This window comes from Micromonospora sp. Llam0, assembly GCF_003751085.1.
In the GTDB taxonomy this organism is placed as follows: domain Bacteria; phylum Actinomycetota; class Actinomycetes; order Mycobacteriales; family Micromonosporaceae; genus Micromonospora_E.
This window is the reverse complement of the sequence record NZ_RJJY01000002.1, coordinates 57672-111679: the sequence shown is the minus strand read 5'-3', so window position 1 is coordinate 111679 and position 54008 is coordinate 57672. Positions and strand designations below refer to the sequence as shown.

Here is a 54008-nt window from a genome sequence, read left to right as displayed (position 1 = left end):
CCCGACCCGCCACACCGCGACGTTCGCCGAGGTGAACTCCATCCGCCACGGATCACCGGCGGTACGCCGGGCGACGTCCTCGGCCTCGGCGACGTGCGTCTCGGCGACGTCGTGCTGGCTGAGGCTGGCGGCGGACAGCGCGGCGTGCAGGTGCAGCATGCCGTACCAGGTGCGGCCTTCGTCCGTACCCGTGTGCAGTTGCATCCGTTCGGCGGCGTCGCAGGCCAACGTCCAGGACCGCTTCCGCAGCCCGGTGGCGAGGACCGCCTGGGCCAGCGCGTAGTCGGCGGCGGCGACGCAGGCCGGGTCGTCGGCGAGCTGCGCCGCCCGGACGGCGCGCTCGGCGAGCCGCATCGCCAGGTCTACGTGGCCCTGTGGTTTGAGCGCCAGCGACCCGGTGACCAGGGCCTGCACCGCGATCCGCAGTGCGACCGGGTCTTCGTCGGCGTTGGCGGTGGTGCGGATCTCGGCGATCAACCGGGGCAGCAGGATGCCGAGGGTCGGGTTGTCGCAGGCCATCCGGGCCCGCATCGCCCGGTCGGCCTCGGCGGCGAGCAGCGCCGCCGGGCGGGCGGCGGCCGGCTCGTCGTCGTCCATCGCCTTGCGGATCGCCGGTACGGCGGCGTAGAGCGCCAGGTCGTTGCGGGACCGGGGCAGGTACGGTTGCGCGGTGAGGTCCATCGTGGAGACCCCGAGCGCGGAGGCGAGCGCGATCAGCATGGACCGTTTGGTCACCGCGCGCTTGCCGTTCTCGATCATGGAAACGTACTCGCGGCTTACCCCGATCTCGGCGGCGAGCTGTTGCTGCGTCATGCCGGCGATGTCACGCCACCGCGCGACCCGCAGGCCGATGTAATCCTCCGGCATGGGGGACCTCCCATGCTGACGGTACGGTCGAAACGGCGTGACGTCGACCAATGTAACTGCTTGTTACGTTCGTCCCGCCTTTTGGCGTACCGGGGGCGGTAGGTCATCCGTTCGCCAACACCGCGTTGGCCTGTGCGACGAACTCCTCGGCCGCCTGCCGGGGTGTCGCCGCGCCGCCCTGTACGCTCTCCGCCGCCGTGACCAACAGCGTCCGGACCGTGGTGTGGCCGGGCGGCGGGGGTACCGGAGCCGGACCGAACAGCTCGGACATCTGCTGCTCGAACGCGACCGACGCCTGCATCTTCTTGTCGGCGAGCGTCGCCTGCACCGTCTCGCGGACCTCCAGGTTGGAGCTGAGGCCGCGCTCGGTGCCGAGGATCCGGCCAGCCTGCGGGTCGTTGACCAGGAAGTCGATCAGGTCCACCACCTCCTGCTGGTGCCGGGTGCCCCGGAACCCCGCCCAGTACATCGACGCCCGCGCCCACTGGCCCTGCGGGTCGCCGGGATAGGAGACCACACCGAGGTCGGCGGTGGTGTGCTTCTGCAGCTCAGCCAGCTGATTGGACCACATGAACGACGTCGCCGCGTCGCCGGTGGCGACCAGTTGCTGGGTGACGTCGCCGCTGTTCGCCGCCCTGATCAGCTCGACGCTCGGCGTGGCGTTCGCGTCGCGGGCCTGTTGCCACAGCTCGAACCAGGCTTCGAGGTCGTCGACACCGAAGCCCAGCTGCCGGCCCTGGTACAGCTCCAGGTCGGCGGTGCGCAGCCACAGCCAGAGCGCCTTGTAGTCGGCCGACGGGTCCATCGTGCCGGCCACCTCGCCGTCGGTGAGCGCGGTGATCTGGCTGGCCCAGTCGATCAGCTCCGGGTAGGTCATCCCGATCGTCGGTTCGTCGACACCGAGCTCGGCCAGCAGAGTCTTGTCGTACACCATCGCCGGGGTGTTCGCGGCGGCGGCGACCGCCACCGTCCGTCCACCGACCTGTCCGTACTGGACCAGGCTGTTGGGGAAGCCGGAAAGGTCGAGCTCGCCGCTGTCGACGTAGGGGGTGAGGTCGAGCACGACGTTACGTTCGGCGTACTCGGTCAGGTAGTTGTCGTCGATCTGGAACAGGTCCGGCGTGTTGCCGGCGGCGGCCTGGGTGGCCAGCTTGTCGTAGTAGCCGCTGTAGCCCTGCCAGGTGACCCTGAAGGTGATCCCCGGGTTGCGGGCGGCGTAGACGTCGAGCGCCTGCTGGGTCAGCTCGGCCCGGCGCTCCGCGCCCCACCAGAAGATGGAGAGTTCGACCGGCCCGTCCTCGGTCGGCTCGCCGGTGTCGTCGGTGGCGCAGGCGCCGAGTCCGATGGCGACCGCCAGTAGGACAGTGAGTGTTCGGGCAACAGCTCCGCGTGTCGATACGGCGGATGGTGACACGGGTTTCTCCTGATCAGGGCTGGGCTGGCCGGTCTGCGGCCCGATCATTTACACAAGCGACCCGGTCGGGTGTCAACGGGCCGTCCGGCCGGAGAACGTTTTCTGGGCTGGTCGGTCCGGCCGGCGTCCGACGTCGTGATGTACTTGCCGGCGTGGAGCTGCTGCAATCGGGCAAGGTCAGGGACGTGTACGCCGACGGCGACGACCTGATCCTGGTCGCCTCCGACCGGATCAGCGTCTACGACGTGGTGCTGCCGACACCGATCCCGGACAAGGGCAAACTGCTCACCGCGCTGTCGCTGTGGTGGTTCGAGCAGCTCGCCGACCTGGTGCCGCACCATGTCGTCTCCGCCACCGACGTGCCGGCCGAGTTCGCCGGCCGGGCCATCCGCTGCCGCCGCCTCGACATGGTGCCGGTCGAGTGCATCGCCCGCGGCTACCTCACCGGCCTCGGGCTCAAGGAGTACCAGAAGTCGGGCTCGGTCTCCGGCGTCGCGCTGCCCGCCGGCCTGGTCGAGGCGTCCAAGCTGCCCGAGCCGATCTTCACCCCGACCACCAAGGCCTCCATCGGCGAGCACGACGAGTTCATCACGTACGCCGATGTGGTCACCCAGCTCGGCGCGGAAACCGCCGAGCGGCTGCGGCAGATCACCCTGGACGTCTACCGGCGCGGCGCGGCGCTGGCCGCCGAACGCGGCCTGATCGTCGCCGACACCAAGATCGAGCTGGGTTGGGCGCCGGACGGCACCCTGGTCCTCGCCGACGAGGTGCTGACCAGCGACTCGTCGCGGTTCTGGCCGGCGGATGCGTACCGGCCGGGTCGGGCGCAGTTCTCCTTCGACAAGCAGTACGTGCGGGACTGGGCCGCCGGCACCGGCTGGGACAAGCGGCCGCCGGCCCCGGAGGTGCCGGCCGAGATCGTCGAGGTGACCCGGGCCCGCTACGTCGAGGTCTACGAACGGATCACCGGCCGCACCTGGTGAGCCGGGCGCCTCGCCGCTACCGCCGAGCACGCAACTCGGCGACGCTGACCCCGAGCCCGGATCTTTCGAGGCGGTCCAGTACGTCGTCAATGCTGCCAGGCGGGTTGCGCCACGAGTCGGCGATCTGCTGCACCGCGGCGTGCACCGTGCTGCGGTGCAGACTGATCTGATCGCGCACGAACTCGTCAGGTGACTTGGGGTCGATATCCCAGCCGGTGAGCTCGTCGGCGGGGAAGTGTCGGAGGTTGGCGGTGACGATGATCTGCGCCCGAGCGCGGATCGCGGCGGCAAGCACGTGGCGGTCGTCAGGGTCGGGAAGTTTGAGCGAGTCGATGAGTGGTTCGTAGCCGGTGATCTTCCAATCCCGGACCGCAGTGCCCATCAAGGTTCGCGTCCGGGTAAGTCTGGCTTCATGCAGGTCTGGTCGCTGTCGGTGCAGGGCTGCGAAAACTTCGTCGAGGATCTGCTCGGTCCATTTGGCGTCGACGAGACCTGACTGGGCGATGCGCAGCAGCAGATCCCGCAGCGTACTTGGGTACAGCACGCTCGAGTCATAGATGACGACGAAGGTCATGGTTCAGGCGAGATCCATCTCCTGGGCGAGCTGAGTCAGCTCGTCGGCGGCGGCACGGCGACGGGCGTCGTCCCGATGTTTGTATGCCAGGAGCGATCCGGCGAGGACCCGCCGGTGGGTGCCCACCTTGCGGAACTGGATCTCACCCGACTCGAGTAGGCCGATCAGATATGGGCGGGAGACGTTGAGCAGTTCGGCTGCCTGCTGAGTTGTCAGCTCCGCGTGCGCGGGGACGACCGAGACGCTGTGGCCGTTCGCCATGTGCGCGAGGACGCGCGCCAGCAACTCGATGGCCCCGCGGGGCACCACGAGCGTGTCTCCAGCGCCGTCCTCGACGAGCTGAACGGTTGCGGCAGCGTCCTCGTGGGTGCGCAGGTAGGCCTGCACCCGGGTCAGCGCCTCGGCGGCCACCTCGACCGACTGCGGATCAGGCGTGACCGGGCTGACTGCGAGAGTCATGATCACCTCCGGCAACAGTCGAAATATGTGCAGCAAGTGTAGCAACCGAAACGAGCGGGTGCCCGGTACTCGTCGCGGCTCTGGCCGGCGGATGCGTTCCGGCCGGGTCGGGCGCAGTTCTCCTTCGACAAGCAGTACGTGCGGGACTGGGCCGCCGGCACCGGCTGGGACAAGCGGCCGCCGGCCCCGGAGGTGCCGGCCGAGATCGTCGAGGTGACCCGGGCCCGCTACGTCGAGGTCTACGAACGGATCACCGGCCGCACCTGGTGAGCAGCCTGGCCCCTGGCCGTACACGAGGGTCGTCCGGTGTGCGGCTCAGCAACCGATTTCGTGCTCGCCGGCCTCGACGAGCCCGCTCTCGTAGGCGAAGACCACCACCTGGGCGCGGTCCCGCAGGCCCAGCTTGGTGAGGATGCTGGACACGTGTGACTTCACCGTGGTGGCGCCGATGAAGAGACCCGCCGAAATCTCCGCGTTGCTGGACCCGCGGGCGACCGCCGTCACCACCTCGCGTTCCCGGTCGGTGAGGCGGGCCAGCCGCTGCGACAGGGTGGTATCGACGGCGAGGCGCCTGGCGAACTGGCCGATGAGGCGCCTGGTGATGGACGGGGCGAGCAGGGCGCCACCCCGCGCCACCGTGCGGACCGCGACGGGAAGTTCCTCCGGCCGGATGTCCTTGAGCACGAAACCACTGGCACCGGCGCGAAGCGCCCGGTAGACGTACTCGTCCGGGTCGAACGTGGTCAGGATCAACACCCGCACTGGCCAGTCGGCTTCCTGGAGAATCCTGGAGGTCGCCTCCAACCCGTCCATCTCCGGCATCCGGATGTCCATCAGGATCACATCCGGACGATGCGTACGGGCCACCTCGATCGCCTCGAGCCCGGTCCCGGCCTCCGCCACCACCTCGATGTCGGGGTGGTGGCCGAGCACCATCGAGAACCCGCCGCGCACCAGCGCCTGATCGTCGACGACCGCCACCCGGATGCTCATGCTGGCTCCTCGCGCAGGGGCAACCAGGCGGTGACCTGAAAGCCGCCGCTCGGGCGCTGCCCCGCATCGAGGCTTCCGCCCAGCAGCAGCGCCCGCTCGCGCATCCCGACGATCCCGTGACCCGACCCGGAAAGGGCTGCGACACCTGAGCCGTCGTCGAGGACCTCGATGGCGACCCCCGCGCCGTCGGTGCTGAGTCGTACCTCCGCCCGACAGGCCGGGCCGGCATGTCTGAGCACGTTGGTCAGAGCCTCCTGGATGATGCGGTACGCGGACAAGCTCACCCGGGTGGGGAGATCCGGCAGCGCTCCGTGCGTCGTGAGCGAGACATCCAGGCCCGCCTCCCGAAGCTGATCGAGGAGTCGAGGAACGTCGAGAAGGCCCGGTTGAGGACCGAGGTCGCCGGCACCAGCGACGGGACGCAACACGGTGAGCAGGTGGCGAAGCTCATCGAGCGCTTCGCGGCCGGTGTGCTCCACCGCTTCCATGGCCCGCCGGGCACCCCCCGGATCATCGGCCACGACCATCTTCGCGGCGCCCGCCTGCACCGTCATCATGCTCACCCGGTGGGCGACCACGTCATGCAACTCCCGGGCGATCCGGGTGCGTTCCTCCGCTACCGCCCGGCGTGCTTCGGCTGCCCGTTCCCGCTCGACCTGGGCCGCGCGTTCGCCACGGAAACGGATGCGCCTTCCCGCGTACCACAACAGGAAGATGACGACCAGCCCGCCGACACTGTCGGCGGCCGCAAGACCGTCGACTCGGTCGCCGACAGCGGCCAGTCCGATGGTGCTCGCGGCACTGAGGTAGCTCCAGCGGTGGTCCGAGACGTATCGGCCCACGCTGTACAGCGCGATGACAGCGACGCCGACGATGTTCCAGGAACCGATCGCCAGGGAGCCGGCTGCCCCGAGCATGGCCACGCCCCACGCGGCCAGGGGCATCCGCCGGCGCCAATAGAGGGCCCCGGCAGCCACGGCCGAGATGAGGAAGGCGTCGGCCGGGATCTCACTGACGGGGCGGATCGCCATGCCCTGGCCGGTCTCAGCGGACACGAACACCACGAGCAGGAACACGGCGGCGGCGAGGGCTGCGTCCGCCGCACGTGGCCATCGGGCGAACGGACCAAGCAGCCACGGGGCGAACGGACCCTGCGGGCGCCACCTCGGCCTGCCCGCCTGCGACGTGTGCTGCGTGGCCGCTGCGTGGGTCGTCACGGCCTCAGGCTACGCGGCCCCGCCCCTCGGATCGCCCGTCCCGAGGCGGAGCCCGGCATCCCACCCGAGGCGGATCGTTCGAGTCCGTCACTCCAGGTCGATCGGCCTCGCGGAGGAGCTGCCAACCGTCGCAGCGACTGGCGACGGTGCCGGTGGTAGCGGCCTACGGTCACTCGTGACGTAAGGAGACCCATGAACCATCGGACCACCGCCCGTGTCGTCGGCAGCCTGTTCATCGTGGCGACCCTCGCCGGGTTGGCCGCTGCTGTAGTGGAGCAGCCGATCCTCGCCCCTCCCGACGACTATCTCCCTTGGATGTCGCGCAACGCAGATCGGGTGATCACGGGAGCGTTCCTGGAGCTGATCATGGCAACCGCCGTGGTCGCGATTCCCGTAGCGGCATACCCGGTGCTGAGATGCTTCTCCGAACGCTTGGCCCTGGGCTATGTCATCGCCCGGGCAGTCGAAGGGATGATTCTGCTCGCCGCCACCACTGGTCTGCTGACCATGCTGACAGTGGGTCAGCAGTTCGCGGCGGCGAACCCTGCCGATGCTCCCCACATCCAGACACTCGGCGACGTGGTCATGGCCGCCCGCGACTGGGCGGGTCACACCGTTCTGAGTACGGTGGCCTTCCCGATGGCCGCCCTGATCCTCAACACTGCGCTGTACCGGGCCAGGCTCGTCCCCCGCTGGCTGGCAGGCTGGGGCTTGCTCGGCGCGATCCTCTACTGGTCGGCGGGGATTGGGGTGCTCGTCGAGGTCGTGGAGCCTTTCAGGCCCTCCCAGATCGTGCTGGTCCTACCGCTGGCGGTGCAGGAGATGGCGCTCGCGGCCTGGCTGATCGCCAAGGGCTTCGACCTCGACCGGCGCCACCCCCAGACCGACCCCGTCAGCCCGCGATGAAGGACGGTCCAATGGCAGGCAAGCAGCCACGAGAGCCCTCGCTTCCCCCACGCTGGTTCGTCCGCTCCTTCTGGTCCATGCACCGCCGCCTTTACGGCATCACGAGAGGTCGGCTCGGACTCTGGCGTCCGGGAGTCAGGCGCTGGGGAGCGCTGCGCCTCACCACCGTCGGACGCCGCACCGGCCAGGAGCGCAGCGTGATCATCGCCTACTTCGAGGACGGCCCCAACCTCGTCACCCTGGCCATGAACGGCTGGGCTGCCGGCGAGCCGGCCTGGTGGCTCAACCTGCAGGCGCAGCCCGACGCCAGAGTCGAGCTGGCCGGCGGATCGCGCCCGGTACGGGCGCGGGTAGCGGCCGGAGACGAGCGAGCGCGGCTGTGGGCCAGATGGCGCGAGCAGGGCGCCGAGCTGGACGGGTACGCCACGCTCCGGCCAACCGAAACCGCAGTGGTAATCCTCGAGCCGCAGCCGCAGCCGCAGCCGCCGGGGTCGTGATTGAGGCCCTGCCGCTGGGCGGCCAGCGACGCGCCAACCACCTGAACGGCGTTCGGCGTGAACGCCCTCAGCCACGGGAGTCCCTCGGCTTCAGCCGTGGGGAGGAAGTCAACGCCAGTGTGGAGCGCAGCGCGGACCAGCCGAGGACAGCGCCAGTCCGCCACGTCGACCAGGAACGCCGACAGGTACATCCCGAGCCGCCCGCCGCCTCCGGCGACAGCGGTCCAGACGCTAGCGCCGCCTTGCGCTATCGGCGTCAAGGCTTGCCGTATGGCAAGACTGAGCTGGGGGTCGCTCAACTCGGTGGCAGGTCGTTCGACGACTGGGTGTGTGCCCGCTCGCCGTCCTGGTCGAAGATGGTGAGGATCTCGACCGGCCCGTTCACCGCGCCGATGGAGTGCGGGATCATCGTGGAGAACTCGGCCGCGTTCCCTGGCCCGACCGGAATCTGCCGCTCACCCAGGTGCAGCAGCGCGGTGCCGCTGAGCACGAAGAACCACTCCCGCCCGGGGTGCACACTCAGATGCCCCGGACCGGTACGGCGCTCCGGAGTGATCCGCATCTTCGCCACCATGCTGCCGCCACGCTGCGCCGGGTCGCGCGACAGCACCCAGGTGGCCAGACCCGGCTCCTGGTGCTGCATCGGTCGGATGATCACATCCGCGTCGTCGACCGGCTCGACGAGTTGATCGATCGTGGTGTCCAGTGCCCGGGCCAGGGCGACGAGCTGGTCGAGGTCGATCCGCCGGTGTCCGGTCTCGATGCGGCTCAGCGTGGACGGGCTGAGGTGGCACCGGGCGGCGAGCGAGTCGAGGCTCCAGCCGCGTGCCTGCCGCAGGCCACGGATGCGTTGCCGGACCACGTCGGAAAGGTCGACCTCTGACACGCCCACCATGCTAGGTGTGTCCGACGGCGGTCCCTGCCGATGCGCAGCCTGTTCTTGCGGAAACCGCATGAACTCTTCCAGTTCCCGGAAGGCTCACTACCGTCGAGACATGACCAACGAGACCCACCCAGGCCACCCCGCGTTCAGTGCCGACTGGTGGGAGCAGCACTACCAGGAGCGGCCGGCGGGGCCCGGCGCGCCGGGACCGCAGCTGGTCGCCGAGGTGGCGGACCTGCCCCCGGGTACGGCGCTCGACGCGGGCTGCGGCACCGGCGCCGACGCGATCTGGCTCGCCAGCCGAGGTTGGCAGGTGACCGCCGTCGACGCCTCGTCGACCGCGGTCGACCGCGCCAAGGAGCTCGCCGCTCAGCAGGATCCGGGCGTCGCGCAGCGGATCACCTGGCTCACCGCCGACCTGACCAGCTGGCAACCGTCGCACCGCTACGACCTGGTGACCAGCCAGTACGTCCACCCCGACCTGCCGTTCGACAAGTTCGTGGCACGGCTGGCCGCCGCCGTCGCCCCCGGCGGGACACTGCTGGTCGTCGGACACGACCACGCCGACACCCATTCGGCCGCCCATGCCCCGAAGGCCGCGTCGATCGGCTTGGACGCCGTCGTCAAATCCCTGCCGGATGCGCAGTGGGAGGTGGCCGTGGCGGAGTCCCGGACCCGCGAGGTGCACCACGACTCGAAGCAGTTGACGATCCACGACTTCGTCGTCCGGGCCCACCGCACGCCGTCGCCCTGAGAAACCCTGCTGCCTCGATGCCGTCTGCCGGGCTGGCCGTTATCGGCCAGCCCGGCAGACGTGTGGCTGTGTGCAGGTGACTGTCTGCGCGCGGTGTGCCTGCCGGGCGGCGGGTCAGCTCGTACCGTCGGCGTAGGGCAGCTCCACGTGCGCGCTCCAGTAGCAGAGGTCGGCCCGGTGCTCGACCAGCGTGACCGGCTTGCCGCAGTGTTCGGCGATCAGCGTCGCCGCCTGATCGAGGTCGGTTACGTCCGCCTCCCAGTGGTGGTCCAGGTAGAGCTTGAGCCCCGGGTTCTCCCGGCCGAGATCGAGGATCTCCGCCTCTTCCGGTGGCACCAGGATCACCGTGTAGCGGGCTGCGGTGTGCTCCGCCTCGCTGAGCTGCTCGGGCAGGTCCGGGCCAGGCCGGAAGTGGTCGATCACCGACGGGATCGGCCCCGGACTGTCCGCCGGGTCGTACGCCCGCACCTTCACCAACATCAGGCTCACCTCACTCGGGCTGTGTCTCTCAGGAAAGCAACGTTGCATACAACATGGCTACGGCGGTAGCCTCGTGTCAAGAGGTTGGGGACAGGAGGATTTCGATGACCAAGCCAACGCCGCCCACCATCGCCATCCGTGGCCTCGCCGGCGAACTGCGCACGCTGCGACAGGGCCGGAAGCTGAGCGTCCGTGGGGTGGCGGCGAGTCTCGGCTGGCCGGCGTCGAAGTTGTCCAGGATGGAGACCGGCCGGCAGGGCAGCAAACTGGAGGACGTCGCATCCCTGCTGGTCATCTACGGTGTCACCGGTGAGGAACGGCAGCGGCTGCTCGCCATGTCGGAGCGCTCCGAGCCCGGCTGGTGGGAGGTGCTTGGCGGTCTCCCGGTGGAGTCCCGCACGTTGATCCAGTTGGAGGCCGAGGCGTCGGCGATCTTCGACTTCGAGCCGCTGCTCGTGCCAGGTCTGCTGCAGACCCCCGACTACACCAGGGCGGTACTGCGAGGCTGCTGCATCCCGGAGGCCGATGCCCAGACCAGAGTCACCGCCCGGCTCGGCCGCCAAGCCATCCTGGCGAGGTCCGAACCACCGGCGCTGCACGCGATTCTGGACGAGTCGGCGCTTCGTCGGCCGCTCGGCGGTGCGTGGGTGATGGGTCGACAACTCCGATACCTCGTCGACGCCGCCGACCGCCCGAAGGTCACCCTGCAAGTCGTGCCGTCATCGGTCGGCGGCTACACAGGTCTGGACGGCGCGTTCGCCATCCTCGACTTCCCACGCAGCCAGACGGTCGTGCATCTTGAGCACAAGATCTCCGGGTTGTTCCTGGAGGAGCCCGAGCAGGTGAGCTTCTTTCGCGATGAAATGGATAGGCTGCTCACAGTGGCACTGAGCCCTGCCGAGTCGATCGACCTGGTGGCCCGGCTCGCGGCAGAACACGAGCGTGAGTGAGGCGACGATGGACGCAGCCGACCTGCCGGTGGGTTTGGCGTGGCGCAAGTCGAGCCGTAGCGGCTCCAACTCCAACTGCGTCGAGGTGGCTGGGCTCGCCGGGGTGGCTGGGCTCGCTGACGAGGGTGTTTCGGGTGTCTCCGGTGTCGCGGTGCGGGACTCGAAGGATCCGTACGGCCCGGTGTTGTCCTTTTCGGGCGACTCCTGGACCGGCTTTGTCGCGGGGCTGCGGCGTCGAGGTGACGCTGACGCACGCTAAAACGCGAAAATGAGGTGCGTCAGCGTCACCTCGACGGGCGCGATGTGATCAAGTGGTGCGCTCGGCGATCGCGTGCTGTACCTTTTGCGCGACGAGATTGCGGCAGAACACGAGCGTGAGTGAGGCGACGATGGACGCAGCCGACCTGCCGGTGGGTTTGGCGTGGCGCAAGTCGAGCCGTAGCGGCTCCGACTCCAACTGCGTCGAGGTGGCTGGGCTCGCTGACGAGGGTGTTTCGGGTGTCTCCGGTGTCGCGGTGCGGGACTCGAAGGATCCGTACGGCCCGGTGTTGTCCTTTTCGGGCGACTCCTGGACCGGCTTTGTCGCGGGGCTGCGGCGTCGAGGTGACGCTGACGCACGCTAAAACGCGAAAATGAGGTGCGTCAGCGTCACCTCGACGGGCGCGATGTGATCAAGTGGTGCGCTCGGCGATCGCGTGCCGTACCTTTTGTGCGACTTGTTCTTTTCGCCGGAGTACGTCGTCGGCGGTGAAGCGCAGCGCCAGCCAGCCGGCTTCCCGGAGCGCGTTGAAGCGATACACGTCCTTGCGGAACGTCGCTCGCTCCCGGTGGTGGTCACCCTCGTACTCGATGGCAATCCGCCACTGCGGGTACGCCAGGTCGACCCGCGCGACGAACCGCCCCTTGCCCGCAGAAGGAGCTTTCACCCTGTACTGCGGGGTGGGTTTCGGCAGGCCGGCGTCGTGCAGCAGCAGACGGAGACGGCTCTCCATCGGCGATTCGCTCAACGGCTCGGCAATGGCAAGTAGCCCCCGGACCTGCCGCAGACCGCGCACCCCTCGACGGGTGTCGATGTACGCCGCGAGCTGCCTACGCGTCACAACGCGGCGGCGCAGGACGGCGTCGAGGGCGCCGAGCGCGTCGGCGCGCGGCAAAGAGCGACCCAGGTCGAACGCGGTACGGACTCCAGTGGTCAAGGGAAGTCCGCTCAAGGACGTGATGTCGTCAGGGGCGAACGTCCGGTATGCGGACTTCAAGATGGGGTGTGAGTACCGCCTGGCCGTCTTGGGTAGGGCGACGTGCACCGGCACCACCACCTGCCCGGGTCCGCGTCGCGGCAGAAGATCGACCCCCCATAGAAATGCTGCGCTGAGCTCGTGGATCGCCGCGCCGGGCGGCAGCCGTGCGGCGGCGGCTCTGCACCACATCCGGTGGTCGTCGGGGTGGTACGAGCTCTTGTGTACGTAGACGTCGGGGAGGATACGGCGCCAGGACGGGCCGTTGAGCATCCGCCGGGTGATCACGCCGGCGGCGATGGCGCTGCTGCCGGAGAACGGCTCGAAGCTCAGCTCGCGTGGCACCGTGGCGGGGCGGGACATCGGAGGAGCTTGCCCTGTCGTCGCCGTCGTTTTCTGCCCGGTACGCCAGTCAAGTCGCGCATCCGACTAAAGAAGAACACTCCCCGACTCAAGGAGTACCGCCGGCTCCAGGAGCACCGTCGCTCCAGGAGTACTGGCGGCAGTGTGGTCTTCGTGGTTCAGCCGCGTGGGGCGTACATGATGACGGCGACGCCGACCAGGCAGATCGCCGCGCCGGTGAGGTCCCAGCGGTCCGGCCGGAACTTGTCTACGACGACGCCCCAGGCGAGCGAGCCGGCGACGAAGATTCCGCCGTAGGCGGCGAGGATCCGGCCGAAGTTCGGATCCGGCTGCAACGACGCCGCGAACCCGTACAGCCCGAGCGCGATCACCCCGGCGGCGATCCACAGCAGGCCGCGGTGCTCCCGCCAGCCCTGCCAGATCAGCCAGGCTCCGCCGATCTCGGCGACTGCGGCCAAGACGAACAGGACGAGGGAGCGCGCGACGGTCACGACGCCGACCCTACCCAGACCCTACCGAGGCCCGCCGGCACCCGAGGCACTGTCCCGCCGCGTCGAGGTGACGCTGACGTACCTCATTTCGCGATTTTGAGGTGCGTCAGCGTCACCTCGGTGTTGATCAAGCGTCGTAAATGGTTGGTGCGGAGCCGGCAGACACGTGCAGGATCGCGCCATGACGAGCAGTGACCTGTGGGACGAGCAGACGGCGCAGGGGTACGACAACACCTCGGCCGAGATGTTCGCCCCGCACGTGCTCAACCCGACAGTGGATTTTCTCGCCCAGCTGGCCGGCACCGGCGCTGCGCTGGAGTTCGCGATCGGCACCGGCCGGGTGGCGATCCCACTTTCCGCGAAGGGCGTCTCGGTTAGCGGGATCGAATTCTCGCAGCCGATGGTCGATCAACTACGCCGCAAGGTCCCGGTGGCGGAAGACCTGCCGGTTGTCATCGGCGACATGGCGAAGACGACGGTTCCGGGGCGGTTTTCGCTGGTGTACGTCGTTTACAACAGCATCGGCAATCTGCGTACGCAGGATGAGCAGGTGGAGTGCTTCCGCAACGCCGCCCGGCACCTGTCGCCGGGCGGGCGTTTCGTCGTCGAGCTGTGGGTGCCGGGCATCCGGCGATACCCGCCGGGGCAGTCGGCGGTGCCGTTCGAGGTGACGGACCGGCATGTCGGCTTCGACACCTACGACATGGTGACCCAGCAGGGCACCTCCCACCACTACCGGCGGCGCGACGACGGCAGCGCCAGCTACGGCTCCAGCCAGGGCCCCGGCGTTGTTTCGGTATGGGGTGTTCTGTCCGTGTTGAGGATCGGACAGGGGTGGGAGTTGTGGCACGAGCGCGACTCTGGTGATCTTTCGGGTGCTGAAGCCTGAAGATCGTCTCTGGAGTCGCGCTCGTGTCGTCATCTTCCCTGATCGACCCCGTTGTTGACCATCTCGCTGATCTGGCGTTGTGGGAGGCCGAACTCGCCGCCGGACCGGGTGCGGTTGATCCGTTGTCGGTGGCGTCGTCGCTGGTGGAACGGTTGCGGCAGGTGCCGGACCCGCGCCGGCTACGGGGGTTACGGCATCCGCTGCTGGTGATCCTGGTGCTGACCGCGTGCGCCACGTTGGTGGCGGGCAACGATTGCGTGACCGCGATCCGGCAGTGGGCGGCACGGACCCCGCAGGATGTCCTGCATCGTCTCGGCGCCCGCCGTAACCCGTTGACCGGCCGGCACCTGGTACCCAGCGAACGGACCTTCCGGCGGGTCCTGGCCGCCGTCGATGGTGACGCTCTGGATGCGGCGACTTGCGGCTACGCCGCTGACGTCGTGCGGGGTGACGCCCCGGTGCCGCAGGTCGCTACCGCCGAGGATGAGCCGGTCGAGCGGGAACAGCGCCGGGCCGTGATCCGGGCGATCACTCACCCGGGGCCGGCGGGGCTGCTGCCTGCAGCGGCGATCGACGGGAAACGTCTGCACGGAGCCCGTACCGCGGACGGCAAGAAGGCGTTTCTGGTCGCCGCGGTCACCCATGACCGGGCGGTGATCCTGGGCCAGCGGCAGGTCCCGGACAAACGTGGCGAGAACGCGGTGATCGGTGACCTGCTCGCCCCGTTGGACATGGCCGGCATGCTGCTGACGCTGGACGCACTCCACACGACCAAGAAGACCGCCCGCCTGATCACCGGGCCGTTGGGCGCCCACTACATGCTGATCCTGAAGGGCAACCAACCGCTCGCACTGCAGGCCGCGCACGCGTTGTTGTCCGGTACCGACGTCGAGTTCGCCGACCGCATGCACGTGGCAGACGATCAGGGCCACGGCCGTACAGAGCACCGGACACTGCGCGTGGCCGACTGCGACGACACCCTGTTCCCGGGCGCCCGGCAGGTGTTCCGGCTACGCCGTGACACCGGTGGCCTCGACGGCGTGCGCACCAGCAAGGAGATCATCCACGGCATCGTCAGCGTCACCGCCGCCCAAGCCGGCCCCGAGCACCTCAACCACTATGCCAGGGGGCATTGGGTCGTGGAAAATTGTCTACATTGGACCCGTGATGTGACCTTCCACGAGGACGACTCCCAGCTCCGCACCGCGAACGCACCCCGCAACATGGCCGCCATGCGCAACCTGGCCCTGAACACCTTCCGCCTCGCAGGCCGCGCCAACATGGCCTACGCCCGCCGCGACATGCAAGACCGCGCCAGCACCTTCGCCGCGTACGGCATCTAGCAAACCATGATCAAACCGGACATAGAACAACAACGCCGGGGCCCTGCGGCTCCAGCAACTTCCGCTACATCTGGCCGGCCGAGTGCGACCTGATGGCCCGGCTCGCCGGCCTGACACTGGAACAGCGGGTAGCGGACTGGGACGGGTCGCTGTTCACCTCCGACAGCGGAAAACACATCTCCGTCTGGCGTAAGCCCTTCGATCAGAATCCGGATGCGGACGGCGACGCCGTACCGCTAACGTCTGTGGGCAACAGCGACGACGGAGCCGAGTAGCGGTTGCGCCCACCGGAGTGACAGAGAGCCGCCCACAGCTGAGAAGGCGGACTCCGGCCCGGCCGTGAAGACCCTCCTGAGCTGCGGGAAAGAACGGCCCGTCCGGGCTCAGTAGACTCCCGCCGACTCGCCCACGTCACGGGTAAACGAAGGCCGCGCCACCAACTAGCGGCGGTGGCGCGGTGAAGGTGTGGTGGCACCGCGAGGATCCCGCTCGCCCACACCTCTCTGGGGACGCGTTGCGCACGCCAGAGGAGGTCACCACCATGCAACGCATCCTTTCCGCCGCCCTTTCCGACTTCGTTGGCCAGCCCGTACGGCTTGCTGGCTGGATTCATCGGCGGCGGCTGCTGAAGTCCGTCGCCTTCCTGATTGTGCGCGATGCCGCCGGGCTCGCCCAGGTCGTCGTTACCGACCCGGCGGTACGGGCCCAGCTTGAACAATTGCCGGAGGAGACCACCGTCTCCGTCACCGGCATCGCGACCGCCCAGCCGGCCGCCCCCGGCGGCGTCGAGATCACCGGGCCGACGATCGCACCGCTGACCGACCCGGCGGCGCCCGTACCGTTTGATCTTCATCGGCCGGACCTGCGGGCGAACCTGCCGACGATCCTGGACCATGCGCCGGTCGCGCTGCGGCACCCGAAGCTGGCCGCCACGCACCGGATCGCGGCCGCCGCCGTCGCCGGCTTCCGTAACACGCTTACCGGACAAGGTTTTGTCGAGATCCACACCCCGAAGATCGTCGGTACGGCGACCGAGAGCGGCGCGAACGTCTTCGCCCTCGACTACTTCGGCCGCCGGGCCTATCTTGCCCAGTCACCGCAGCTCTACAAGCAGATCATGGTGGGCGTCTTCGAACGGGTCTTCGAGGTCGGGCCGGTGTTCCGGGCCGAGCCGAGCGACACCGCCCGGCACCTGGCGGCGTACACGTCGCTCGACGCCGAACTCGGCTTCGTCGACGACCACCGGGACGTGATCGCCGCCTGCCACGCCACCGTCGGCGGGATGCTTGCCACGGTCACCGACCGCGCCGGGCCGGCGCTGGAGCTGCTCGGCGTACGGCTGCCGGCGCTGCCGGCCGAGCCGGTGATCGTGCACTTCGCCGACGCCCTGGCGATGATCAGCGCGGCGACCGGCCGGGACGTGACCGGCGAGCCGGATCTGGCCCCGGAGCACGAACGCTGGCTGGGGGAGTGGGCGCTGCGCGAGCACGGCAGCGACTTCGTCTTCGTCGAGGGCTACCCGACCCGGCACCGGGCCTTCTACACCCACCCTGACCCGGCCCGGCCCGGCTACTCACGCGCCATCGACCTGATCTTCCGGGGCGTGGAGCTGGTCAGCGGCGGGCAACGGCTGCACCGGTACGGCGACTACGTGCAGGCGCTCGCCGAGCGGGGCGAGACCGACCTGACCCCGTACACCGGCTATCTCGACGCGATGCGGTACGGGATGCCGCCGCACGGCGGGTTCGCGTTCGGGCTGGAACGGTTCGTGGCCCGGCTGCTCGACGTGCCGAACATCCGGCAGGTCACCATCTTCCCGCGCGACCTGCACCGCCTCGCCCCCTGACCGACCGCACCGGAAACCGGTAGGCGGCGGCGCGGGGCAGGCGTACCATCGCGGGCATGGTTTTGAGGTCGGTCACGACGACGCCGGGACGTCCCGGCGTACGTTCGCGCTGACCTGATCCTCAGCTGACGAAACGGCCCCGGGCGAGACGCCCGGGGCCGTTTCCGGCTCTCCGCAGGGTGTTTCGGCCCGGCCATGACCCCAGGAGACACCGATGCCCGTCGACCACCGCAAGCTCGGCCGTGAACTCGACCTGTTCGACTCCAATCCGCTGATCGGTGCCGGCCTGCCGTTCTGGCTGCCGGCCGGCGCGGCGGCCCGCCACGAAGTCGAGTCGTACGTGCGCGAGTTGGAGCGCCGCGCCGGATACCAGCACGTCTACTCACCGGTTCTGGGCAAACGGCAGATGTACGAGTTGTCCGGCCACTGGACCAACTTCGCCGACGACATGTTCCCGCCGATGGCCCTGGGCGGGGACGTAAACGACAACGAAGCCGAGGACGGGGATGGAGACGAGGACGGGGATGGGGACGCGCTGGTGCTGCGGCCGAGCCTCTGCCCGCACCACGCGTTGATCTTCAAGGCGCGGCAGCGCTCCTACCGGGAGCTTCCGCTGCGGATCGCCGAACTCGGTGCCATGTACCGGGCGGAACGCTCCGGCGTGCTCGGCGGGCTGACCAGGGTGCGGTCGATCTGGCTGAACGACTCGCACATCTTTTGCGCCCTGCCGCAGATCGGTGCCGAGATCGCCGACGTGCTGCGGCTGATGCGGCAGGCGCACCACGCACTCGGCGTACGGGTGTCGTCGTACCAGCTGTCGGTGCGCGGCGACGGCGGCAAGTACGCCGGTGACGACGACGCGTGGGAGCAGGCTGAGCGGCTGCTGTGTCAGGCCCTGGAGGCGGCAGGTGTCCGGTACGGGGTCGCCGCCGGTGAGGCCGCCTTCTACGGTCCGAAGATCGACGTGCAGATCGTCGACCCGGCCGGACGCGAGTCGACCCTGTCCACCATCCAGGTCGATTTCCTCCAGCCGGCCCGCTTCGACCTGTCCTACGTCGACGAGCGTGGCGGGCGGGTCCGACCGGTGATGGTGCACCGCAGCCTGATCGGCTCGATGGAGCGGCTGTTCGCGCACCTGATCGAGGTGCACGCCGGTGCATTCCCGGCGTGGTACGCCCCGGTGCAGTTACGGGTCCTGCCGGTGGCCGCCGACCAGCAGCCGGCCGCCGACGCGCTGGCCAGCGACGCCACCGCCGCCGGACTGCGCGTCGAGGTGGACGACGACGGCACCATCGGGGCCCGGATTCGGGCGGCGGCCCAGCGCAGGATCCCGTACGTGGCGGTGATCGGTGCCCGGGAGGCGCCGTACGGCCGGGTCGCGCTGCGGCTGCGCGACGGCCGGCAGCTGCCGGCGATGCCCGGTGCCGAGGCGATCGCGCTGATCGGGTCGGCGGTCGCCCGCCGCTCGGCCGACCTGCTCCCGCCCGACGAGGAAGGACAGCCGAGCCAATGAGGCGCTGGCCGTCAGTCGTCGACCCAGTCGAGGGTGCGGGTGACGGCCTTGCGCCACTGGGCGTACTCGCGGTCGCGGTGCGCCGGGTCCATCGCCGGCCGCCAGTGCGCGTCGGCCCGCCACTGGGCGCGCAACGTTTCCAGGTCCGGCCAGAAGCCGACCGCCAGTCCGGCCGCGTACGCCGCCCCGAGGCAGGTGGTCTCGCTGACCGCCGGGCGGACCACCGGCACGTCGAGTACGTCGGCGAGGAACTGCATCAGCAGCCCGTTGGCGGTCATCCCGCCGTCGACCCGCAGCCGGCGCAGCGCCACGTCCGAGTCGGCGTTCATCGCGTCGACCACCTCCCGGGTCTGCCACGCCGAGGCTTCCAGCACCGCCCGGGCCAGATGGCCCTTGGTGATGTAGCCGGTCAACCCGGCGACCACGCCCCGGGCGTCGGCCCGCCAGTGCGGGGCGAACAGCCCGGAGAACGCCGGCACGATGTAGCAGCCGCCGTTGTCGTCGACGGTGCGCGCCAACTCCTCGATCTGCGCCGCGCTGGAGATCAGGCCCAGGTTGTCGCGCAGCCACTGCACCAGCGACCCGGTCACCGCGATCGCGCCTTCCAACGCGTAATGGGCCGGCTCGTCGCCGATCTGGTACGCCACCGTGGTCAGCAGCCCGTGCCGGGAAGTGACCGCGCTGGTGCCGGTGTTCAGCAGCAGGAAACTGCCGGTGCCGTAGGTGCACTTGGCCTCGCCGGGCTGGAAGCAGGTCTGCCCGAACAGGGCCGCCTGCTGGTCACCGAGCGCGCTGGCGACCGGTACGCCGGCGAGCACTCCACCGGCGACGTCGGCGTCCGCCGTACCGTAGATCGTGGCCGACGGAACGATCTCCGGCAGCATCGCGGCCGGAATGCCCGCCGCGGACAGGATTTCATCGTCCCAGCGCAGCGTGTGTACGTCCATCAGCAGGGTGCGGCTGGCGTTGGTGACGTCGGTGACGTGCCGGCCGGTCAGTTTCCAGATCAGCCAGGATTCCATCGTGCCGAAGAGCACCTCGCCGCGCTGCGCCCGCTCGGCGAGGCCGTCGACGTGCTCCAGCAGCCACATCGCCTTCGGCCCGGCGAAGTACGTGGCCAGCGGCAACCCGGTGCGCGCCCGCAGCCGTTGCTCGCCGACGGCCGCGCCGAGTCGGCGCAGCTGCGGCCCGGTGCGGGTGTCCTGCCAGACGATCGCGTGGTGCACCGGCCGACCGGTGGCCCGGTCCCACACCACGGTGGTCTCCCGCTGGTTGGTGATGCCGATCGCGGCCAATCCACTTGCGCCGGCGTCGGCGAGGGCCTGGCGGACCACCTGTTCGACGTTGGCCCAGATCTCCTCGGCGTCGTGCTCGACCCAGCCGGGGCGCGGGAAGATCTGCCGGTGTTCGCGCTGCGCCATGGCGACGATCGCGCCGTCGGCATCGAAGACGATGCACCGCGACGAGGTGGTGCCCTGGTCGATGGCGGCGACGTACCGTCCGGCGGTGGCCAAGCTGGTCTGCTCCGTCATCGGGCCAGTATGGCCGTAGCCAGGGCCGGCATGGCCGCAGACATCGGCCCCCGTCGGGTCGGCCGGCGCTGGTAGCGTGCCGCCATGGCCTGGTTCGATCTTCCCCTCGATCAGCTGCGGCGCTACCAGCCTGAGCTGTCACCCCCGGCGGATCTGCGCGAGTTCTGGGACGAGACGCTGTCCGACGCCCGGTCGATGGCGGTGCCGCCGGTGGCGACCCCGGTGAAAACCGCGCTGCGCATGATCAACACGTACGACGTCAGCTTCACCGGCTTCGCCGGCCAGGAGATCAAGGGCTGGTTCAACGTGCCGTCGGCCGCCGCCGGCCCGCTGCCGGTCGTCGTCGAGTTCATCGGGTACGGCGGCGGCCGCGGCCGCCCGCACGAGTGGCTGCTGTGGGCCTCCGCCGGCTTCGCCCACCTGGTGATGGACACCCGGGGCCAGGGCGGGTCGTGGCGCGGCGGGGACACCCCGGACGCCGGGCCGGACGGGTCCGGGCCGACCACTCCGGGCTACCTGACCCGGGGTGTGCTGGACCCGGCCGGCTACTACTACCGCCGGCTGATCACCGACGCGGCCCGGGCGGTGGAGATCGCCCCCGAGTTGCCCGGTGTCGACCGGTCCCGGATCGCCGTGGTCGGCACCAGCCAGGGCGGCGGGTTGGCGTTGGCCGCCGCCGCGCTCGCCGGTGACCGGGTCGGTGCGGTGGTGTCCCGGGTGCCTTTTCTGTGTCACATCCGCCGCGCCGTCACGATCACCGACGCGGATCCGTACAACGAGCTGGTCCGGTTCTGCCGGATCCAGCCGGAGCGGGCGGCGGCGGCGTTCGCCACCGTCGACTACGTCGACGCCGCCCACCTGGTGCCGTGGGCGACCGCCCCGGCGCTGTTCAGCGCGGCGCTGATGGACCAGACGTGCCCGCCGTCGACGGTCTTCGCCGCCTACCACGCGTACGCCGGACCGAAGGAGATCGAGGTGTACGAGTGGGACGGGCACGAGGGTGGCCGGGCGCACTTCGACCAGCTGTCGATCGAGTTCGTCCGCAAGCAGCTCGGCTGGTAGCCGGCTGGGCGGCGGACCGGTGTCGGGTCAGCAGGGTGACTTGCTGGTACGCGAGTAGGGGGAGGTCGCGCCCACCTGCGTCATGTCGCCGCCGCAGGTCCAGACCCGATAGCCGACCTGGGTGGTGTGGTTCGGGTCGGAGTAGTAGTAGGTGGCGCAGTGGTAGTCCACGCCGCAGGCCGCGGCGTGGGCCGCCGATGCGGGGACTGCGACGAAGGCGCCGATGGCGAGCATGGCCGCGAAGAGTGTTCGACGGATCACGAGGGGCCTCCTGGTCGTTGCACGGGTACTGACGTGTGGTCCGGATCAGCCACCTGGGGAGGGGCCGCCCCCGGAGTCATTGCGATGACCCGCAGTCTTGCACTCGACTCTCTACGTAACAATAGATCTTGACCTAAATCCGCGTATCTGGATACGTGGTGTTCCGATCGCGGTGGTCGAGGCCCGCGTCTGCTTCAGGGCTGTTGATCGGTTGGGCGGTGGCTGACCTACCATCAGCTGGTGCGTGACATTGCGGTCTTCAGCGGCAGCGCCCACCCCGAGCTGGCTGCGGAGATCTGCACCCACCTCGATGTGCCGCTGCACCCGGTGCGGGTCTCCCGGTTCGCCAACGACTGCCTGGAGGTGCAGCTGCAGGCGAACTGCCGCGAGCGGGACGTGTTCCTGATCCAGCCGGTGGTGCCGCCGGTGCAGGAGCACCTGGTGGAGCTGCTGCTGATGCTCGACGCCGCCCGGGGCGCCTCGGCCGGGCGGATCACCGTGGTGCTGCCGCACTACGCGTACGCCCGGTCGGACAAGAAGGACGCCCCACGGATCTCGATCGGTGCCCGGCTCGTCGCGGACCTGCTGGTCTCCGCCGGTGCCGACCGGGTGCTCGCGATGACGCTGCACTCCCCGCAGGTACACGGCTTCTTCAGCGTCCCCGTCGACCATCTGCACGCGCTGCGCGAGCTCGCCGCGTACTTCCACGACCACGACCTGACCGACACCGTGGTCGTCTCACCGGATCTGGGCAACGCCAAGGAGGCCGCCGCCTTCGCCCGGATTCTCGGCCTGCCGGTCGCGGCCGGGGCCAAGCAGCGGTTCAGCGACGACCGGGTGCAGATCAGCGCGGTGATCGGCGACGTCGTCGACCGCGACGTGATCGTCCTCGACGACGAGATCGCCAAAGGCAGTACGGTGATCGAGCTGATCGACCACCTGCGGGAGTTGAAGGTCCGGTCGATCCGCATCGCCTGCACCCACGGGCTGTTCTCCAGCGGGGCGCTGAACCGGCTCAGCGAGCAGGACGGCGTACTGGAGATCGTCTGCACGAACACGGTGCCGATTCCGGCGGCCAAGCGGGTGCCGAAGCTGCAGGTGCTCTCCGTCGCGCCGGCCCTGGCCGAGGCGATGCGCCGGATTCACAACGGCGAGTCGGTCAGCGCCCTGTTCGGCTGACCGGATCGTCCATCCCGGCCCCGGACGCAGCGGCCTCGGACATCCCGGCCCCGGATGCCGTGGGGTCGGTCAACCTCAGGCTGATCCGTACCGTGGTGCCCTCCGGGCCGGTGGCGACCGCCATGGTGTCGGTCATCCGCTCGGTGAGCCACAGCCCCCAGCCACCCGCCGTGTTCGGCGCTGGGCGGTCCCGGTTGCGCAGCCGGTCGGACCCGATGCCCTGCCCGTTGTCGGCGACCTCGCAGTACATCGACTGTGTGTCACGCCACATCCGCAGCCAGCCCTGGCCGCCGCCGTGCCGGACCGCGTTGGTGATCAGCTCGTTGACGGCCAGCACGAAGTCGTCGAGCCGTTGGCCACTCATCCCAGCCGAACTGGCGCACGATGCGACGTGGTGTCGCAGGTCAGTGACCTGCGACCGGTCGAAGGTCTCGCTGAGCAGATCCATCGGGTCGATAGGCACGACCGTACGCGATGACGGGGGATCTGCGTCGGTCATGGCCCATCCGGCTGCTGATCGTCAGTGCTTTCGCGGCATTCTCACCCTACGTTGACCTGTGGGGAAATGCACATCGGTCCGGGCGTGTTCGGCCCGCCCGTGACCGCTCGCTCCGTGCCGGGGGTGGCCGGCGCTCGCCGGCCGTCCGGTCGTGTGCCATCGTCAGCGGGTGCGGCAGAACCCTGCCCCGGTGGGCACCCTGATCGTCCCGTTGTGGCGGGCCCTCGCGGTGTTCCGGTTCACCGCCCTCGGCTACGTGCTGGTGCTGTACGCCCGCAACGCAGCCGACTACGCCCATCCGCTCGTCGCCGTCCCGGTCCTGCTCGGCATGATCGCCTGGACGGTCGCCGCCACCTGGGCGTACGCCCGGCCCCGACTGCGTCGCTGGCCGCTGCTCGCCGCCGACCTGTTCGTCGCGTTGGTCCCGCTGCTGGTCAGCCCATGGATCATCGGGCGGCCCGCGTTGGCCGACGGGGTGCCGACCATCGCGGTCGCCTGGCTCGCCGGTCCGGTGCTGGCCTGGGCGGTCGCCGGCGGCCGGCGGCTCGGGGTGACCGCTGCCCTGGTGCTGACCGCCGCCGACCTTGCGGTACGGGACCGGCTCAACGAGTCGTCGGTCACTCCCGGTGTGCTGATGCTGCTGGCCGGCATCGCCGTCGGTCACGTGGCCCGGCTGATCGGTGCGGCGGAGGACCGGTTGCAGCGGGCGGTCGAGCTGGAGGCGGCGACCCGGGAGCTGGCCGCCGCGACCCGGGAGCGGGAGCGGCTGGCCCGCGACATCCACGACTCGGTGCTGCAGGTGCTGGCAATGGTCGCCCGGCGCGGGGCCGACCTCGACGGCGAGGCCGGTGAGCTGGCCCGGCTCGCCGGGGAGCAGGAGGCCGCGTTGCGGGCGCTGGTCACCAGCCGGGTCACCGTACCGCCGGACAAGCCTGCCCCGCCGGCGGCGTTCGACGCCGGGCCGGTCGACCTGCGTTCCGTGGTCAACGGGTACGCGTCGTCGCGGGTCTCGGTCGCCACCCCGGCCGACCCGGTGCTGCTGCCCGGTCGGCTCGCCGCCGAGCTGGGCGCGGCGCTCGGTGCCGCGGTGGACAACGCGGTGCGCCACGGCGGTCCGCAGGCGCGGGTGTGGGTGCTGGTCGAAGAGGAGCCGGACGCGGTTACCGTGTCGATCCGGGACGACGGGTGCGGCATCCGACCCGGTCGGCTGGCGGAGGCCGCCGCGCAGGGTCGGCTCGGGGTGAGCCAGTCGATCGAGGGGCGCGTCGCCGAGATCGGCGGCACGGTACGGATCGTCTCGGAGCCCGGCGCGGGCACCGAGATCGAGCTGCGGGTGCCGAGCCCGGAGACGACGGCGGAGGAGTACGGGTGACGGCAGGTGCGGCGGCGGACGCGGTGGAGCCGATCCGGGTGATGGTGGTCGACGACCATCCGATGTGGCGGGAAGGGGTGGCCCGGGACCTGGCCGAGGCCGGCCACGAGGTGGTCGCCACCACCGGGGAGGGACGCCAGGCCGTGCGGATCTGCGCGGCGGCCCGACCCCAGGTGGTGGTGCTGGACCTGCAACTGCCCGACATCTCCGGGGTGGAGGTGATCCGGGGCATGCTGGCCGAGCAGCCCGGCGTACGGGTGCTGATGCTGTCGGCCAGCGGAGAACAGCAGAGCGTGCTCGACGCGGTCAAGGCCGGCGCGACCGGCTACCTGCTGAAGTCGGCCGGCCCGGGGGAGTTCCTCGACGCGGTCCGCCGGACCGCGACCGGGGAGGCCGTGTTCACGCCGGGACTGGCCGGACTGGTGCTCGGCGAGTACCGCCGGCTGGCCGCCACCGCGCGACCCGCCGGGGACGAGCCCCGGCTCACCGACCGGGAGACCGAGGTGCTGCGGCTGGTCGCCAAGGGGCTGTCGTACAAGCAGATCGCCGGCCGGCTGGGGCTGTCCCACCGGACGGTGCAGAACCACGTGCAGAACACCCTGGGCAAGCTGCAGCTGCACAACCGGGTGGAGCTCACCCGGTACGCGATCGAACAGGGCCTGGACAACTGACTGACCGGCCGACCGACCGGCCGTCGACCGGCTGACTGGCTGACCGTCGACGGGGTCTGTCAGCGGTCGATCGGGTGGTCCTCGGGGGCCTCGGCCTCGTGCACCGCCAGCTCCTCGGCACTGGCCCCGCCGCCGGCGGCTCCCGCGTCGGCCGCCACCGAATCCGGTTCGTCGTCGGTGTGCACCCCCTCGTCGGCTTCGACCAGCCGCCCTACCAGGCCGTTGTCCGCACCACCGAGCCGACCGTGATCGTAGAGCGAGACCGGTGAGTCCGGATCCGAGTACGGGCCGGGGTCGAGCACGTCGGCGTCGCGTTGCGCCTGGGCCGCGGCCTGTTCGCTGTTGGCCTCGTCGCCCAGCGTCTGGTCGACCGGCCCGCTGAGTTGATCGTCCACCGGCCTGCCCAGCGCCTCCCGGGCGAGTTTGTAGTCCAACGACTCCCCGTCGAGCTGCTCCTGGGCGGTGTTGCCGAAGTGGTCCACCGCCACCGGCACGTCGCCCGGGATGCTCTCCGGGTCCGGGCCGTCGGCCTCGCGGCCGCTGGCCACGTCGTCGTACGCGGTCGAGTCGTCGTCCGCGGTCTGCGGGATTCCTTCGGACTCCGGGTCAGAAACCGGCCGGGGGAAGTCGTCTGTACGCATGCCGTCCCATTACCCGGGTCGGTGGCGGTCACACACCTGGCCGGGGCGGGTCGGGGTGGCGGCGCACCGGCGGCGGCGCGTCGTCACCGTCCGCGCCGGTCGGCACGGCCGGGTCGCCGACCGGCGCCGGTCGGCGTCGCCGTGGTCCGACCGGCCGGCACCTGGTACGGGTGCGAGGCGGTGGTCGCCGATGATCCGCTCACCACGTCGGCGGCGAACTCCTCGTCCGCCGGGCGTCCCGGGTGGTACCCGAGGTCGGCCCCGGGCCGTTGGCCGGCCGGTGCCACCGCTGGCCGTACCCGTACCGGCCCGGCGGTCGCCGGGTGCGTCGCCGGCTGGCCCATCGCGGCTCCGGTCGCCGGCTGGTCCACGGCCGGCCCCGTCGTGACGTCTGTTCCGCCGGACCTGGTCCGTCTGCCGATCAGGTAGCCGACCGCCACCCCGGCGAGCAGCAGGGCGAGCCGGGCCCGGCCGGTCGAACTGTCATGCCGTCCCACTGTCAGTCTCCGTCCTGTGGATGGTCCGCCGGATCGATGGCCGCCCAGACGAGTTTGCCGCCCCGCAGCGGAGTGCAGCCCCACCGCCACGCAACCGAGTCGACCAGCAGCATGCCCCGGCCGCGCAGTGCGGTCGGCGCCACCGGGACCGGTCCGGCCGGGGTGGGCAGACCGATCCGCACCGACATCGGCGTACGGAGTGCACCACCACGTTGTTCACCAGTTCGGTGAGCGCCACGGCGGCCGGATCGACCAGTCGCGGCAGCCCCCACCGGCGGCAGGCGTCGGGCAGTACGGTCAGCCCCGCCGCGGACCAGGCGCGGCCGGTGCCAGGCGGCGCGGCGCAGCAGACGAAGCCGCCGGCCGGCCAGTCGGCGACCGTCCGGGCGACCTCGCCGAACCGCAGCAACGCGCCGGGGGCGGCGGCGCGTACCCGGGAGATGTCCACCGCAACCGGGGCCGCCCGGTCGGCCAGGCAGTCCAGCAGCGCCGCCCGGACGTCGTGGACCGCGTGCCGATCCAGCACCCCGACCAGCCGGATCACCGGGTCGGTCGGGTCACACTCCAGCACGCATCGCAGATCGGTAGGCACGTTCTTCCTCCCGGCGCCCCGTACCGGTCCGGCGCTGCGGACATCAGGCCCGGTCGTCCGCAGCCCCGACGTACCCGTTGGGCGGAAGCGGCTGCTCTGCGTCCCGGTCGCTGCCATGCGTACGGGTACCCCGATTTGGGCGTGTCATACCGCCGGTGTGGGTCGCCGTACCTCACCCGTGGCTCTCACCCGAGGGTGGTGCTCGCCGGAACCGGAGGAATCCTCGTACCGCAGGGGTTAGAAAGAACCGCTAGCACCCGTGACGAGCAACGGAGGTGAAGATGCGCGTCGGTCTGGTGTCTGCCCACGATGGAGCTGTGATGGGCCACCCCGTACACCGTGACCTCGCACAGTGTGACCCCGGACGTCTCGACACCGCCGGGCAGCCGGTCACCGGCACCCGGCAGCACATCGCCCGGCTCGCCACCGAACTGGCTGCTCTCGGTCACGAGGTCCGGGTCTATCAGCGGCGGACCGGGCCGGACGAGCCGGACGGCGAGTCGTCGGACGGCTACCAGCTGATCCGGGTGCCGGTCGGTCCGCCGACCCGGCTCGGCACCGCCGAACTACTGGCCCACCTGCCGGAGCTTGGTCGCTGGCTGGCGGGTCAGTGGGACGACGGACCGTGGACGCCGGACGTGGTGCACGGGCACTTCTGGCCGGGTGGTCTCGCGGCTGCCAGCGCGGTCGGCCACAGTCGGGTCCCGCTGGTGCAGACCTTCCACAGCATCGGTAGTCAGCAGCAGCGGCAGTTGGGTACGGACTACCGGGGTCCGCGGCAACGGATCGCGCTCGAGCAGGCGCTGTGCCGGGTGGTCGACGCGGCCGTCGCGCAGTGCACCGAGGAGGTGGACGAACTGGCCCGGATGGGACGTGACCGCGCGTCGGTCGCGATGATCCCACCTGGGGTGGACACCACGCGGTTCGCGCCGGACCCCGCGTCGCCGGTACGGCGGCGTCGCCGGCTACTCGCCGTCGGCGACCTCACCCCCGGCTCCGGGCATGACGAGCTGATCGGCGCGCTCCGGCTGGTCGGCGACGTCGACGTGCTCATCGCCGGCGGGCCCGACCGGGCGGAGCTGGCCGGGCATCCGGACGCACGGCGGCTGCGGGAAGTGGCCACCCGGTACGGGGTGGCCGACCAGATCGAGCTGCTCGGCGCGGTACCGGCCGGGGAGATGCCGCAGCTGTACCGGTCGGTCGACGTGGTCGCCTGCACCAGCCGGTACGTGCCGGTCGGCACGGTGGCGTTGGAGGCGATGGCGTGCGGCGTGCCGGTGGTGGGGTACGCCCACGGCGGGGTCGCCGACTGCGTGGTGGACGCGGTGACCGGTCGGCTGGTGCCGCCCGGCGACGTCCGGGCGCTCGGCGTCGCGCTGCGGCGGCTGCTCGCCGATGAGGCCGAGCGGTTCGCGTACGGGCACGCGGCGGTCGACCGGGTCCGGTGCCGGTACGGCTGGGACCGGACCGCCGCCGCCGTCGAACGGCTCTACCAGCGGGTGCTCGGGTCGCGCCACGGCCCGGTGCCGGCGGGGTCGAGCGGCGTCGTCTCCGGGCAGCTGCCCGATGGTGATTCGGTCGAGCCGGTCGACGTGGAGATCGACCTGGCGGCGATCGAGGACACCGCGCCGGCGGAGGCGACCGCCCCGACGGAGGCGACCGCCGGGCCGGTCCGGGCCGGCTGACCTGTGCTGTCGGTCCGGCCTGCCTGACCCGGGCCGCCGGACCAGGCCGGCTGCGGGGTCTCGGGTGCGTGCTGGGTCGTCGCGTACCGGGTCAGACCGAGCACGGCGGCCAGCGTGATCAGGAATCCGACCGCGGCCAGCCATTCGCGGCCGGGCCAGATCTTGTCGTTGAGCAGCAGCAGGCCGACGATGGCGGCCGGGACCGCGCCCGCCGCGTCCATCGCCGCGATGGCGGCGGTGACCGAACCCCGCTGCATCGCCAGGCCGATCAGCCACTGACCGATGGCTGAGTGCACGATCAGCAGGTAGAGCAGTGGTTCGGTGACCAGGTCCCGGTAGCTGGCGGTGCCGGCGAGCGGCCGGGAGGCGACCGCGGCGGCGGAGAAGGCGAACCCGGCGAGCAGTCCGAGCAGGACGGCTGCGGCCGGGCCGTCGAGCCGGGCGGCCCCGGCACCGAGGGCGGCGATCAGCAGGCCGGCGAGGGCGACGACGGCCACCGCGCGGGGGCCGAGCGGGTCCGCCGGCGCGGGTCGGGCGGCGACGACCAATGCGGTGACTCCGACCAGCAGCAGCACCAGCAGGACCACCTCGGCGGTCGGCAGCCGCCAGCCCATGGTCAGCACCCCGAGCAGTGCGGTCACCCCGAGCGCGGCGGCCACGCTGGCCTGGACCAGGAACAGCGGCAGGTCCCGCCGGGCGAGGAAGGCCAGCACGAAGGCGAGGCACTGGCAGCCGAGGCCGATCAGGTACACCGGCTGCCGGGCGAGTCGCAGCAGCAGACCGGGGTCGAAGCAGCGACGGACCGTGGTGCGGGCGGCGGCCACCGCCTGGAAGAGGTGTGCGACGCCGTACGTGGCGATCATCGCCGCGAGAAAACACCAACCGGTCGACGTCACCCGGCGAGGATAGACGGTCGCTCGATTCGCTCCACCTGAGACCGGCTGCGGTCAGCTGAGCCGGTGCAGCAGGTCGGAGTGCAGCCTGCCGTTACTGGCCACGGCGCTGCCACCGGCCGGACCCGCCCGGCCGGTCAGATCGGTGAAGGTGCCACCCGCCTCGGTGACGATGGGAATCAACGCGGCCAGGTCCCACAGCGACAGCTCCGGTTCGACCATCGCGTCCACCGCGCCCTCGGCTACCAGCATGTAGCCGTAGAAGTCCCCGTATGCCCGGCTGCGCCACACCGACCGCATGATGTCCAGCATGGCCGGTAGTCGCCCGGACTCCTCCCAACTGGTCAGCGAGGAGTAGCAGAAGCTGGCGTCGGCGAGGCGGCGGACCCCGGAGACCTGGATCGCGGTGGCGGCGGCCGTGTGCCGTCCCGCGTACGCTCCGTGACCGATCGCCGCCCACCAGCGTCGGCCAAGCGCCGGCGCCGAGACCAGGCCGACCACCGGCTGGTCCCCTTCCATCAGGGCGATCAGCGTGGCCCAGACCGGTACGCCCCGGATGAAGTTCTTGGTGCCGTCGATCGGGTCGATCACCCACTGCCGGTTGCCGGGTCCCGCCGCCGCGACCGACGCGCCGAACTCCTCGCCCAGCACCCCGTCGCGGGGTCTGGTCCGGGCCAGGGTGGCGCGCAGCGCCTTCTCCACGGCGGTGTCCGCGTCGGAGACCGGCGTGAGATCCGGCTTCGCTTCGACCCGCAGGTCGAGCGCCCGGAACCGGGCCATCGACATCGAGTCCGCGGTGTCGGCGAGCAGATGGGCGAGGGAGAGATCGTCGGCGTACCGGGCCATGGCGGGAAAGGTATCTGATTACTCACCGCAATGGTCGGATGTCCCACCGCGCAAGGTTCGGCCAGCTCACTCCCGGGTCGCGGTACGGCCGGTCTCGGTATCCCCGGACCGCGAGTCCAGCAGCCGCCGGTACGACGCCAGCCGGCGCGGATCGGCGTTGCCGGCCGCCACCCAGCCGGCCAGCCGGCACTGGACGGCGTCACCGGTGTGCTCACAGTTCGGCGGGCAGTCGAGGCTTCCCTCGACCAGGTCGGCGAAGCCGTGCAGCAGGCTCTCGGCCGACACGTGGGCCAGCCCGAAACTGCGTACGCCGGGCGTGTCGACGATCCATCCGGGGTCGCCGGCCGGGACGACCCGCGCGTCGACCCGACCGCCCACCCCGGCACCGTCGGCCGACGTGTCGGCACCGTCGGGCGACGCGCCGGAGTACGGCAGCCGCAGGGCTACCGCGCTGGACGAGGTGTGCCGTCCCCGGCCGATCGCGCTGACCGTGCCGACCGCTCGCAACGCCTCCGGCACGAGCCGGTTGACCAGCGTGCTCTTGCCCACCCCGGAATGCCCGACCAGCACCGACAGCCGACCGGCCAGGCGTTGCCGCAGGTCGGCCAGGTCACTGCCGGGTCGGCACAGCACGTACTCCAGGTCGAGGTCCCGGTAGTAGTCGACGACCGGCGCCGGGTCGGCCAGGTCGGCCTTGGTCAGGCAGAGCAGCGGGTCGATCCCGGCGTCGTACGCGGCGACCAGACAACGGTCGATGAACCCGGTCCGGGGCGGTGGGTCGGCCAACGCGCTGACGATCACCAGTTGGTCGGCGTTGGCGACGACCACCCGTTCCAGCCGACCTTCCGGCGTGGTCTCGTCGTCGTCGGCGGTACGGCGAAGCACCGAGGCCCGTTCGTCGATCCGGACGATCCGGGCGAGACTGCCGGCGTCACCCGAGACGTCGCCCACCAACGCGACCCGGTCGCCCACCACCACCGCGCGTCGGCCGAGCTCCCGGGCCCGCATCGCGGTCACCACCGGAGGCAGGTCGGCGACCGGCTGTGGGGCCTGCGGGCCGGTGAGTACGCAGCCGTAACGGCCCCGGTCGACCGTGACCACGAAACCGTCGACCGCGTCGTCGTGCGCCGGGCGGGTGCGGGTACGCGGCCGGGACGACCGGCGCGGTCGTACCCGCACGTCGTCCTCGTCGTACTCCCTGCGCCTGCCGGCCAGGATCTGCTCCTCTCCCGTCGCGGTCAGTTTCCCGCCGCCGCCGCCGACCATAGTGCCGGAAATTCCGGCAGCGTCTTGGCCGTGCACGCGACGTCGGTCAACTCGACGCCCGGCACCGCCAGGCCGAGCACGGCGGCGGCGTGCGCCATCCGGTGGTCGTCGTAGGTGCGGAACACCGCGCCGTGCAGCGGTTTGGGGGCGATCTCCAGCCCGTCGGGCAGCTCGGTCACCGCGGCGCCGAGCCCGGTCAACTCGGCGGCGAGCGCCGCCAGCCGGTCGGTCTCGTGTCCACGGATGTGGGCCACGCCGGTCAGCCGCGACGGCGCGTCGGCGAGCGCGGCGAGCGCGGCGAACACCGGGGTGAACTCGCTGACCTGGCGCAGGTCGACGGTGACGCCGTGCACCGTGCCGGTGCCCCGTACGGTCAGCCCGGCGGCGTCGACCGTGGCCGAGCCGCCGAACTGCTCGATCAGTTCGATCAGTTGGCCTACCGCCTGGACGCTCTCCGTCGGCCAGTCGGCCAGGGTCACCGTGCCGCCGGTGACCAGCGCGGCGGCGAAGAAGGGCAGCGCGCCGGACAGGTCGGGCTCGATCGGCCAGTCCCGCCCGCGCAGTTCGCCCGGCTCGACCCGCCAGGTCTGTGGCACCGAGTCGTCGACCACGGCGCCGGCGGCGCGCAGCATCTCGACGGTCATCCGGATGTGCGGGGCGGACGGCAGTACGCCTCCGGTGTGCCGGACCAGCACCCCGCCGGTGAACCGGGACGCGGCCAGCAGCAGCCCGGAGACGAACTGGCTGGACTTCGAGGCGTCCACCTCGACCTCACCGCCGGCGACCTGTCCGGTGCCGTGCACGGTGATCGGCAGCCCGCCGGTCGGCGCGGCGTCGATGCGCAACCCGAGGTGGCGCAGACCGTCGAGCAGCGGGCCGAGCGGGCGGGCCCGGGCCTGCGGGTCGCCGTCGAAGGTGACCGGACCGTCGGCCAGCCCGGCAACCGCCGGCAGGAACCGCATGATGGTGCCGGCGAGGCCGACGTCGACGTGTGTCGGGCCGTGCAGTGCGGCCGGGACGACCGGCCAGCGCTGTGCGGAGCCGGTGTCGATCCCGGTCCCCATCGCGGCCAGGCCGGCGGCCATCAGCGTGGTGTCCCGGGCCCGGAGCGGGCGGACGACGCCGCCGGGGGTGGTGCCGAGTGCACTCAGCACCAGGGCGCGGGCGGTCATCGACTTCGAGCCGGGCAGTCGGAGGGTGGACCTGACCGGCCCGGCGGCGCGGGGTGCGGTCCATGGCTGGTGCGGCGGGACACTGCTGAGTTCAGGCATCCGTACAGTGTGCCAACCACGCCGGGCCGACCAACTAGCCTGGGCACCATGTGCGGGCGGTACGCGACCACGCGCAGCGCGGCGGACCTCTCCGCGTTGTTCGAGGCGCTGGACGACACGGGCGGTGCGCTGGCGGCCGACTACAACGCGGCACCCACCGATCCGGTGCCCATCGTGCGGCTGTCCCGGGGTGACCGGGCCGGCCAGCCGCAGCCGGCCGCCGAGCCGGCGGCCGCCCGCCGGGTGGTGAGCGTGGCCCGGTGGGGCCTGGTGCCGCCGTGGGCGGCCGACCCCCGGATCGGCACCCGCATGATCAACGCGCGGTCGGAGACGGTCGCGTCCAGTAGGGCGTTCGCGCCGTCGTTCGCCCGTCGTCGCTGTCTGGTGCCGGCCGACGGCTGGTACGAGTGGGTACGCCCGCCCGGGGCCCGGCGCGGTGGCGGGCAGCCGTACTTCATGACCCCGGTCGACGGCCGGGTACTGGCGTTCGCCGGTCTCTGGTCGGTATGGGGCCGGCCGGAGCCAATGATCACGAGCAGTGTGATTACCACCGCTGCGGTCGGTCCGTTCGCCGAGGTTCATGATCGAATGCCGCTGTTGCTGCCGGAGGACCGCTGGGCCGAATGGCTCGACCCGGAAGTGGACGGCACCGCCCTGCTGGCTGCGCCGGATGACAATTACTTGGACCACATCGAGATTCGGCCGGTGGGCACGGCGGTCGGCAACGTCCGCAACAACGGCGCTGAACTGGTGCAACGGGTCGCTCCGGGGAGCGGGTCGGGGCCGGTCGGTCCGGCGGCGCAGCCGGAGCTCTTCTGACCCTGCGGATGGTACCGCTCCCACGCCCGGCGGCGACGCGGGGGTCCTACTTTCGGTGATCGGCCGACCACGCGGGCGGAGGTTTGCCAGTGTTGGGACCGAATCGCCGGGACGTATTTTCCCCAGAATCGATGCAGGCCCTTGTCTGTGCCCGTCGAAGTGCGATAGAAACCAGCGCCGACAGTGGATTCCGATTCGCCGCAAACCAACGACGTTGATCAATGTCTAAGATCCCACGGGGGAGGTGGGTAATGACACGGGCGCGAATGCCCCGTCCACATGAGGTCGCCGCCGCGCGGCGCGACCCCAGGCTGCTCACAGCGATGGCGGAGCGCCGCCTCGACGAGGCCTGGCGGACTCGTGGGGTCTGCCAGAGCGTCGACCCGGAGACGTTCTTTCCCGCGCCGAGTGAACCGGCCGACGCGGCAGTCGCGCTCTGCCGTACCTGTCCGGTCCAGGGGCCGTGCCTGGCCTGGGCGCTCGACGCCGGGGACAGCCACGGTGTCTGGGGAGCGACGACCCCACGGGAACGCCGGGCCATGCAGGTGGCCTGGCGGGGCTCCGGCGGTCCGGATCCCGGTCCGGTAGACGAAGCCGGCCCGCCGGTCCGCGACCGGTTGCTCACCCTGGTGCCGCTGAGCTGATCGGGGCGGTGCCAGGCGGGTACGCGCGGCGGCCACGGCACAATGGTCCGGTGCAGCGAAGCGACCCGGGCCCGCCAGAGCCTGCCGACCCGGGCGAACCCGTGGGCCCGGGGGCCGACCGGCGGTCGGTGCCGACGCCGCGCGGGACCGCCCGGGTCGATTTGACCGTCCCGCCGGTGCCCGCGGCCGGTCTGCTGGTGCTCGGACACGGTGCCGGCGGTGACGTGACCGCCGCCGACCTGTCGGCACTGCGCTCGGCGGCGTCCCGGGCAGCGGTGGCGGTGGCCCTGGTCACCCAGCCGTACCGGGTCGCCGGTCGGCGGGCTCCCGCGCCGGCCCACCACCTGGACGAGGCCTGGCGTGCCGTGGTCACCGAGGTGGTCGCCGGGTTCACCCCCACGCCACCGCTGATCGTCGGCGGACGGTCCAGCGGCGCGCGGGTGGCCTGCCGTACGGCTGCGGCGCTGCACGCCGACGCGGTCGTCGCCCTCGCCTTCCCGCTGCACCCGCCCGGGCGGCCGGAGCGGACCCGGGCGGACGAGCTCGACACCGGCCGGCCGACCCTGGTGGTGAACGGCGATCGCGACCCGTTCGGGGTGCCGGCTCCGGCGGCCGGCCGCGACGTGGTGGTCCGCCCGGGTGAACGGCACGATCTGCGGGGCGACCCGGCCGGCACGGCCGACGTGGTGGTCGACTGGCTGGTCCGGCACGGCTGGGCGGGTCGGTGACCCCGCGCGCCCCGGGCCGTGTCCGGTGCCCGGTGCCCGTCGTTGCATCGGATGTCCGTGACGCCGAGCCGGCGTCCGGAGCGCCGCGGTGGCGACACCGCCGCGGGAACTCCCAGGCCCTTCCCGGTTCCGGAGCCCGTCACCGGGTTCCGGGGCCGGGACGGGTTGGAATGCGCTACCACCCGGCCCGCGTTACTACCCCGGGAGCTCAGTCTCGACGAAGGGGTGGAACCGGTGCGCATCCACATACGCGGCGCGACGCAGCCCGCGGGCCAGCACGACGGTGGCCGTCGACTGCGGGACGCCGTTGAATGGTCACCCGAGTTGCGGACCCTGGAAGGGCTTGCCGCGCCGGGGCCGTCCCGACCCCACGGACCGGTCCGGCCGGCGTCAGCCGTCCGGCGGGTGGGTGAGCCCGCCCCGCGCCGGACAGGTCAGCCTGCCACACGACCGGTGAGTACGGGCACACCTGGTCGAACCGCGACGGCCGGTCAGCCGTTGCGCGTATCCTCGGCGGGACAGTCGAGGGGGGACGAGCGGTTGACCCGATCAGAGCGGACAGACGAGCGGCGCGCGCGGTTCGAGCGTGACGCGTTACCCTTCGTCGATCAGTTGTACGCGGCCGGGCTGCGGATGACCCGTAACCCGGCCGACGCCGAGGACCTGGTGCAGGAGACGTACCTGAAGGCGTTCTCCGCCTTCCACCAGTTCGAGGAGGGCACCAACCTCAAGGCCTGGCTCTACCGCATCCTGACGAACACCTACATCAACTCCTACCGTCGGCGGCAGCGCCAGCCGGTGCAGGCGCCGACCGAGGAGATCACCGACTGGCAGCTCGCCGCCGCCGAGTCGCACACCTCCAGCGGACTGAAGTCCGCCGAGACCGAGGCGTTGGAGCGGCTGCCGGACAGCGACATCAAGCAGGCCCTGCAGCAACTGCCGGAGGATTTCCGGCTCGCCGTCTACCTTGCCGACGTCGAGGGCTTCTCCTACAAGGAGATCGCCGACATCATGGGGACTCCGATCGGGACGGTCATGTCCCGGTTGCACCGCGGGCGGCGGAATCTGCGCGGGATGCTGGAGCGCTACGCCACCGATCGCGGCCTCAACCGGGTCCGCTCGACCAAGCCCGCCGCGGCCGGCCAGGAGGTGTGACGATCGTGCAAGGCGGTGACTCGTTCGACCAGGACTGCCGTCAGGTGCTCGCCGAGGTCTACCTCTACCTGGACCTGGAGTGTGCCGAGGAGCGGCGGGAACTCATCCGGCACCACCTCGACGAGTGCTCCCCGTGCCTGCGGGAGTACGGCATCGAGCAGGAGGTCAAGGCGCTCGTCGCGCGTTGCTGTGGCAACGAGACGGCACCGGCCGAGCTGCGGGATCGGCTGCGCGCCAAGCTCAGCGAGTTCGTGTTCGACGCGGACTCGCGGGAGTATCTGCCGGACTGACCCTGCTGCGGGCCGCCGGTCGGGTGGCCCGACCGGCGACCCACCGGCATCAGGAGTTGGGGCGCTTGCCGTGGTTGGCGGCGCTCTTCTTACGTGCCTTCTTCTTACGGGCCTTCTTGGCCATCTGTCCTCCCGTCGGACGGTGTCTCCCGTAGACCGGGAGCTGACCCGTTGATGCTAGGCCGGTCCGGCGAGCGGCATGCGCGACGGGCACGCCATTGGATACCTTTCGCATGTCGCAACCGGCACACGCGGGACGGGCCGGTGGTTACGGGACGGGCCGGCCGGTGGGCCGGCGCGAGGGACGGGCCGGCCGGTGAGCCGGGCGTACGGAGGAGGGCCGGCTGATGGCCGAAGAGATCCGGGCCGAGATGGTGGCGAACGTCTGGAAGGTGGTGGCCGCCGCCGGCGACACCGTCTCCGACGGCGACACCCTGGTGATCCTGGAGTCGATGAAGATGGAGATTCCGGTGGTCGCGGAGTCCGACGGGGTGGTGCAGAAGCTCGCCGTCGACGAGGGCGACGTGGTCCAGGAAGGCGACCTGATCGCGGTCATCGAATAGGTTCCTTGCGGTCCGGTCGACGGGGGATCAGGCTCGGGCCGGACGGGGGATCAGGCCCGGCCCAGCAGCCGACGGATCAGGCCGGGCCGGCGTTGGCGCGGGAGCCGCGCCGACCGGCCGGCGATCCGGCGTGCCGTGCCGGCGGTGCCCGGGTCCAGCTCCGGGGTGGCCAGGGCCAGGTGGGCCAACGACCACAGGATCGGCACGGTACGGTGCCCGGCGACCTCCACCGCGTCGGCGAGCCGCTCCGCCACCACCCGGGCCACGTCCGGGCGTACCGCCGGATCCACCCAGGCGGCGGTGACCAGGGCGAACAGTGCCGCCTCGGCGGCCCAGTCCTCGACCCCCCAGGCCACGTCGACAAGCACCCGGCGCCGGGTCGAGTCGGGCCAGGGTTCGTCGGTGCGGTGGTGCAGCATGCCCAGGCAGGCCCACACCTGCACGCACCGCAGCCAGCCGGCCGGGTCGGTGCCGGCCGGATCCGCTGGCGGCGGTGGGTGTACCAGCAGGCCGAGCAGGTCATCGGCGTCGAGGGTGGCCAGGATCACCGCGCTGTCGTACGCGGCCGGCGGGTGGTGCCAGACAGGTTGGGCGATCTGCCGGATCCGCTCGCACGCCTGCGGCGACGGGTGGTCCAGCGCCGGGTCGGCCTGCCAGCCGGCGTAGCGCCAGAGCTGCCGTACCGAGGTGCGGCGTGGCTGACGGGGATCCGGCGTAGGGGTCCGTTCCACGGTGACCGGTAGTCCGGGCAAAGCCGTGCCGAGCAGCCGCATCGCGCTGGGCGGCTCCGGCTGGCGCAGCGACAGCCGGGTCGGCACCAGCCCACGGGTGAGCGCCCGTTCGAGAGTGGCGACCACCGGTCCGCCGGCCGCCGGCAGCCGGGCCAGCCAGGGCCGGTCGTGACAGCACTCGGCCAGGTCGTGGTGTTCGTGCGAGTCGTCCGGGTGGTCCCGCTGGAAGTCCGCCAGGGCGATCAGGTGGCGCAGGTCGCCGTCCCGGCGGTAGCGCAGCCGGTACGCGGTGTGCACCGCGCAGTCGAAGGTGGGGTTGCGGGTCAGCGCCCGCTCGATCCAGTCGATCGCCTCGTCGAGGCGCCCCGCGTCGGCGAGGGTGCCGGCGATGTCGGCGTAGATGGACAGGTCGTCCGGGTCGTGGGCGCTCGCCCGGCGGAGGGCGGCGATCGCCGGGCCGGTGCGCCCGGCGCTGCGGTACGCGTACCCGAGCCACACCTCGGCCAGCTTGGACGGCTCGGCGCGGACCCCCTGGGTCGCCCAGTCCAGCGCGGTGGTGATCTCCCCGAGCCGGCGGGCCAGCGCCGAACTGGCGCCGAGCAGCAGGCCGTGGTCGGGGTGTGCGGCGGTGGCGTGTCCGGCGAGCCGCAGGTACGGCAGCAGGGGCGGCCGGTCGGCGGCGGGGACCGGGTCGGGCACGCTGGCGCAGATCTGCATCAGCACGATGGCGATCTGGTCCGGGTCGAGCCGGGCCGGCAGGTCCTCGGCACCCACCCAGGGCACCCCGGCCCAGTCCACGGTCGGCGCGTGCCCGGTCGCGGCGGCCAGCAGTTCGAGCCCTTCGCCGGCCCGGCCGGCGGCGGCCAGCAGATGCGCCCGGGCCACCACGGCGCCGATGAAGACCTGCTCGTCCAGTGGGAACAGGTCGAGACCTCCGCCGGTGCGCGCGGCCAACCGGGTGAGCATCTCGTGCACCTCGGGCATGGTCGGCGCGTGTGTGATCGCACCGGCGACGTGGTCGGCGGCGTGCCGGTAGTCACCCTCGTCGAGTGCCATCCGGGCCAGTGCCAGCTCGCCCTCGGCCGCCAGCCGCGGGTCGTGCAATCCCTCGGACACGTTCTTCCGATCCTCGTAGCTGATCGTCCCCCCTGGCTCCGGCAGCCTAGGGCACGAAGCGCCAAACGTCGTACCCCTGCGCATTGCTGCTCGCTTCATTGCATGACGCGGCAGAAAAGTGCAAGAATGATCACCGTTCGAGCTAGATCGCGCAGAAAGGGAGACGTCGTGACGCAGCGGAAGCCGGTGTCGGACCGGCCCGGCACCGGGATGGCCGCGGACATCGCCGAACAGCCGGCCGGCTACGCCCGGCTGCTGCAGCCGGCGTACGCCGACCCGATCGCCGAGGTGGCGGCGGCCATCGCCGGCCGCCGCCCACGCCACGTGGTGTTCACCGCCCGGGGCACCTCGGACCACGCCGCGCTGTACGCCGCGTACCTGAGCGAGATCCGGCTCGGGCTGCCCGCCGGGCTGGCCTCACCGAGCGCCGTGACCCTGTTCGGTGCCCGCCCCGACCTGCGGGCCGCGCTCGTCGTCGGGGTCAGCCAGAGTGGCGGCTCGCCGGATCTCGCCGAGGTGCTGGCGGTGGCCCGGGAGCAGGGCGCGCTGACCGTCGCGGTGACCAACACCCCCGAATCGCCGCTGGCCGCCGCCGCCGAGCTCACCGTCGACATCGCCGCCGGTCACGAACGGGCGGTCGCCGCCACCAAGACGTACACCGCCGAGCTGCTCGCCCTGTTGATGCTGGTCGAGGGGATCCGCGCCGGCGACGGGGCACTGCCGCCCGACGAGCGGGCCGCCCTCGACGCCCTGCCCGGGCTCGCCGACCGGGTGCTGGCCGATCCCACCGCCGCCGAGCTGGCCCCGCGCTACCGGTTCGCCGCCCGGCTGGTCACCACCGGGCGCGGGTACGGCTACCCGACCGCGCGGGAGACCGCCCTGAAACTGATGGAGACGTCGTACCTGCCGGCGCTGGCCTTCTCCGGAGCCGACCTGCTGCACGGCCCCCTGGCGATGACCGACCCCGACGTGCCGGTGCTCGCCGTGGTCGGCTCCGGGCCCGGTGGCACCGCCATGCGCGACGTGCTGCGCCGGCTCGGCGAGCGGCGGGCCGACGTACTCGCCATCGGGGCCGGCGCCGCCGCCATCGGGGCCGGCCCGACCGGCCCGGCTGCGGTGATCGGGGTGCCCGACGTCGACGAGCGGTACGCGCCGCTGCTGGACATCCTGCCCGCGCAGCAGTTGGCCCTGGCCCTCGCGCTGGCCCGGGGCGAGGACCCGGACGCGCCCCGTGGGCTGGCCAAGGTGACCTCCACCCGGTGACGGCTGTGCCCGCCCCGCCGACGCATGGCAGGCTACGAGGGTGTCCACCCTGCGTGATCTCGTCGAGGAGCACACCTCCCTGGGGCCGGTCGACATCGACCACCTGCACCGGCTCGCCGGGGAGTGGCAGCTGCTCTCCGACCTGTCCTTCGCTGACCTGCTGCTCTGGGTGCCGGTCGACGCCGACGGCTCGTTCCTGTGCGTGGCCCAGGTCCGGCCCACCACGGCGCCGACCGCCTACCAGGACGACCAGGTCGGGCGGACGGTGGACGGCCCGGAGGTGGCGCACCTGACCATCGCGTACGACCAGGGTCGGATCTGGCGCGAGGGCGACCCGGTCTGGTACGGCAACACGCCGGCCCGGCACGAGGCGATGCCGGTCCGGATGCGCCCGGCCGCCGGCGAGACCGGGCGGGTGATCGCGGTGGTCGGCCGGGACACCAACCTGTCCACCGCCCGCACTCCCAGCCAGCTCGAACTGAACTACCTGACCACCGCCGACGACCTCGCCCAGATGGTCGCCGACGGCACCTTCCCGCCGGCCCGGCACCCGGGGGAGACCACCTCGGCGCCCCGGGTCGGCGACGGGCTGATCCGGCTGGACGCCAGCGGCAAGACCACGTACGCCAGCCCGAACGCCCAGTCGGCGTTCCGCCGCCTCGGCTTCTCCGCCCACCTGGTCGGTGAGGACCTCGCCGCGCTGTGCCACCGGCTCGCCGACGACCCGCTGGAGGGCACCGACGCGGCCAACCGGATGCTGGCCGCGCTGCGCGGCGAGGCGCCGGCCCGCAAGGAGATCGAGGCCCGTGGCGCCACCATGCTCACCCGGGCGCTGCCGTTGATGCCGGCCGGCGTGCCGATCGGCGCGCTGGTGCTGGTCCGCGACATCACCGAGGTACGCCGCCGGGACCGGGCGCTGATCACCAAGGACGCCACCATCCGGGAGATCCACCACCGGGTGAAGAACAACCTGCAGACGGTGGCGGCACTGCTGCGGCTGCAGGCCCGTCGGGTGGAGCAGCCGGCGGCGCGGGCGGCCCTGGAGGAGTCGGTACGCCGCGTCGCCTCGATCGCCCTGGTGCACGAGACCCTCGCCATGTCCAGCGACGAGGCGGTCGAGTTCGACGGCATCCTGGACCGGGTGGCCAGCGCCGCGACCGAGGTGGCCGCCACCGAGGTCGAGGTGGTGATGCGCCGGGAGGGCACGTTCGGGGTACTGCCGGCGGAGATCGCCACCTCGCTGGTGATGGTGCTCAACGAACTGCTGCTCAACGCGGTCGAGCACGGCTTCCCGCCGGCCGACGAGGGCGCCGGGGCGTTGCCGCCGGCCGCCGAGGTGGTGGTGACGGTGCACCGGTTCCGCAAGCAGTTGCACGTGACGGTGGTGGACAACGGTCGGGGCCTGCCGGCGGACTTCGACGCGACCGCGGGCGGCCGGCTCGGCCTGCAGATCGTGCGGGCCCTGGCCACCGGCGAGCTGCGCGGCACCATCGAGCTGCGCAACCGGGCGGGCGGCGGCACCGAGGCGGTGCTGGTGGTCCCGCTGGCCCGCAGGTGATTTCTGGCCCCGCCGGGCGCGGGTGAGCCGGCCCACAGCTCGCCCGTCATGTGGGACGTTGGCTACGGTGCGCTGGTCTGACCGGTACGGATGTGGCAACATTCATGCCATGACCGCTGCCGTTGAGCGCCGCTTCGTGGCCCGCCGCCACGTCGATTACGGTCGCGTCCGCAGCGCCATCTGTCCGGCTAACTGAGGCACGCCCGACCTTTTTGTGTTCCGGGCGGCATTCCGCGCCGGCCTTCTCTCTGGCCCCGTCGTCGACGGCGCAGGCGCCCGTGCCGCCCACCGAGATCGACCCGCAGACACGGAGGACGCCGCGATGGCGCGCAGCAGCACCCCGACCCGACCCGGCCGCCGGCGCGGCGAGGGGCAGTGGGCGCTCGGGCACCGCGAGCCGCTCAACCCCAACGAGCGGACCAAGAAGGACGACGATCCGCTCAATGTGCGGGCCCGGATCGAAACCATCTACGCCCACCAGGGCTTCGCCTCGATCGACCCGGCCGACCTGCGCGGCCGGTTTCGCTGGTGGGGCCTGTACACCCAGCGCAAGGCGGGCATCGACGGCGGGCGCACCGCCGTGCTGGAGCCGCACGAGCTGGAGGACGAGTACTTCATGCTCCGGGTGCGCATCGACGGCGGCCAGCTGAACCTGGCCCAGTTGCGCACCATCGCCGACATCTCGCAGCGGTACGCCCGGGACACCGCCGACGTCACCGACCGGCAGAACATCCAGCTGCACTGGATCCGGGTCGAGGACATGCCGGCGATCTGGAAGGCCCTGGAGGATGTCGGGCTGGAGACCACCGAGGCGTGCGGCGACTGCCCGCGGATCGTGCTCGGCAGCCCGGTCGCCGGCGTCGCCGCCGCCGAGAAGATCGACCCCACCCCGGCGATCGACGAGATCGTCCGCCGGTACGTGGGCAGCAAGGAGTTCTCCAACCTGCCCCGTAAGTTCAAGTCGTCGATCTCCTGGCTGGCCGACACGCCGTACGAGGTCAACGACATCTCGTTCGTCGGCGTCGACCACCCCGACCACGGCCCCGGGTTCGACCTGTGGGTCGGCGGTGGGCTGTCCACCAACCCGATGATCGCCCAGCGGCTCGGCGTCTGGGTGCCGCTGGCCGAGGTGCCCGACGTGTGGGCCGGCGTGGTCGGCATCTTCCGCGACTACGGCTACCGCCGGCTGCGGCACCGGGCCCGGCTGAAGTTCCTGGTCGCCGACTGGGGCACGGAGAAGTTCCGCGAGGTGCTGGAGAAGGAGTACCTGGGTCGGACCCTGCTGGACGGGCCGGCTCCGGAGCTGCCGGCCAAGCCGATCGACCACATCGGGGTGCACCCGCAGGCTGACGGCCGCCGCTACGTCGGCGTCGCCCCGGTGGTCGGGCGGGTCTCCGGCAGCCAGCTCGCCGCCCTGGCCGACCTGGCCGCCGAGCACGGCTCGGACCGGGTACGGCTCACCCCGTACCAGAAACTGCTGGTGCTCGACGTCGCCCCGGAGCGGGTCGAGTCGCTGGTCACCGGGATGCGCGCGATCGGCCTGGAAGCCCGGCCGTCCACCTGGCGGCGCGGCACGATGGCCTGCACCGGGATCGAGTTCTGCAAGCTGGCCATCGTCGAGACCAAGCGGCGCGGCGAGGAGCTGGTGGCTCACCTGGAGCAGCGGCTGGCCTCGGCCGGTCTCGCCGAGGACGCCGACATCTCGATCCACATCAACGGCTGCCCGAACGCCTGCGCCCGCACCCAGGTCGCCGACATCGGGCTCAAGGGCCAGCTGGTCGTCGGGCCGGACGGCCAGCAGGTCGAGGGGTACCAGATCCATCTCGGCGGTGGCCTGGGCATGGCCCAGGGGCAGACCGCCGGCTTCGGGCGCAAGGTGCGGGGTCTCAAGACCACCGCCGACGAGCTGCCCGAGTACGTCGAACGCGTGGTCCGCCGCTACCTGGCCGGCCGTACCGACGGCGAGACGTTCGCCAGGTGGGTCGTCCGGGCCGACGAGGAGGAGTTGCGATGAACGAGCGAGGTGAGGTGCGGTGAGCACCGAGACACGCGCGGCACCGCTCTACTGCCCGTACTGCGGGGAGGAGAACCTCCGCCCGCACGCCGACGCGCACACCGCCTGGGAGTGCCACGCCTGCGCCCGGGTCTTCACCGTCCGGTTCACCGGACTGCTGGCCCGCAAGGGGGTGTCCCGATGAGCCCGGTGCTCGCCGCGGACCTGAACCTGATTCGGCTCGGTTCGGCCGCTGACCAACCACCTACCCGACGCAGCCCGGCCGAGCTGCGGGCCCTCGCCGAACACGCCGGCCGGGAGCTGGACGGCGCTCCGGCCGAGGAGGTCGCCCGGTGGGCGGTGCGGACCTTCGGCGACCGGTTCTGCGTGACCAGTTCGATGGCGGACGGGGTGTTGGCGCACCTGGTCTCCCGGGTGGCGCCCGGCGTCGACGTGGTCTTCCTCGACACCGGCCTGCACTTCCCGGAGACGCTGCGGGTCCGCGACCAGGTGGCCGCGACCATGCCGGTGAACCTCCGGTCGATCCGGCCCCGGATGACCGTCGGCCAGCAGGACGGCGAGTTCGGTCCGCGGCTGTTCAACCGGGCCCCCGACGAGTGCTGTGCGCTGCGCAAGGTCGAGCCGTTGGAACGGGCACTCGGCGACTACGACGCCTGGGCCGCCGGGCTGCGCCGTGACGAGTCGCCGACCAGGGCGAACACTCCGGTGGTCGGGTTCGACGCCCGACGCGGCCGGGTCAAGGTCAATCCGATCGCGGCGTGGACCCAGGCGGACGTGGACGCCTACGTGTCCCGGTGGAACATCCCGGTCAACGAGCTGTTCAAGCAGGGTTACACCTCGATCGGCTGCTGGCCGTGCACCCGGCGTACCACCGCCGGCGAGGACCCACGGGCCGGCCGCTGGGCGATGTTCGAGAAGACCGAGTGCGGCCTGCACGGATGACCGGGCCGATCGTGCTGGTGGCGCACGGCAGCCGGGACCCGCGGGCGGCGACGGCGACCCGGGCGCTGGTCCGGGCGGTCGCTGCGGCCCGGCCGGGGGCCGACGTCCGGGCCGCCTACCTGGACCACGCCGGTCCACGTCCCGGGGCGGTGCTGGCCGACCTGCAGGCTGCCGGCTATCCGGCGGCGACGGTGGTGCCGCTGCTGCTGACCGAGGCGTTCCACGGCCGGGTGGACGTTCCCGAGGTGGTGCGGGCCGCGTACCGGGACGGGTTGCGAATGCCGGTGACGACGACGCAGGTGCTCGGCCCGTCGGTCGGCTCCGGCGAGGTGGACCCGCTGTTGACCGCCGGGCTGCGGCGGCGACTCGCCGAGGCCGGCGCCGGCTGGGACGCTGTGGTGCTGGCCGCCGCCGGCACCCGGTCGGCTCCGGCCCGGCAGACGGTGGCGGTGGCCGCGGCGGCGTTCGGCGCCGAGGTCGGGGTGCCGTGTGTCGAAGGCTTCGCGTCGGCGGCGCCGCCGACTGCGGGGGCGGCGGTCGAGACCCTGCGTGCGGCGGGTGCCCGGCGCGTCGCGGTGGCCGCGTACTTCCTGGCACCCGGCCTGCTCTACGACACGGCGGTGGCGTCGGCCCGGCAGGCCGGCTCGGTCTGTGCGGCGGCACCGCTGGCCGGCGCGCCGGAACTGGCCCGGCTGGTGCTGCACCGGGTCGACCGGGCCGCACCGGTGCTGGTCTGAGCGGGCTGCCGCGTACCGTGGCGGTTGCCGGTCTGAGGTTGCCGCAGTGCAATGTACGACGGCGCCCCGGAGTTCAGCTCCGGGGCGCCGTACGGACGTCGCTTGGTGGTCGGGTGGGTCAGGCAGTTTGAGCGCGCAGGACGCGCAGTCCGCCGCGACGCTTGACGGCGCGCCGCTCCTCTTCGCTCATCCCGCCCCAGACGCCAGCGTCCTGTCCGGACTCCAGCGCCCACTGCAGGCACTGGTCGGTCACGGAGCAGCGCCGGCAGACAGCCTTGGCCTGCTCGACCTGCAGGATCGCGGGGCCGGACGTCCCGATCGGGAAGAACAGCTCCGGGTCCTCGTCGCGGCAGACAGCATGGTGACGCCAGTCCATGGCGGCAACACTCCTCATTCTGGATCGGTGGCGGTAAATGCTCCGGTCTTTCTTTATGCGCCCGCGCAGTCGGCCACAACGGATTGCATCCGTCGGATCGGCAGCGCGTGAGCAGGCGTAAGCCTGTGGAACGTTGCTCCTAGCTGCCGCGTGGCGAGCGCATCCAGGCAACGTCCCGGGTGAATCGGTCCGCTTGTGAATACTTTCACGAACCCCTGCGATGTCAAGAGCAGCGCTCAGAAAAAGTCCAATCGGGTGAGCAACGTCACGACCCATTTGTCCGTTTTCTGACGCTCACCGACACCCGGAGTGCGACAGTCAAGAATCAATGTAGTACGGTCCGCCCCGCAGTGCAGGCATTTCAGCTACGTGTCTTCCGCGCCTCTGGTCACGCTCTGCAGTCGAAGCTCGGTTACGGAGCGTGTCAGAAGACCACTCGCAAGGCCTCTCGGACCGCCGTGAAACGGACTCTGAGCCGCTCTCCGAGATAATCGCCGTCGAGTTGGAAGGCCTGCGGCTGTGTTGCGGATAGCGTAAATTCGGACAAATCGTGTAGGCGGACTAGTTGGCGTCCGCGTGGATCCGGTCGGCTGGCGGCGACCTGGGCCAAAGTGCGGGTGGTGCTCGGTACGTGCAATTGGCGAAGCGCCATCACGTCCAGGCCGAGATCGAAGGACGCCTCCGGATTCGGATTGATCGCCCGTTCACCGATGAAGGTCCACGGCGCGGTGTTCTGGACCACGACGGTGGCGAGTTCGGCCGCCACCGGCTCGCCGGCCCGCTCCAACCGGATCGCCGGATGCCGCCGGTCCATGCCGATGAAGAACTCGCTGACCATCGACCGGAGATAGAGCCCGACGGTGGACCGGCGCCCGCGCAGCCGGGCCCGCTCGACCTGCCGGATCACCGCCGCGTCCAGCCCCAGGCCGGCGCAGAAGGTGAAGTACCGGTCGTCGGCCCGGCCCAGACCGACGGTACGGAACCGTCCGGTCCGCAGACCCTCCAGCAGTACGCTCGTCGCCTCCGGCCACTGCGGCGGCAGCCCCACCGCACGGGCGAAGACGTTCGTCGAGCCGAGCGGCACCACCGCCAGCGCCGGCAACCGGTCTGCTGCCGCACCTGGCAGCGTCTCCACCGCCGGCGCGGACGTCATCAGGCCGTTGACGGCCTCGTTCACGGTGCCGTCGCCGCCCAGCGTGACCACCACGTCGAAGCCGTCCTCGGCGGCCGCCCGGGCCAGTGCGACGGCATGCCCGCGCCGGTGGGTGGACGCCACCGACAGGTCGACTTCGCTGCGCAACGCCCGGACGATCACGTCCCGGGTGCGCTCGCTGGTGGTGGTGGCCTTCGGATTGACCACCAAGAGGGCCCGCATGGCCGGCACTTTATCGCGAGCCGGCGCGGGTATCGTGACGCCCGTGACCATCGACGCACAGCCCACCCCGGTGACGCTGCGGTGGGCGGTGCGGTCGCTGGCCGGGGAGGCGGTGGCCGTGGGGCTGGTCGCCGGCTATCTCGCGTACCAGGATCTCACCAGCACCGCGACCGACCTCGCCTCGGCGCTGATCGTCACCGGGTTCGCCGTCGGCGGTGCGGTGCTGCTGGCGGTGCTGGCCCGTGCGGTGGCCCGCCGCCGTAGCGCGGCCCGGGCACCGGCCATCGTCGCGCAGTTGATGCTGCTCCCGGTCGGCTACTACATGATCGTCGGCGGCCTGGCCTGGCTCGGCGTACCGTTGATCGGGCTGGGGCTGGTGGTGACCGCGCTGCTGGTGGCCCCGCCGACGACCCGGGCCTTCGGGCTGGAGTGACCAACCGAACACCGGCGGGACGGCCGCCGGTGGAGAACTCCTGCGGGGTCAGCGGCCGCCGGACCGGCGGGTGAGCAGTCTGATGCTGGCCTGGCCGCTGCTGGCGGTCGCCGTCGCCGACGTGGTCAGCGCCCGGAGCACCTTCCAGGCGAAGGAGGACTCCGGTGGCAGCCGGGCACCGCGTACCGTCGCGACGGCGACCTCGACGGTCAGCGCGTCGTCGGTCACCGAGAACCGGCACTGCAGGTCGGCGTCGCGGGTGGCGACGGCGAGCAGCATGGCGCAGGCCTCGTCGACCGCGATCCGCAGATCCTCGATCTCGTCCAGCGCGAAGTGCAGGCGTGCGGCCAGCCCGGCCGTCGCGGTACGCAGCACGCTCAGGTAGCCACCGTCGGCAGGCACGGTGAGCAGCACCACGTCGTCGTCGACGGTCGGCTCGGATTGTGTGACCAGCGAACTCATCCCGGATACCCCCGCGTGGACTCTACCGGTTGACGTCTATCCCTGCGGTGTCATCCGGAGCGATTCGTCGTCCGACCGAGCCGGGCGGGGTGGTGCGCGGCACCTACCACGGCCGCGGCGGGGTGCCCCGTGCCCGGCGGACCCGTCCGGCCGGTGCGCACCGCGCACCGGCCGGACCGGCGGATCACGCCTGCTTGGTCTCCCAGAAGATCTTCGCGATCTCGTCGATCTTGACCAGCAGCTCGTCCGCCTTGGCCGGGTCGACCGACGCCTTGGTCCCGCCGCCGCCACCGGCGAGCTTGGTCGCCTCGTTGAACAGCTGGTGCAGCTGCGGGTACTTCTCGAAGTGCGGCGGCTTGAAGTAGTCGGTCCAGAGCACCCACAGGTGGTGCTTGACCAACTCGGAGCGCTGCTCCTTGATGATCAGCGCCCGGGTGCGGAACTCCGGGTCGGTGTTCGCCTGGTACTTCTCCGCGATCGCCTTGATGGATTCGGCCTCGATCCGGGCCTGCGCCGGGTCGTAGACGCCACAGGGCAGGTCGCAGTGGGCGCTGACCACCGTGCGCGGAGTAAACATGCGTAGAAGTCGCATCAGGACCCTCCGTGTGTTGGCCGGCGGCACGATCGCCGGCACGCGTAAGCTGGAGGATGATCCTCCCTGCCGACCCTATCGCGCATCGGGCTCGCTGACCTGGCGGGAGGTGCAAGTGCTTTCACCACTGTTCGCCGTGCTCGTGCACGGACCGTCGATGGCCCCCACCTTGCGGCACGGCGACGCGCTGCTGGTCCGCCGGGGCGGGCGGGCGGTCCGCCCGGGGGACGTGGTGGTCGCCACCTTCCGGTCCCGTCCCGGACTGCTGGTGGTCAAACGAGCGGTACGGGCCGAGTCCGGCGGCTGGTGGTTGCGCGGGGACAACGATCTGGTCACTGACGACTCGCGCGCCTTCGGGGTGGCCGACGTGCGCGGCCGGGTGCTGTGCCGCTACTGGCCGCAGCCACGCCGGGTGGGCCCGGGGCACCGACTGCGGTGAACCACTTCGCGGTAAACCGCGCTGTGTGACACTATGCTCGACACGGAATTCGGGTGACCCCCGCAGCGCCTCGCCGGTCAACGCTGACCTCGCGCCGAGCCGGCGGCGATCTATCACGCTCAACGGCTCTGGAGTCACCATGTCTACTGTGGCAATTTCTGACCCGGTCTTCGACCTGCATCGGGGCGGCAAGATGGCGATCACGCCCACCGTCGCGCTGGCCGACCGGGACGACCTTTCACTCGCGTACACCCCCGGGGTGGCCCGGGTGTGCGAGGCGATCGCCGCCGACCCGACCCTGGTCGACGACTACACCTGGGTGTCGCACACGGTCGCGGTGGTCACCGACGGCACCGCGGTGCTCGGCCTCGGTGACATCGGCCCACGCGCCGCGATGCCCGTCATGGAGGGCAAGGCGGTGCTGTTCAAACAGTTCGGCGACGTCGACGCGGTGCCGATCTGCCTGGACACCCGGGACATCGACGCGATCGTGGCGACGGTTACCGCCCTGGCACCGTCGTTCGGCGGGATCAACCTGGAGGACATCAGCGCGCCACGCTGCTTCGAGATCGAGCGCCGTCTCGACGAGGCGCTGCCGATCCCGGTCTTCCACGACGACCAGCACGGCACCGCGATCGTGGTGCTGGCCGCCCTGCGCAACGCGGTCGCCCTGCTGGACCGCAAGCTCGGCGACCTGCGGGTGGTGGTCAGCGGTGCCGGCGCGGCCGGGGTCGCGGTGACCCGGATGCTGATCGCCGGCGGCGTCGACCCGGCGAAGACCGTGGTCTGCGACTCCCGCGGCATCATCCACTCCGACCGGGCGGACCTCACCGACGTCAAGGCCGAGTTGGCCGCGATGACCGCCGCCTGCGCCGGTGGTATCGCCGACGCGCTGGTCGGCGCCGACGTGCTGATCGGCCTCTCCGGCGGGCAGATCGACGAATCGGCGGTCGCCGGCATGGCACCCGGCGGGATCGTCTTCGCGCTGGCCAACCCGACGCCGGAGATCCACCCGGAGATCGCCCACCGGTACGCCGCCCTGGTGGCCACCGGCCGCAGCGACTTCCCCAATCAGATCAACAACGTGCTGGCCTTCCCCGGCGTGTTCCGGGGTGCCCTGGACGCGGGTGCCACCCGGATCACCGAGGGGATGAAGGTGGCCGCCGCCGACGCGATCGCCGGCGTCGTGGCCGACCTGCTGCAACCGGAGGCGTTCGTGCCGTCGGCACTCGACCCTCGGGTCGCGCCGGCGGTCGCCGCGGCGGTCGCCGCCGCCGCCCGCCGCGACGGCGTCGCCCGCCGCTGACCTGTGGTGCCGGCCGGACACATGCGCGCCGGCCGGCGCCACGGCTGCTAGCGTGCGGGACATGCGAGCTGTCTTCGCCTCGACCGTCGACGCCGACGACCCGCTTGCCGCGCTGCGCGTCGGTGAGCTGCCCGAACCGGACCTGCCCGCCCCGGACTGGACGGTGGTCGAGGTCCGGGCAAGCTCTCTCAACCACCACGACCTGTGGTCGCTGCGCGGCGTCGGGCTGCCCGCCGACCGGCTGCCGATGATCCTCGGCTGTGACGCCGCCGGGGTCGACGACGCCGGCAACGAGGTCGTCGTCTACCCGGTGGTACCCGACCCGGCGGACCCGCGCGGCATGTCGATCCTGTCCGAGCGCTACCCGGGCACGTTCGCCGCCCGGGTAGCGGTGCCCCGGTCGAACCTGATCCCGAAACCCGCCGAGCTGAGCTTTACCGAGGCGGCGTGCCTGCCCACCGCCTGGCTGACCGCGTACCGGATGCTGAGCACCCGGGGCCGGGCCGACCAGGCCGAGTCGGTGCTGGTCCAGGGGGCGGGCGGTGGGGTGGCGACCGCGGCCGTGGTGCTGGCCGTCGCGTTGGGCAAGCGGGTCTACGCGACCAGCCGGGGCGCGGACAAGCGGGAGCGGATCGCCGCGCTCGGTGCCACCGCCCTGGCGCCGGGCAGCCGACTACCGGAACGGGTCGACGTGGTGATCGAGACCGTCGGTGCGGCCACCTTCGATCATTCGATGAAGTCCGCCGCGCCCGGTGCCCGGATCGTCGTCTCGGGTGCCACCAGCGGCCATCTGCCCGCCGTCGACCTGCGCCGGGTGTTCGCCATGCAGCTGGAGATCCTCGGCACCTCGATGGGCACCCCCGACGAGCTGCGGGACCTGCTGGCGCTGTGCGCGCAGCGGGGCATCCGGCCGGTCGTCGACACCGAGTACGCCTTCAGCGAGGTGCGCGACGCCTTCGCCCGGCTGCACACCGGCCGCACGTTCGGCAAGCTGGTGCTCGACCACCGGCGCTGACCAGCCGCGCGACCGATGCCGTACCCCCCGGGCCGGGTCAGAGCTGGTCGTCGAAGACGGCGATGCCGGCCGGCGGGTCGTCGGCCAGCCGCTGCCGGGCGGCGTCGTCGCCGTACAGCGTCCACCGCAGGAAGTCGGTGCTGGTGCCGAGCACCACGTCGTACGCCGGGTTGCCGGGCCGTAGCAGCGACTGACCGTGGTCGCCGTCGGGCAGGCTCAGCATCGCCTTCGGCCACGGCACCCGGTCGTACGCCGCCTTGCCCGACGCGTACGACACCACCTCGTCCAGCTCGCCGTGGATGAACAGCTGCGGCGCGGCGGCACCGCTGAACGCCGTACCGACGCCGAGCGCGCTGCCGGCCAGCACGACGCCGGCGTCCAGCCGGTCGTCGCGGGCGGCGGTGAACAGCCCGACGGTGGTGATGCCACCGGCCGAATGCCCGGCGGCGGCGACCCGTTCCACGTCGAGCCGGCCAGCGAACTCGTCACCGGCGCGGCCGTCGAGCGCCAGCAGTTCGTCCAGTACGTGCGACGCGTCCGCCGGCTGGTTGAGCACGTCCAGCGCGTTGCCGCCGGAGCCACCCTGGCTGGTGAACGGGTAGGTCGGGGCGGCGACGACGAACCCGGCCGCCGCCCACTCGGACAGCACCGTACGGTAGTCGGCCGGCTCGCCGCCGAGGCCGTGGCTGAACAGCACCACCGGGTACGGGCCGTCCCCGCCGGCCGGATACCAGACGGTGACCGGCAGCGGCCGGTCACCTCGGTTCAGATCGAGGGTGCGGGTCCCGACGTCGAGTCGCCGCGTCGGTGCCGGTCGGCCGGGCCGCTGGTCGGGCTGCGCCGACGTCGGGTCGGGCTGTCCCGCCGGCGCAGCGGTCTGCGTCGCCGTCGGGGCATCGGCCACCGGGCCGGGGGCGGCGGCGGTGCCGCAGCCGGCCAGCGAGGTGATGAGCAGACCGACGGTGAGCAGGCCGGCTACCGCCGGACGGAAGTCACGCATTGGACGATTGTTACCGGCATCCGTCGGGTCGACCACCGGCATCCGTCGGGTCGACCACCGGCTCGCGCCGGCCGGTCGTGGCAGCGTCCGGCCGACTTCGCTAGGGTCTTCGTCATGTCTGACGAGTACGTCGATCCGAGCGGCAACACCGAGGCCTTCCGGGCCTTCCAGACCTCGCCGCAGCCGGTCGCCGACCAGCCGTCCCGGCTGCCGCTGATCATCGGTGTCGCGGTCGCGGTGGTGATCGTGGCCGCGATCGCCCTCTGGCTGGTGCTCTGAGCTTCTCCGCTCAACCCGGTCGGCCGGGGGGTCAGCCGTCGGTCAGCACCGCCCGCGTCTGACTGGCGATCTCGTACTCCTCGTCGGTGGGGACCACCCACACCTGCACCGGCGTGCCGTCCGGGGAGATCATCCGCTCGCCTCGGCCCTCGTCGTTGCGCCGCGCGTCGACCTGGACACCGATCCGGTCGAGCCCGGCCAGCGACGCCGACCGCACCGGGGCGGCGTTCTCGCCGACCCCGGCGGTGAAGACGATCGCGTCGACCCGACCGAGCAGCGCGTGGTACCCGCCGACGTAGAACCGGATCCGGGCACAGTAGATGTCAAAGGCGAGCCGGGCCGCCGGATCCCCGGCGGCGCGGCGGCGGAGCACCTCACGCATGTCACCGGCCCCGGTCAGCCCGACCAGGCCGCTGCGCTGGTTGAGTAGCCGGTCGACATCGGCGGTCGACCAGCCGGCCACTCGTTCCAGGTGGAACACCACCGCCGGGTCCAGGTCGCCACTGCGGGTGCCCATCACCAGACCTTCCAACGGTGACAGCCCCATCGAGGTGGCCACGCTGCGGCCGCCGGCCACCGCACAGGCGCTGGCCCCGTTGCCCAGGTGCAGGGTGATCACATCGACGTCGGTCGGTGCCCGGCCGAGCAGCGTGGCGGCCCGCCGGGACACGTACGCGTGCGAGGTGCCGTGGAACCCGTACCGGCGGATGCCGTACCGCTGCGCGGTGTCGACGTCGATCGCGTAGCTGGCCTGCTCCGGCGGCAGGGTGCGGTGGAAGGCGGTGTCGAAGACCGCGACCTGCGGCACACCCGGCAGCAGCCGGCGGGCCTGGGCGATCCCGGTCAGGTTGGCCGGGTTGTGCAGCGGAGCGAGCGGCACCAGCCGTTCGATCTCGGCGACCACCTGGTCGGTGATCAGCGTCGGCTCGGCGAACCGGACACCGCCGTGCACCACCCGGTGCCCGACCCCGCCGAGCCCGGTCAGGTCGACCCGTTCGGCCATCAGCCGCAGCGCGGCCGCGTGGTCGGCCGGCCCGCCCCCGGGCTCGCCGATCCGCTCCACGGTGCCCTTGTCGACCCCCCGGTCACCGTCGAAGAGCTGGTACTTCAGCGACGACGAGCCGCAGTTGAGCACCAGGATCCGGGCCACGTCGCTCACTGCGCGGCCGCCTGGATCGCGGTGATCGCCACGGTGTTGACGATATCGGGCACGGTGGCTCCCCGGGACAAATCGTTGACCGGCCGGC

General features: G+C 71.6%; 61 protein-coding genes and 2 pseudogenes (2 of these 63 cut by a window edge). 34 read left to right on the top strand and 29 right to left on the bottom strand.

Annotated features, from left to right (window positions below; all coding sequences use genetic code 11):
• Together EDC02_RS27530 and EDC02_RS27525 are read right to left on the bottom strand one after the other, a co-directional pair.
• Positions 1-867 carry the 5' portion of a helix-turn-helix domain-containing protein gene (locus tag EDC02_RS27530; protein WP_123605265.1) on the bottom strand. It extends 330 nt beyond the left edge of the window, so the window shows 867 of its 1197 coding nt (coding positions 1-867); it begins with the start codon at positions 865-867; the stop codon falls past the left edge of the window.
• A 103-nt stretch (positions 868-970) separates the two neighbouring features.
• Positions 971-2281, bottom strand: coding sequence for an ABC transporter substrate-binding protein (locus tag EDC02_RS27525; RefSeq protein ID WP_233606470.1), 1311 nt, complete (start codon positions 2279-2281; stop codon positions 971-973).
• A 152-nt stretch (positions 2282-2433) separates the two neighbouring features.
• Between EDC02_RS27525 and EDC02_RS27520 the strand changes: the two genes are divergently transcribed.
• Positions 2434-3264: a phosphoribosylaminoimidazolesuccinocarboxamide synthase gene (locus EDC02_RS27520; RefSeq protein ID WP_123605263.1), complete on the top strand. Its 831-nt coding sequence runs from the start codon at positions 2434-2436 to the stop codon at positions 3262-3264.
• Between the two features lie 16 nt (positions 3265-3280).
• Here the strand turns inward: EDC02_RS27520 and EDC02_RS27515 are convergent, their stop codons facing one another.
• Positions 3281-3838, bottom strand: a complete 558-nt coding sequence (locus EDC02_RS27515; protein ID WP_123605262.1) for a PIN domain-containing protein — start codon at positions 3836-3838, stop codon at positions 3281-3283.
• A 3-nt stretch (positions 3839-3841) separates the two neighbouring features.
• The gene (locus EDC02_RS27510) at positions 3842-4297 is read right to left on the bottom strand and encodes a helix-turn-helix domain-containing protein (RefSeq protein ID WP_123607151.1); all 456 of its coding nucleotides are present in this window, start codon (positions 4295-4297) and stop codon (positions 3842-3844) included.
• A gap of 69 nt (positions 4298-4366) precedes the next feature.
• Here EDC02_RS27510 and EDC02_RS27505 point away from each other — a divergent pair.
• Positions 4367-4567 (top strand): annotated as a pseudogene (locus EDC02_RS27505) (phosphoribosylaminoimidazolesuccinocarboxamide synthase); the annotation flags it as partial.
• Between the two features lie 45 nt (positions 4568-4612).
• Here EDC02_RS27505 and EDC02_RS27500 read toward each other — a convergent pair.
• Positions 4613-5290 (bottom strand): response regulator transcription factor, encoded by a 678-nt coding sequence (locus EDC02_RS27500; protein WP_123605261.1) that lies wholly within the window; start codon positions 5288-5290, stop codon positions 4613-4615.
• Positions 5287-6366, bottom strand: coding sequence for a sensor histidine kinase (locus tag EDC02_RS27495; RefSeq protein ID WP_199757932.1), 1080 nt, complete (start codon positions 6364-6366; stop codon positions 5287-5289). Before EDC02_RS27495 ends, EDC02_RS27500 begins: the two co-directional genes overlap by 4 nt.
• Before the next feature lie 333 nt (positions 6367-6699).
• Here EDC02_RS27495 and EDC02_RS27490 point away from each other — a divergent pair, with 333 nt between their 5' ends.
• Together EDC02_RS27490 and EDC02_RS27485 are read left to right on the top strand one after the other, a co-directional pair.
• The gene (locus EDC02_RS27490; RefSeq protein WP_123605260.1) at positions 6700-7413 is read left to right on the top strand and encodes a DUF4386 domain-containing protein; all 714 of its coding nucleotides are present in this window, start codon (positions 6700-6702) and stop codon (positions 7411-7413) included.
• A gap of 11 nt (positions 7414-7424) precedes the next feature.
• Complete coding sequence (locus EDC02_RS27485; RefSeq protein ID WP_123605259.1) at positions 7425-7910, top strand: nitroreductase family deazaflavin-dependent oxidoreductase; 486 nt, start codon at positions 7425-7427, stop codon at positions 7908-7910.
• A gap of 295 nt (positions 7911-8205) precedes the next feature.
• On the opposite strand, the gene EDC02_RS27480 is transcribed toward EDC02_RS27485, so the two are convergent.
• Positions 8206-8796, bottom strand: a complete 591-nt coding sequence (locus EDC02_RS27480; RefSeq protein WP_370461576.1) for a helix-turn-helix domain-containing protein — start codon at positions 8794-8796, stop codon at positions 8206-8208.
• 109 nt (positions 8797-8905) lie between these two features.
• Between EDC02_RS27480 and EDC02_RS27475 the strand changes: the two genes are divergently transcribed.
• Positions 8906-9547, top strand: coding sequence for a bifunctional 2-polyprenyl-6-hydroxyphenol methylase/3-demethylubiquinol 3-O-methyltransferase UbiG (locus EDC02_RS27475; RefSeq protein ID WP_123605257.1), 642 nt, complete (start codon positions 8906-8908; stop codon positions 9545-9547).
• Positions 9548-9661: 114 nt separating this feature from the next.
• On the opposite strand, the gene EDC02_RS27470 is transcribed toward EDC02_RS27475, so the two are convergent.
• Complete coding sequence (locus EDC02_RS27470) at positions 9662-10027, bottom strand: hypothetical protein (protein WP_148083651.1); 366 nt, start codon at positions 10025-10027, stop codon at positions 9662-9664.
• 104 nt (positions 10028-10131) lie between these two features.
• Here EDC02_RS27470 and EDC02_RS27465 point away from each other — a divergent pair, with 104 nt between their 5' ends.
• The 3 genes from EDC02_RS27465 to EDC02_RS27455 all read left to right on the top strand — a co-directional run bounded on the left by EDC02_RS27465 (position 10132) and on the right by EDC02_RS27455 (position 11600).
• Entirely contained in the window at positions 10132-10977 is an 846-nt protein-coding gene (locus EDC02_RS27465; protein ID WP_123605255.1) for a helix-turn-helix transcriptional regulator, read from the top strand.
• Between the two features lie 7 nt (positions 10978-10984).
• A complete protein-coding gene (locus EDC02_RS27460; RefSeq protein WP_123607149.1) occupies positions 10985-11236 on the top strand; it encodes a DUF397 domain-containing protein in 252 nt (83 codons plus the stop codon).
• A gap of 130 nt (positions 11237-11366) precedes the next feature.
• Positions 11367-11600, top strand: a complete 234-nt coding sequence (locus tag EDC02_RS27455; RefSeq protein ID WP_123607148.1) for a DUF397 domain-containing protein — start codon at positions 11367-11369, stop codon at positions 11598-11600.
• Positions 11601-11648: 48 nt separating this feature from the next.
• Here EDC02_RS27455 and EDC02_RS27450 read toward each other — a convergent pair whose 3' ends face one another.
• The gene (locus EDC02_RS27450) at positions 11649-12575 is read right to left on the bottom strand and encodes an endonuclease domain-containing protein (protein WP_123605254.1); all 927 of its coding nucleotides are present in this window, start codon (positions 12573-12575) and stop codon (positions 11649-11651) included.
• Between the two features lie 158 nt (positions 12576-12733).
• A complete protein-coding gene (locus EDC02_RS27445) occupies positions 12734-13066 on the bottom strand; it encodes a YnfA family protein (protein WP_123605253.1) in 333 nt (110 codons plus the stop codon).
• Between the two features lie 166 nt (positions 13067-13232).
• Here EDC02_RS27445 and EDC02_RS27440 point away from each other — a divergent pair, with 166 nt between their 5' ends.
• The 4 genes from EDC02_RS27440 to thrS all read left to right on the top strand — a co-directional run bounded on the left by EDC02_RS27440 (position 13233) and on the right by thrS (position 18657).
• Positions 13233-13955, top strand: a complete 723-nt coding sequence (locus EDC02_RS27440; protein WP_233606468.1) for a class I SAM-dependent methyltransferase — start codon at positions 13233-13235, stop codon at positions 13953-13955.
• A gap of 23 nt (positions 13956-13978) precedes the next feature.
• Positions 13979-15298 (top strand): ISAs1 family transposase, encoded by a 1320-nt coding sequence (locus EDC02_RS27435; protein ID WP_123605252.1) that lies wholly within the window; start codon positions 13979-13981, stop codon positions 15296-15298.
• 541 nt (positions 15299-15839) lie between these two features.
• Positions 15840-17144 carry an aspartate--tRNA(Asn) ligase gene (aspS, locus tag EDC02_RS27425; RefSeq protein WP_123607146.1) on the top strand — a complete coding sequence of 435 codons (1305 nt, stop codon included), beginning with the start codon at positions 15840-15842 and terminating at the stop codon, positions 17142-17144.
• 214 nt (positions 17145-17358) lie between these two features.
• A complete protein-coding gene (gene thrS / locus EDC02_RS27420; RefSeq protein ID WP_123605251.1) occupies positions 17359-18657 on the top strand; it encodes a threonine--tRNA ligase in 1299 nt (432 codons plus the stop codon).
• A gap of 11 nt (positions 18658-18668) precedes the next feature.
• Here the strand turns inward: thrS and glpK are convergent, their stop codons facing one another.
• On the bottom strand, positions 18669-20189 hold the full coding sequence (gene glpK / locus EDC02_RS27415) for a glycerol kinase GlpK (RefSeq protein ID WP_123605250.1): 1521 nt from the start codon (positions 20187-20189) through the stop codon (positions 18669-18671).
• 84 nt (positions 20190-20273) lie between these two features.
• Between glpK and EDC02_RS27410 the strand changes: the two genes are divergently transcribed.
• Positions 20274-21251 carry an alpha/beta fold hydrolase gene (locus EDC02_RS27410; RefSeq protein WP_123605249.1) on the top strand — a complete coding sequence of 326 codons (978 nt, stop codon included), beginning with the start codon at positions 20274-20276 and terminating at the stop codon, positions 21249-21251.
• Positions 21252-21278: 27 nt separating this feature from the next.
• Here EDC02_RS27410 and EDC02_RS27405 read toward each other — a convergent pair whose 3' ends face one another.
• Complete coding sequence (locus EDC02_RS27405) at positions 21279-21512, bottom strand: DUF6289 family protein (protein WP_123605248.1); 234 nt, start codon at positions 21510-21512, stop codon at positions 21279-21281.
• A 240-nt stretch (positions 21513-21752) separates the two neighbouring features.
• On the opposite strand from EDC02_RS27405, the gene EDC02_RS27400 reads away from it, so the two are divergent.
• Positions 21753-22691: a ribose-phosphate pyrophosphokinase gene (locus EDC02_RS27400; RefSeq protein WP_123605247.1), complete on the top strand. Its 939-nt coding sequence runs from the start codon at positions 21753-21755 to the stop codon at positions 22689-22691.
• Here EDC02_RS27400 and EDC02_RS27395 read toward each other — a convergent pair.
• A complete protein-coding gene (locus EDC02_RS27395; RefSeq protein ID WP_370461575.1) occupies positions 22672-23154 on the bottom strand; it encodes an ATP-binding protein in 483 nt (160 codons plus the stop codon). The genes EDC02_RS27400 and EDC02_RS27395 overlap by 20 nt on opposite strands.
• A 205-nt stretch (positions 23155-23359) precedes the next feature.
• Between EDC02_RS27395 and macS the strand changes: the two genes are divergently transcribed.
• Together macS and EDC02_RS27385 are read left to right on the top strand one after the other, a co-directional pair.
• A complete protein-coding gene (gene macS / locus EDC02_RS27390; protein WP_233606467.1) occupies positions 23360-24562 on the top strand; it encodes a MacS family sensor histidine kinase in 1203 nt (400 codons plus the stop codon).
• Between the two features lie 41 nt (positions 24563-24603).
• Positions 24604-25233 (top strand): response regulator transcription factor, encoded by a 630-nt coding sequence (locus EDC02_RS27385; protein ID WP_123607144.1) that lies wholly within the window; start codon positions 24604-24606, stop codon positions 25231-25233.
• A 59-nt stretch (positions 25234-25292) separates the two neighbouring features.
• Here the strand turns inward: EDC02_RS27385 and EDC02_RS27380 are convergent, their stop codons facing one another.
• The 3 genes from EDC02_RS27380 to EDC02_RS27370 form a co-directional block, all read right to left on the bottom strand.
• On the bottom strand, positions 25293-25874 hold the full coding sequence (locus EDC02_RS27380) for a DUF5709 domain-containing protein (RefSeq protein WP_123605245.1): 582 nt from the start codon (positions 25872-25874) through the stop codon (positions 25293-25295).
• A gap of 83 nt (positions 25875-25957) precedes the next feature.
• Positions 25958-26371, bottom strand: a complete 414-nt coding sequence (locus EDC02_RS27375; protein ID WP_123605244.1) for a hypothetical protein — start codon at positions 26369-26371, stop codon at positions 25958-25960.
• Positions 26358-26963 (bottom strand): hypothetical protein, encoded by a 606-nt coding sequence (locus tag EDC02_RS27370; RefSeq protein WP_233606466.1) that lies wholly within the window; start codon positions 26961-26963, stop codon positions 26358-26360. Before EDC02_RS27370 ends, EDC02_RS27375 begins: the two co-directional genes overlap by 14 nt.
• Before the next feature lie 281 nt (positions 26964-27244).
• Here EDC02_RS27370 and EDC02_RS27365 point away from each other — a divergent pair, with 281 nt between their 5' ends.
• Positions 27245-28648, top strand: coding sequence for a glycosyltransferase (locus tag EDC02_RS27365; protein ID WP_123607143.1), 1404 nt, complete (start codon positions 27245-27247; stop codon positions 28646-28648).
• Here EDC02_RS27365 and EDC02_RS27360 read toward each other — a convergent pair.
• The 4 genes and pseudogenes from EDC02_RS27360 to aroA form a co-directional block, all read right to left on the bottom strand.
• Positions 28606-29511, bottom strand: a pseudogene (locus EDC02_RS27360) (hypothetical protein); the annotation flags it as partial. The gene EDC02_RS27365 and the pseudogene EDC02_RS27360 overlap by 43 nt on opposite strands.
• 84 nt (positions 29512-29595) lie before the next feature.
• A complete protein-coding gene (hisN, locus tag EDC02_RS27355; RefSeq protein ID WP_123605243.1) occupies positions 29596-30387 on the bottom strand; it encodes a histidinol-phosphatase in 792 nt (263 codons plus the stop codon).
• A gap of 66 nt (positions 30388-30453) precedes the next feature.
• Positions 30454-31653 (bottom strand): ribosome small subunit-dependent GTPase A, encoded by a 1200-nt coding sequence (locus EDC02_RS27350; protein ID WP_123605242.1) that lies wholly within the window; start codon positions 31651-31653, stop codon positions 30454-30456.
• Entirely contained in the window at positions 31626-32924 is a 1299-nt protein-coding gene (gene aroA, locus EDC02_RS27345) for a 3-phosphoshikimate 1-carboxyvinyltransferase (RefSeq protein WP_123605241.1), read from the bottom strand. Before aroA ends, EDC02_RS27350 begins: the two co-directional genes overlap by 28 nt.
• A 48-nt stretch (positions 32925-32972) precedes the next feature.
• Between aroA and EDC02_RS27340 the strand changes: the two genes are divergently transcribed.
• From EDC02_RS27340 to rsrA, 5 genes are all read left to right on the top strand, one after another.
• Positions 32973-33743, top strand: a complete 771-nt coding sequence (locus tag EDC02_RS27340) for an SOS response-associated peptidase (protein ID WP_123605240.1) — start codon at positions 32973-32975, stop codon at positions 33741-33743.
• A gap of 251 nt (positions 33744-33994) precedes the next feature.
• On the top strand, positions 33995-34387 hold the full coding sequence (locus tag EDC02_RS27335) for a WhiB family transcriptional regulator (protein ID WP_123605239.1): 393 nt from the start codon (positions 33995-33997) through the stop codon (positions 34385-34387).
• 101 nt (positions 34388-34488) lie between these two features.
• Entirely contained in the window at positions 34489-35115 is a 627-nt protein-coding gene (locus tag EDC02_RS27330; RefSeq protein WP_123605238.1) for an alpha/beta family hydrolase, read from the top strand.
• 405 nt (positions 35116-35520) lie between these two features.
• Positions 35521-36270, top strand: a complete 750-nt coding sequence (locus EDC02_RS27325) for a sigma-70 family RNA polymerase sigma factor (RefSeq protein ID WP_370461612.1) — start codon at positions 35521-35523, stop codon at positions 36268-36270.
• Positions 36271-36275: 5 nt separating this feature from the next.
• Positions 36276-36560, top strand: coding sequence for a mycothiol system anti-sigma-R factor (gene rsrA, locus EDC02_RS27320; RefSeq protein ID WP_123607142.1), 285 nt, complete (start codon positions 36276-36278; stop codon positions 36558-36560).
• A gap of 49 nt (positions 36561-36609) precedes the next feature.
• On the opposite strand, the gene EDC02_RS42925 is transcribed toward rsrA, so the two are convergent.
• Positions 36610-36684 carry a 50S ribosomal protein bL37 gene (locus EDC02_RS42925; RefSeq protein ID WP_370461611.1) on the bottom strand — a complete coding sequence of 25 codons (75 nt, stop codon included), beginning with the start codon at positions 36682-36684 and terminating at the stop codon, positions 36610-36612.
• Positions 36685-36907: 223 nt separating this feature from the next.
• Here EDC02_RS42925 and EDC02_RS27315 point away from each other — a divergent pair, with 223 nt between their 5' ends.
• Positions 36908-37123, top strand: coding sequence for a biotin/lipoyl-binding carrier protein (locus EDC02_RS27315; RefSeq protein WP_123605236.1), 216 nt, complete (start codon positions 36908-36910; stop codon positions 37121-37123).
• Positions 37124-37173: 50 nt separating this feature from the next.
• On the opposite strand, the gene EDC02_RS27310 is transcribed toward EDC02_RS27315, so the two are convergent.
• Positions 37174-38910 (bottom strand): tetratricopeptide repeat protein, encoded by a 1737-nt coding sequence (locus EDC02_RS27310; protein WP_233606680.1) that lies wholly within the window; start codon positions 38908-38910, stop codon positions 37174-37176.
• 270 nt (positions 38911-39180) lie between these two features.
• Here EDC02_RS27310 and EDC02_RS27305 point away from each other — a divergent pair, with 270 nt between their 5' ends.
• The 6 genes from EDC02_RS27305 (at position 39181) to EDC02_RS27285 (ending at position 45484) form a co-directional block, all read left to right on the top strand.
• Positions 39181-40233: an SIS domain-containing protein gene (locus tag EDC02_RS27305; protein ID WP_123607141.1), complete on the top strand. Its 1053-nt coding sequence runs from the start codon at positions 39181-39183 to the stop codon at positions 40231-40233.
• A gap of 40 nt (positions 40234-40273) precedes the next feature.
• A complete protein-coding gene (locus EDC02_RS27300; RefSeq protein ID WP_123605234.1) occupies positions 40274-41791 on the top strand; it encodes a sensor histidine kinase in 1518 nt (505 codons plus the stop codon).
• A 322-nt stretch (positions 41792-42113) separates the two neighbouring features.
• Positions 42114-43805, top strand: coding sequence for a nitrite/sulfite reductase (locus EDC02_RS27295; protein WP_123605233.1), 1692 nt, complete (start codon positions 42114-42116; stop codon positions 43803-43805).
• A gap of 19 nt (positions 43806-43824) precedes the next feature.
• The gene (locus EDC02_RS41020) at positions 43825-43989 is read left to right on the top strand and encodes a hypothetical protein (RefSeq protein ID WP_199757930.1); all 165 of its coding nucleotides are present in this window, start codon (positions 43825-43827) and stop codon (positions 43987-43989) included.
• Positions 43986-44747, top strand: coding sequence for a phosphoadenylyl-sulfate reductase (locus EDC02_RS27290; RefSeq protein WP_123605232.1), 762 nt, complete (start codon positions 43986-43988; stop codon positions 44745-44747). The genes EDC02_RS41020 and EDC02_RS27290 overlap by 4 nt, the downstream gene beginning before the upstream one ends.
• Positions 44729-45484 (top strand): sirohydrochlorin chelatase, encoded by a 756-nt coding sequence (locus EDC02_RS27285; protein WP_123605231.1) that lies wholly within the window; start codon positions 44729-44731, stop codon positions 45482-45484. The genes EDC02_RS27290 and EDC02_RS27285 overlap by 19 nt, the downstream gene beginning before the upstream one ends.
• Positions 45485-45602: 118 nt before the next feature.
• On the opposite strand, the gene EDC02_RS27280 is transcribed toward EDC02_RS27285, so the two are convergent.
• Entirely contained in the window at positions 45603-45860 is a 258-nt protein-coding gene (locus tag EDC02_RS27280) for a WhiB family transcriptional regulator (RefSeq protein WP_123605230.1), read from the bottom strand.
• A gap of 424 nt (positions 45861-46284) precedes the next feature.
• Positions 46285-47235 (bottom strand): diacylglycerol kinase family protein, encoded by a 951-nt coding sequence (locus tag EDC02_RS27275; RefSeq protein WP_123605229.1) that lies wholly within the window; start codon positions 47233-47235, stop codon positions 46285-46287.
• On the opposite strand from EDC02_RS27275, the gene EDC02_RS27270 reads away from it, so the two are divergent.
• Positions 47234-47668: a hypothetical protein gene (locus EDC02_RS27270; protein WP_233606463.1), complete on the top strand. Its 435-nt coding sequence runs from the start codon at positions 47234-47236 to the stop codon at positions 47666-47668. The two genes, EDC02_RS27275 and EDC02_RS27270, sit on opposite strands and share 2 nt — an antisense overlap.
• A 48-nt stretch (positions 47669-47716) precedes the next feature.
• Here EDC02_RS27270 and EDC02_RS27265 read toward each other — a convergent pair whose 3' ends face one another.
• Positions 47717-48130 carry an ATP-binding protein gene (locus EDC02_RS27265; protein ID WP_123605227.1) on the bottom strand — a complete coding sequence of 138 codons (414 nt, stop codon included), beginning with the start codon at positions 48128-48130 and terminating at the stop codon, positions 47717-47719.
• 184 nt (positions 48131-48314) lie between these two features.
• Complete coding sequence (gene sodN, locus EDC02_RS27260; protein WP_123605226.1) at positions 48315-48722, bottom strand: superoxide dismutase, Ni; 408 nt, start codon at positions 48720-48722, stop codon at positions 48315-48317.
• A 94-nt stretch (positions 48723-48816) separates the two neighbouring features.
• Between sodN and EDC02_RS27255 the strand changes: the two genes are divergently transcribed.
• The 3 genes from EDC02_RS27255 (at position 48817) to EDC02_RS27245 (ending at position 51482) form a co-directional block, all read left to right on the top strand.
• Entirely contained in the window at positions 48817-49161 is a 345-nt protein-coding gene (locus EDC02_RS27255; protein ID WP_370461610.1) for a S24/S26 family peptidase, read from the top strand.
• Between the two features lie 139 nt (positions 49162-49300).
• The gene (locus tag EDC02_RS27250) at positions 49301-50467 is read left to right on the top strand and encodes an NADP-dependent malic enzyme (protein WP_123605224.1); all 1167 of its coding nucleotides are present in this window, start codon (positions 49301-49303) and stop codon (positions 50465-50467) included.
• Between the two features lie 61 nt (positions 50468-50528).
• Complete coding sequence (locus EDC02_RS27245; protein WP_123605223.1) at positions 50529-51482, top strand: zinc-binding dehydrogenase; 954 nt, start codon at positions 50529-50531, stop codon at positions 51480-51482.
• 37 nt (positions 51483-51519) lie between these two features.
• Here the strand turns inward: EDC02_RS27245 and EDC02_RS27240 are convergent, their stop codons facing one another.
• Positions 51520-52482: a chlorophyllase gene (locus tag EDC02_RS27240; protein ID WP_123605222.1), complete on the bottom strand. Its 963-nt coding sequence runs from the start codon at positions 52480-52482 to the stop codon at positions 51520-51522.
• A 114-nt stretch (positions 52483-52596) separates the two neighbouring features.
• Here EDC02_RS27240 and EDC02_RS41015 point away from each other — a divergent pair, with 114 nt between their 5' ends.
• Positions 52597-52761 carry a hypothetical protein gene (locus EDC02_RS41015; protein ID WP_199757928.1) on the top strand — a complete coding sequence of 55 codons (165 nt, stop codon included), beginning with the start codon at positions 52597-52599 and terminating at the stop codon, positions 52759-52761.
• Between the two features lie 31 nt (positions 52762-52792).
• On the opposite strand, the gene EDC02_RS27235 is transcribed toward EDC02_RS41015, so the two are convergent.
• Together EDC02_RS27235 and pta are read right to left on the bottom strand one after the other, a co-directional pair.
• Positions 52793-53911 carry an acetate/propionate family kinase gene (locus EDC02_RS27235; RefSeq protein WP_123607140.1) on the bottom strand — a complete coding sequence of 373 codons (1119 nt, stop codon included), beginning with the start codon at positions 53909-53911 and terminating at the stop codon, positions 52793-52795.
• 5 nt (positions 53912-53916) lie between these two features.
• Positions 53917-54008, bottom strand: partial view of a phosphate acetyltransferase gene (gene pta / locus EDC02_RS27230; RefSeq protein ID WP_123605221.1) — the 3' end only. Its footprint extends 1972 nt past the window's final position; 92 of the gene's 2064 nt are visible here — the last part of the coding sequence; the start codon falls outside the window, past its right edge — the gene reads right to left on this strand; it ends in the stop codon at positions 53917-53919.

Excerpts from the sequence above, each read along its gene's own strand:
- EDC02_RS27515 (WP_123605262.1), bottom strand. The coding sequence starts at position 3,838 with ATGACCTTCGTCGTCATCTATGACTCGAGCGTGCTGTACCCAAGTACG.
- thrS (WP_123605251.1), top strand. The coding sequence starts at position 17,359 with ATGCCCGTCGACCACCGCAAGCTCGGCCGTGAACTCGACCTGTTCGAC.
- EDC02_RS27275 (WP_123605229.1), bottom strand. The coding sequence starts at position 47,235 with ATGCGGGCCCTCTTGGTGGTCAATCCGAAGGCCACCACCACCAGCGAG.
- EDC02_RS27240 (WP_123605222.1), bottom strand. The coding sequence starts at position 52,482 with ATGCGTGACTTCCGTCCGGCGGTAGCCGGCCTGCTCACCGTCGGTCTG.
- EDC02_RS27335 (WP_123605239.1), top strand. The coding sequence starts at position 33,995 with ATGACACGGGCGCGAATGCCCCGTCCACATGAGGTCGCCGCCGCGCGG.
- EDC02_RS27380 (WP_123605245.1), bottom strand. The coding sequence starts at position 25,874 with ATGCGTACAGACGACTTCCCCCGGCCGGTTTCTGACCCGGAGTCCGAA.
- EDC02_RS27460 (WP_123607149.1), top strand. The coding sequence starts at position 10,985 with ATGGACGCAGCCGACCTGCCGGTGGGTTTGGCGTGGCGCAAGTCGAGC.
- EDC02_RS27465 (WP_123605255.1), top strand. The coding sequence starts at position 10,132 with ATGACCAAGCCAACGCCGCCCACCATCGCCATCCGTGGCCTCGCCGGC.
- EDC02_RS27265 (WP_123605227.1), bottom strand. The coding sequence starts at position 48,130 with ATGAGTTCGCTGGTCACACAATCCGAGCCGACCGTCGACGACGACGTG.
- EDC02_RS27450 (WP_123605254.1), bottom strand. The coding sequence starts at position 12,575 with ATGTCCCGCCCCGCCACGGTGCCACGCGAGCTGAGCTTCGAGCCGTTC.
- EDC02_RS27500 (WP_123605261.1), bottom strand. The coding sequence starts at position 5,290 with ATGAGCATCCGGGTGGCGGTCGTCGACGATCAGGCGCTGGTGCGCGGC.
- EDC02_RS27410 (WP_123605249.1), top strand. The coding sequence starts at position 20,274 with ATGGCCTGGTTCGATCTTCCCCTCGATCAGCTGCGGCGCTACCAGCCT.
- EDC02_RS27485 (WP_123605259.1), top strand. The coding sequence starts at position 7,425 with ATGGCAGGCAAGCAGCCACGAGAGCCCTCGCTTCCCCCACGCTGGTTC.
- EDC02_RS27295 (WP_123605233.1), top strand. The coding sequence starts at position 42,114 with ATGGCGCGCAGCAGCACCCCGACCCGACCCGGCCGCCGGCGCGGCGAG.
- glpK (WP_123605250.1), bottom strand. The coding sequence starts at position 20,189 with ATGACGGAGCAGACCAGCTTGGCCACCGCCGGACGGTACGTCGCCGCC.
- EDC02_RS27490 (WP_123605260.1), top strand. The coding sequence starts at position 6,700 with ATGAACCATCGGACCACCGCCCGTGTCGTCGGCAGCCTGTTCATCGTG.
- sodN (WP_123605226.1), bottom strand. The coding sequence starts at position 48,722 with ATGCGACTTCTACGCATGTTTACTCCGCGCACGGTGGTCAGCGCCCAC.
- EDC02_RS27310 (WP_233606680.1), bottom strand. The coding sequence starts at position 38,910 with ATGGCACTCGACGAGGGTGACTACCGGCACGCCGCCGACCACGTCGCC.
- EDC02_RS27250 (WP_123605224.1), top strand. The coding sequence starts at position 49,301 with ATGTCTACTGTGGCAATTTCTGACCCGGTCTTCGACCTGCATCGGGGC.
- aspS (WP_123607146.1), top strand. The coding sequence starts at position 15,840 with ATGCAACGCATCCTTTCCGCCGCCCTTTCCGACTTCGTTGGCCAGCCC.
- EDC02_RS27270 (WP_233606463.1), top strand. The coding sequence starts at position 47,234 with ATGGCCGGCACTTTATCGCGAGCCGGCGCGGGTATCGTGACGCCCGTG.
- EDC02_RS27245 (WP_123605223.1), top strand. The coding sequence starts at position 50,529 with ATGCGAGCTGTCTTCGCCTCGACCGTCGACGCCGACGACCCGCTTGCC.
- hisN (WP_123605243.1), bottom strand. The coding sequence starts at position 30,387 with ATGGCCCGGTACGCCGACGATCTCTCCCTCGCCCATCTGCTCGCCGAC.
- EDC02_RS27365 (WP_123607143.1), top strand. The coding sequence starts at position 27,245 with ATGCGCGTCGGTCTGGTGTCTGCCCACGATGGAGCTGTGATGGGCCAC.
- EDC02_RS27455 (WP_123607148.1), top strand. The coding sequence starts at position 11,367 with ATGGACGCAGCCGACCTGCCGGTGGGTTTGGCGTGGCGCAAGTCGAGC.
- aroA (WP_123605241.1), bottom strand. The coding sequence starts at position 32,924 with ATGCCTGAACTCAGCAGTGTCCCGCCGCACCAGCCATGGACCGCACCC.
- EDC02_RS41015 (WP_199757928.1), top strand. The coding sequence starts at position 52,597 with ATGTCTGACGAGTACGTCGATCCGAGCGGCAACACCGAGGCCTTCCGG.
- EDC02_RS27340 (WP_123605240.1), top strand. The coding sequence starts at position 32,973 with ATGTGCGGGCGGTACGCGACCACGCGCAGCGCGGCGGACCTCTCCGCG.
- EDC02_RS27350 (WP_123605242.1), bottom strand. The coding sequence starts at position 31,653 with ATGGTCGGCGGCGGCGGCGGGAAACTGACCGCGACGGGAGAGGAGCAG.
- EDC02_RS27475 (WP_123605257.1), top strand. The coding sequence starts at position 8,906 with ATGACCAACGAGACCCACCCAGGCCACCCCGCGTTCAGTGCCGACTGG.
- EDC02_RS27385 (WP_123607144.1), top strand. The coding sequence starts at position 24,604 with ATGGTGGTCGACGACCATCCGATGTGGCGGGAAGGGGTGGCCCGGGAC.
- EDC02_RS27280 (WP_123605230.1), bottom strand. The coding sequence starts at position 45,860 with ATGGACTGGCGTCACCATGCTGTCTGCCGCGACGAGGACCCGGAGCTG.
- EDC02_RS27315 (WP_123605236.1), top strand. The coding sequence starts at position 36,908 with ATGGCCGAAGAGATCCGGGCCGAGATGGTGGCGAACGTCTGGAAGGTG.
- EDC02_RS27510 (WP_123607151.1), bottom strand. The coding sequence starts at position 4,297 with ATGACTCTCGCAGTCAGCCCGGTCACGCCTGATCCGCAGTCGGTCGAG.
- EDC02_RS27290 (WP_123605232.1), top strand. The coding sequence starts at position 43,986 with ATGAGCCCGGTGCTCGCCGCGGACCTGAACCTGATTCGGCTCGGTTCG.
- EDC02_RS27470 (WP_148083651.1), bottom strand. The coding sequence starts at position 10,027 with ATGTTGGTGAAGGTGCGGGCGTACGACCCGGCGGACAGTCCGGGGCCG.
- EDC02_RS27305 (WP_123607141.1), top strand. The coding sequence starts at position 39,181 with ATGGCCGCGGACATCGCCGAACAGCCGGCCGGCTACGCCCGGCTGCTG.